General features: G+C 67.6%; 58 protein-coding genes (2 of these 58 cut by a window edge). 23 read left to right on the forward strand and 35 right to left on the reverse strand.

Features of this window, described 5'->3' with window-relative positions:
- Window positions 1–216: the 5' portion of an amidohydrolase family protein gene (locus GON09_RS18395; protein WP_213933047.1), read on the reverse strand. 687 nt of this gene lie to the left of the window's left edge; the window shows 216 of its 903 coding nt (coding positions 1–216); it begins with the start codon at window positions 214–216; its stop codon lies beyond the left edge, outside the window.
- Window positions 217–243: 27 nt separating this feature from the next.
- Entirely contained in the window at window positions 244–2319 is a 2076-nt protein-coding gene (locus tag GON09_RS18400; RefSeq protein ID WP_213933048.1) for a sensor histidine kinase, read from the reverse strand.
- Window positions 2320–2603: 284 nt separating this feature from the next.
- On the opposite strand from GON09_RS18400, the gene GON09_RS18405 reads away from it, so the two are divergent.
- The gene (locus tag GON09_RS18405) at window positions 2604–3527 is read left to right on the forward strand and encodes a LysR family transcriptional regulator (RefSeq protein ID WP_213933049.1); all 924 of its coding nucleotides are present in this window, start codon (window positions 2604–2606) and stop codon (window positions 3525–3527) included.
- Window positions 3528–3597: 70 nt separating this feature from the next.
- Here the strand turns inward: GON09_RS18405 and GON09_RS28745 are convergent, their stop codons facing one another.
- From GON09_RS28745 to GON09_RS18425, 4 genes are all read right to left on the reverse strand, one after another.
- Entirely contained in the window at window positions 3598–4461 is an 864-nt protein-coding gene (locus GON09_RS28745; RefSeq protein ID WP_213933050.1) for an SRPBCC family protein, read from the reverse strand.
- Between the two features lie 71 nt (window positions 4462–4532).
- A complete protein-coding gene (locus tag GON09_RS18415) occupies window positions 4533–5387 on the reverse strand; it encodes an FAD binding domain-containing protein (protein WP_213933051.1) in 855 nt (284 codons plus the stop codon).
- Entirely contained in the window at window positions 5384–7783 is a 2400-nt protein-coding gene (locus GON09_RS18420) for a xanthine dehydrogenase family protein molybdopterin-binding subunit (RefSeq protein WP_213933052.1), read from the reverse strand. The genes GON09_RS18415 and GON09_RS18420 overlap by 4 nt, the downstream gene beginning before the upstream one ends.
- Complete coding sequence (locus GON09_RS18425; RefSeq protein WP_213933053.1) at window positions 7780–8274, reverse strand: (2Fe-2S)-binding protein; 495 nt, start codon at window positions 8272–8274, stop codon at window positions 7780–7782. Before GON09_RS18425 ends, GON09_RS18420 begins: the two co-directional genes overlap by 4 nt.
- A 142-nt stretch (window positions 8275–8416) precedes the next feature.
- Between GON09_RS18425 and GON09_RS18430 the strand changes: the two genes are divergently transcribed.
- The gene (locus tag GON09_RS18430) at window positions 8417–9232 is read left to right on the forward strand and encodes a mycofactocin-coupled SDR family oxidoreductase (RefSeq protein ID WP_213933054.1); all 816 of its coding nucleotides are present in this window, start codon (window positions 8417–8419) and stop codon (window positions 9230–9232) included.
- Here the strand turns inward: GON09_RS18430 and GON09_RS18435 are convergent.
- The 5 genes from GON09_RS18435 to GON09_RS18455 form a co-directional block, all read right to left on the reverse strand.
- Window positions 9220–10362 (reverse strand): XdhC family protein, encoded by a 1143-nt coding sequence (locus GON09_RS18435; RefSeq protein WP_213933055.1) that lies wholly within the window; start codon window positions 10360–10362, stop codon window positions 9220–9222. The two genes, GON09_RS18430 and GON09_RS18435, sit on opposite strands and share 13 nt — an antisense overlap.
- A complete protein-coding gene (locus tag GON09_RS18440; RefSeq protein WP_213933056.1) occupies window positions 10355–11464 on the reverse strand; it encodes a vWA domain-containing protein in 1110 nt (369 codons plus the stop codon). Before GON09_RS18440 ends, GON09_RS18435 begins: the two co-directional genes overlap by 8 nt.
- Window positions 11461–12354 (reverse strand): AAA family ATPase, encoded by an 894-nt coding sequence (locus GON09_RS18445; RefSeq protein ID WP_213933057.1) that lies wholly within the window; start codon window positions 12352–12354, stop codon window positions 11461–11463. Before GON09_RS18445 ends, GON09_RS18440 begins: the two co-directional genes overlap by 4 nt.
- Window positions 12355–12465: 111 nt before the next feature.
- Window positions 12466–12678 (reverse strand): hypothetical protein, encoded by a 213-nt coding sequence (locus GON09_RS18450; RefSeq protein ID WP_213933058.1) that lies wholly within the window; start codon window positions 12676–12678, stop codon window positions 12466–12468.
- 352 nt (window positions 12679–13030) lie between these two features.
- Window positions 13031–13363, reverse strand: a complete 333-nt coding sequence (locus tag GON09_RS18455; protein WP_213933059.1) for a MerR family transcriptional regulator — start codon at window positions 13361–13363, stop codon at window positions 13031–13033.
- A 157-nt stretch (window positions 13364–13520) separates the two neighbouring features.
- On the opposite strand from GON09_RS18455, the gene GON09_RS18460 reads away from it, so the two are divergent.
- Window positions 13521–13946 carry an Hsp20/alpha crystallin family protein gene (locus tag GON09_RS18460; protein WP_213933060.1) on the forward strand — a complete coding sequence of 142 codons (426 nt, stop codon included), beginning with the start codon at window positions 13521–13523 and terminating at the stop codon, window positions 13944–13946.
- Between the two features lie 57 nt (window positions 13947–14003).
- On the opposite strand, the gene GON09_RS18465 is transcribed toward GON09_RS18460, so the two are convergent.
- Window positions 14004–15185 (reverse strand): zinc-dependent alcohol dehydrogenase, encoded by a 1182-nt coding sequence (locus tag GON09_RS18465; RefSeq protein ID WP_213933061.1) that lies wholly within the window; start codon window positions 15183–15185, stop codon window positions 14004–14006.
- A gap of 225 nt (window positions 15186–15410) precedes the next feature.
- Between GON09_RS18465 and GON09_RS18470 the strand changes: the two genes are divergently transcribed.
- Window positions 15411–15656 carry a DUF6480 family protein gene (locus GON09_RS18470; RefSeq protein WP_213933062.1) on the forward strand — a complete coding sequence of 82 codons (246 nt, stop codon included), beginning with the start codon at window positions 15411–15413 and terminating at the stop codon, window positions 15654–15656.
- Between the two features lie 30 nt (window positions 15657–15686).
- Here GON09_RS18470 and GON09_RS18475 read toward each other — a convergent pair whose 3' ends face one another.
- Both GON09_RS18475 and GON09_RS18480 read right to left on the reverse strand, forming a co-directional pair.
- The gene (locus GON09_RS18475; RefSeq protein WP_213933063.1) at window positions 15687–16139 is read right to left on the reverse strand and encodes a response regulator; all 453 of its coding nucleotides are present in this window, start codon (window positions 16137–16139) and stop codon (window positions 15687–15689) included.
- Between the two features lie 10 nt (window positions 16140–16149).
- A complete protein-coding gene (locus GON09_RS18480; protein WP_213933064.1) occupies window positions 16150–17793 on the reverse strand; it encodes a sensor histidine kinase in 1644 nt (547 codons plus the stop codon).
- Between the two features lie 263 nt (window positions 17794–18056).
- On the opposite strand from GON09_RS18480, the gene GON09_RS18485 reads away from it, so the two are divergent.
- Entirely contained in the window at window positions 18057–18929 is an 873-nt protein-coding gene (locus tag GON09_RS18485; RefSeq protein WP_213933065.1) for an LLM class F420-dependent oxidoreductase, read from the forward strand.
- 30 nt (window positions 18930–18959) lie between these two features.
- Here the strand turns inward: GON09_RS18485 and GON09_RS18490 are convergent, their stop codons facing one another.
- Together GON09_RS18490 and GON09_RS18495 are read right to left on the reverse strand one after the other, a co-directional pair.
- Window positions 18960–19730: a thioesterase family protein gene (locus tag GON09_RS18490; protein WP_213933066.1), complete on the reverse strand. Its 771-nt coding sequence runs from the start codon at window positions 19728–19730 to the stop codon at window positions 18960–18962.
- A complete protein-coding gene (locus tag GON09_RS18495; RefSeq protein ID WP_213933067.1) occupies window positions 19727–20404 on the reverse strand; it encodes an SACE_7040 family transcriptional regulator in 678 nt (225 codons plus the stop codon). The genes GON09_RS18490 and GON09_RS18495 overlap by 4 nt, the downstream gene beginning before the upstream one ends.
- A 90-nt stretch (window positions 20405–20494) precedes the next feature.
- Here GON09_RS18495 and GON09_RS18500 point away from each other — a divergent pair, with 90 nt between their 5' ends.
- Genes GON09_RS18500 through GON09_RS18520 form a run of 5 tightly spaced genes read left to right on the forward strand, consistent with a single transcriptional unit; the run spans window position 20495 to window position 26574 of the window.
- Entirely contained in the window at window positions 20495–22090 is a 1596-nt protein-coding gene (locus tag GON09_RS18500) for a carboxyl transferase domain-containing protein (RefSeq protein ID WP_213933068.1), read from the forward strand.
- 8 nt (window positions 22091–22098) lie between these two features.
- Complete coding sequence (locus GON09_RS18505) at window positions 22099–24102, forward strand: acetyl/propionyl/methylcrotonyl-CoA carboxylase subunit alpha (RefSeq protein ID WP_213933069.1); 2004 nt, start codon at window positions 22099–22101, stop codon at window positions 24100–24102.
- A complete protein-coding gene (locus tag GON09_RS18510) occupies window positions 24102–25265 on the forward strand; it encodes an acyl-CoA dehydrogenase family protein (RefSeq protein ID WP_213933070.1) in 1164 nt (387 codons plus the stop codon). Before GON09_RS18505 ends, GON09_RS18510 begins: the two co-directional genes overlap by 1 nt.
- A complete protein-coding gene (locus tag GON09_RS18515; RefSeq protein WP_213933071.1) occupies window positions 25262–25756 on the forward strand; it encodes a MaoC family dehydratase in 495 nt (164 codons plus the stop codon). The genes GON09_RS18510 and GON09_RS18515 overlap by 4 nt, the downstream gene beginning before the upstream one ends.
- The gene (locus tag GON09_RS18520; RefSeq protein ID WP_213933072.1) at window positions 25753–26574 is read left to right on the forward strand and encodes an HpcH/HpaI aldolase/citrate lyase family protein; all 822 of its coding nucleotides are present in this window, start codon (window positions 25753–25755) and stop codon (window positions 26572–26574) included. Before GON09_RS18515 ends, GON09_RS18520 begins: the two co-directional genes overlap by 4 nt.
- Window positions 26575–26581: 7 nt before the next feature.
- Here the strand turns inward: GON09_RS18520 and GON09_RS18525 are convergent, their stop codons facing one another.
- A complete protein-coding gene (locus GON09_RS18525; RefSeq protein ID WP_213933073.1) occupies window positions 26582–27355 on the reverse strand; it encodes an IclR family transcriptional regulator in 774 nt (257 codons plus the stop codon).
- 202 nt (window positions 27356–27557) lie between these two features.
- Between GON09_RS18525 and GON09_RS18530 the strand changes: the two genes are divergently transcribed.
- Both GON09_RS18530 and GON09_RS18535 read left to right on the forward strand, forming a co-directional pair.
- Complete coding sequence (locus tag GON09_RS18530; RefSeq protein ID WP_213933074.1) at window positions 27558–28319, forward strand: CoA transferase subunit A; 762 nt, start codon at window positions 27558–27560, stop codon at window positions 28317–28319.
- Window positions 28320–28322: 3 nt separating this feature from the next.
- Window positions 28323–28976, forward strand: coding sequence for a CoA transferase subunit B (locus GON09_RS18535; protein ID WP_213933075.1), 654 nt, complete (start codon window positions 28323–28325; stop codon window positions 28974–28976).
- Here the strand turns inward: GON09_RS18535 and GON09_RS18540 are convergent.
- Window positions 28963–29499 carry a J-domain-containing protein gene (locus GON09_RS18540; RefSeq protein WP_213933076.1) on the reverse strand — a complete coding sequence of 179 codons (537 nt, stop codon included), beginning with the start codon at window positions 29497–29499 and terminating at the stop codon, window positions 28963–28965. The genes GON09_RS18535 and GON09_RS18540 overlap by 14 nt on opposite strands.
- A gap of 139 nt (window positions 29500–29638) precedes the next feature.
- On the opposite strand from GON09_RS18540, the gene GON09_RS18545 reads away from it, so the two are divergent.
- From GON09_RS18545 to dmpG, 4 genes are all read left to right on the forward strand, one after another.
- Window positions 29639–30394, forward strand: a complete 756-nt coding sequence (locus GON09_RS18545) for an IclR family transcriptional regulator (RefSeq protein ID WP_213934517.1) — start codon at window positions 29639–29641, stop codon at window positions 30392–30394.
- A gap of 90 nt (window positions 30395–30484) precedes the next feature.
- Window positions 30485–31330, forward strand: a complete 846-nt coding sequence (locus GON09_RS18550; protein WP_213933077.1) for a 2-keto-4-pentenoate hydratase — start codon at window positions 30485–30487, stop codon at window positions 31328–31330.
- Window positions 31327–32259, forward strand: coding sequence for an acetaldehyde dehydrogenase (acetylating) (locus GON09_RS18555; RefSeq protein ID WP_213933078.1), 933 nt, complete (start codon window positions 31327–31329; stop codon window positions 32257–32259). Before GON09_RS18550 ends, GON09_RS18555 begins: the two co-directional genes overlap by 4 nt.
- Entirely contained in the window at window positions 32256–33311 is a 1056-nt protein-coding gene (gene dmpG / locus GON09_RS18560) for a 4-hydroxy-2-oxovalerate aldolase (protein WP_213933079.1), read from the forward strand. Before GON09_RS18555 ends, dmpG begins: the two co-directional genes overlap by 4 nt.
- A 76-nt stretch (window positions 33312–33387) precedes the next feature.
- Here dmpG and GON09_RS18565 read toward each other — a convergent pair whose 3' ends face one another.
- The 9 genes from GON09_RS18565 to GON09_RS18605 form a co-directional block, all read right to left on the reverse strand.
- Window positions 33388–33678, reverse strand: a complete 291-nt coding sequence (locus GON09_RS18565; RefSeq protein WP_213933080.1) for a GNAT family N-acetyltransferase — start codon at window positions 33676–33678, stop codon at window positions 33388–33390.
- Window positions 33679–33772: 94 nt separating this feature from the next.
- Window positions 33773–34249 carry a bacterioferritin gene (gene bfr, locus GON09_RS18570; RefSeq protein ID WP_006550742.1) on the reverse strand — a complete coding sequence of 159 codons (477 nt, stop codon included), beginning with the start codon at window positions 34247–34249 and terminating at the stop codon, window positions 33773–33775.
- 48 nt (window positions 34250–34297) lie between these two features.
- On the reverse strand, window positions 34298–34495 hold the full coding sequence (locus tag GON09_RS18575) for a (2Fe-2S)-binding protein (RefSeq protein WP_006550741.1): 198 nt from the start codon (window positions 34493–34495) through the stop codon (window positions 34298–34300).
- 142 nt (window positions 34496–34637) lie between these two features.
- Window positions 34638–35396 (reverse strand): AIM24 family protein, encoded by a 759-nt coding sequence (locus tag GON09_RS18580; protein ID WP_213933081.1) that lies wholly within the window; start codon window positions 35394–35396, stop codon window positions 34638–34640.
- Window positions 35393–36097 (reverse strand): AIM24 family protein, encoded by a 705-nt coding sequence (locus GON09_RS18585; RefSeq protein ID WP_213933082.1) that lies wholly within the window; start codon window positions 36095–36097, stop codon window positions 35393–35395. Before GON09_RS18585 ends, GON09_RS18580 begins: the two co-directional genes overlap by 4 nt.
- A 6-nt stretch (window positions 36098–36103) precedes the next feature.
- A complete protein-coding gene (locus GON09_RS18590; protein ID WP_213933083.1) occupies window positions 36104–36724 on the reverse strand; it encodes an AIM24 family protein in 621 nt (206 codons plus the stop codon).
- Between the two features lie 83 nt (window positions 36725–36807).
- Complete coding sequence (locus GON09_RS18595) at window positions 36808–37965, reverse strand: acyl-CoA dehydrogenase family protein (protein ID WP_213933084.1); 1158 nt, start codon at window positions 37963–37965, stop codon at window positions 36808–36810.
- Between the two features lie 42 nt (window positions 37966–38007).
- Window positions 38008–39201 carry an acyl-CoA dehydrogenase family protein gene (locus tag GON09_RS18600; RefSeq protein WP_213933085.1) on the reverse strand — a complete coding sequence of 398 codons (1194 nt, stop codon included), beginning with the start codon at window positions 39199–39201 and terminating at the stop codon, window positions 38008–38010.
- Window positions 39198–40442 (reverse strand): CoA transferase, encoded by a 1245-nt coding sequence (locus GON09_RS18605; RefSeq protein ID WP_213933086.1) that lies wholly within the window; start codon window positions 40440–40442, stop codon window positions 39198–39200. The genes GON09_RS18600 and GON09_RS18605 overlap by 4 nt, the downstream gene beginning before the upstream one ends.
- Window positions 40443–40746: 304 nt before the next feature.
- On the opposite strand from GON09_RS18605, the gene GON09_RS18610 reads away from it, so the two are divergent.
- The 4 genes from GON09_RS18610 to GON09_RS18625 all read left to right on the forward strand — a co-directional run bounded on the left by GON09_RS18610 (window position 40747) and on the right by GON09_RS18625 (window position 45894).
- A complete protein-coding gene (locus GON09_RS18610) occupies window positions 40747–42093 on the forward strand; it encodes an MFS transporter (RefSeq protein WP_213933087.1) in 1347 nt (448 codons plus the stop codon).
- A 166-nt stretch (window positions 42094–42259) separates the two neighbouring features.
- On the forward strand, window positions 42260–43390 hold the full coding sequence (locus GON09_RS18615; protein ID WP_213933088.1) for a thiolase family protein: 1131 nt from the start codon (window positions 42260–42262) through the stop codon (window positions 43388–43390).
- A gap of 69 nt (window positions 43391–43459) precedes the next feature.
- The gene (locus tag GON09_RS18620; RefSeq protein ID WP_213933089.1) at window positions 43460–44224 is read left to right on the forward strand and encodes an SDR family NAD(P)-dependent oxidoreductase; all 765 of its coding nucleotides are present in this window, start codon (window positions 43460–43462) and stop codon (window positions 44222–44224) included.
- Between the two features lie 68 nt (window positions 44225–44292).
- Window positions 44293–45894, forward strand: coding sequence for an AMP-binding protein (locus GON09_RS18625; protein ID WP_374195399.1), 1602 nt, complete (start codon window positions 44293–44295; stop codon window positions 45892–45894).
- 111 nt (window positions 45895–46005) lie between these two features.
- Here the strand turns inward: GON09_RS18625 and GON09_RS18630 are convergent, their stop codons facing one another.
- The gene (locus GON09_RS18630; RefSeq protein ID WP_213933091.1) at window positions 46006–47190 is read right to left on the reverse strand and encodes an acyl-CoA dehydrogenase family protein; all 1185 of its coding nucleotides are present in this window, start codon (window positions 47188–47190) and stop codon (window positions 46006–46008) included.
- 167 nt (window positions 47191–47357) lie between these two features.
- On the opposite strand from GON09_RS18630, the gene fabG reads away from it, so the two are divergent.
- The 3 genes from fabG (at window position 47358) to GON09_RS18645 (ending at window position 50066) form a co-directional block, all read left to right on the forward strand.
- A complete protein-coding gene (gene fabG / locus GON09_RS18635) occupies window positions 47358–48098 on the forward strand; it encodes a 3-oxoacyl-ACP reductase FabG (protein WP_213933092.1) in 741 nt (246 codons plus the stop codon).
- A gap of 40 nt (window positions 48099–48138) precedes the next feature.
- Window positions 48139–49350 (forward strand): acetyl-CoA C-acetyltransferase, encoded by a 1212-nt coding sequence (locus GON09_RS18640; RefSeq protein WP_213933093.1) that lies wholly within the window; start codon window positions 48139–48141, stop codon window positions 49348–49350.
- Between the two features lie 287 nt (window positions 49351–49637).
- Window positions 49638–50066: a hypothetical protein gene (locus tag GON09_RS18645; protein WP_213933094.1), complete on the forward strand. Its 429-nt coding sequence runs from the start codon at window positions 49638–49640 to the stop codon at window positions 50064–50066.
- On the opposite strand, the gene GON09_RS18650 is transcribed toward GON09_RS18645, so the two are convergent.
- From GON09_RS18650 to GON09_RS18680, 7 genes are all read right to left on the reverse strand, one after another.
- Window positions 50045–51142, reverse strand: coding sequence for a class I SAM-dependent methyltransferase (locus GON09_RS18650; RefSeq protein ID WP_213933095.1), 1098 nt, complete (start codon window positions 51140–51142; stop codon window positions 50045–50047). The two genes, GON09_RS18645 and GON09_RS18650, sit on opposite strands and share 22 nt — an antisense overlap.
- A gap of 75 nt (window positions 51143–51217) precedes the next feature.
- Window positions 51218–52111 (reverse strand): LysR family transcriptional regulator, encoded by an 894-nt coding sequence (locus tag GON09_RS18655; RefSeq protein ID WP_213933096.1) that lies wholly within the window; start codon window positions 52109–52111, stop codon window positions 51218–51220.
- A gap of 4 nt (window positions 52112–52115) precedes the next feature.
- Window positions 52116–52985 (reverse strand): LysR family transcriptional regulator, encoded by an 870-nt coding sequence (locus GON09_RS18660; RefSeq protein WP_213933097.1) that lies wholly within the window; start codon window positions 52983–52985, stop codon window positions 52116–52118.
- Between the two features lie 44 nt (window positions 52986–53029).
- Window positions 53030–53824, reverse strand: a complete 795-nt coding sequence (locus tag GON09_RS18665) for an enoyl-CoA hydratase/isomerase family protein (protein ID WP_213933098.1) — start codon at window positions 53822–53824, stop codon at window positions 53030–53032.
- Window positions 53825–53826: 2 nt separating this feature from the next.
- Window positions 53827–54588, reverse strand: coding sequence for a crotonase/enoyl-CoA hydratase family protein (locus GON09_RS18670; RefSeq protein ID WP_213933099.1), 762 nt, complete (start codon window positions 54586–54588; stop codon window positions 53827–53829).
- Between the two features lies 1 nt (window position 54589).
- Window positions 54590–55654, reverse strand: coding sequence for an MBL fold metallo-hydrolase (locus tag GON09_RS18675; protein ID WP_213933100.1), 1065 nt, complete (start codon window positions 55652–55654; stop codon window positions 54590–54592).
- Window positions 55651–55871, reverse strand: partial view of a long-chain-fatty-acid--CoA ligase gene (locus GON09_RS18680; RefSeq protein WP_213933101.1) — the end only. The gene runs 1345 nt beyond the window's last position; 221 of the gene's 1566 nt are visible here — the last part of the coding sequence; the start codon falls outside the window, past its right edge; its stop codon occupies window positions 55651–55653. The genes GON09_RS18675 and GON09_RS18680 overlap by 4 nt, the downstream gene beginning before the upstream one ends.

The following is a 55871-nucleotide window of genomic DNA, read 5'->3' on the forward strand; positions in this document are numbered from 1 at the left end:
CGACAGTGACACCAGCGCCAGGTCGATGCCGTCCTGCACCGCGAGCTCGGCCCGGCGGGCGATCGAATGATCCTCGGGCCGTACCTCGTAGGGTGGTTCGCCGTCGAGGTGCAGCGTCCACCCGACGAGGCGCGGCGCACGGGTGCGTGCCCGTAGCGCCGCGACGAGGGGTGCCGGCCACACGTGCTGGTGGACGTCGACGCGGGGAAAGGTCATGCCGCCCAGGATGTCAGACCGCCCGTGTCACTGTCCTGCGCCGCGGGGAACCCATCGCTCGTGCAGCTGACCGCGTCGGATGCCCGGGCTCGTCCCGGGTGTCGCGAGAGCGTGTGCGGGCGCCGGCTGCCGGTTCCCGGCCGTCGGCTGCGATCCGGACGCAGGGTCGGAATGATACTGCTCGGTGTGCTCCGAAGGCGGGTCGGGCAGGCGACGCGGCCGATCGATCCGGTACGGATCGTCGCTGTTCCTGCCGGTTCCCTTGAGCAGGCTGGTCGGCAGGTAGATGCTCGCGGTGATGCCGGCGTTGGTGGTCGAATCGAAGGTCGGACGCAGCCGCACCGTGATGCCGTGCCGATCGGCGAGACGCGCGACCACGAACAGACCCATTCGTCGTGCGGCACCGGATCCGGCTTCGCTGTCGGAACCGAGACGCATGTTGATCTCGGCGAGTTCGTCTGCGGGAATACCGATTCCACGGTCGGCGATCTCGAGGAGGAGACCGCCGTCGACGGCGCGCGAGAACGCGAACGCCACGCTGCTCTCGGGTGGTGAGGCACGCAGTGCGTTGTCGAGGAGCTCGGCGATCATGTGGACGACATCGGTGACAGCGCTGCCGACCAGATTGCGGTCCGGCGCATTGCCGATGTTCACGCGCTGGTAGTTCTCGACCTGCGAGACGGCAGCGCGCAGGACATCGACGAGCGGTGTGTCGGGAACCCGGCCCAGACGCTGGCGGGTACCCGCGAGGACGAGCAGCGAGTCACCCGTGCGCCGCATGCGGGCGGCGAGATGGTCGAGCGCGAACAGGTTCTGCAGACGGGTCGGGTCGCGCTCCTCGTGTTCGAGCGAATCGATAAGGGCAAGTTGCTGTTCCACGAGTGTCTTGTTGCGGCGCGCAAGCGTTTCGAGCATCTCGTTGACCTGCCGTCGCAGCTGCGCCTGCTCGCCGGCCAGACGCAGGGCGCCCTCGTTCATGCTGTCGACGGCGCGCGCGACCTCGCCGATCTCCTCGCGGGTGTGGACACGGACCGGATCGAGTGTGACGGACTCGATTTCGGCACCGTCCTTGATCGCGGCGAGCGCGGCAGGAAGATCCTGTTCGGCCGTACGAAGGGTGTCGTCGCGCAGTCGGCGCAGCGGCCTGACGAGGGACGTCGCGATCACGATTGCCAGCCCGAGGGCGAGCAGGAGGATGATCGCGACGCCGATGGCGTTCTTGAACGCTTCGCTGCGTACTTCGGCAGCGAGATCGTCGAGGACGGCCACGGCGCGGGTCGCGGAACCGGCGACCTCCTCCTGGTAGACCATGAGGCTCTCGAAGATCGACCCGCGCAGCGCACCGACATTGCCTGCATCGTTGTCGAGATTGGCCGTGATGCTGCGGCGGTTCTCGAGTTGAGCGATCAGGCCGTCGACCTCGGAAGCATCCGCCGCGTCGTTCTCGGTGAAAGTGTCGCGGAGAACGGCCAGTCGCGCGTTCTCGACGCCCAGAGCGTTGTTCCACATCAACAGTGCGCCGTCGGTCCCGGCGCTCATCGCGGAGTACGCGAGGACCTGGTCGAGCAGGGACCACTGGGTGGCCCACAGGTCGAGAAGTGTGGCGCTCTCGCGCTGGACGGTGGGGTCGTCGGTGGTGGTCGTGATCGCGCGGTAGGCGGCCTGAGCACGGCTGACGAATCCTTCGGCGCGCTCGCTGGCCACGGTCGGGGCCAGCGTTCCCGACGACGCGCTGTCGAGGAGGCTCTCGCCCTCGGCGAGCATACGGTTGATCATCGCGGCGATCTGCGGATCGAGATCCTTGCCGTCGATGTGATCGCGCAGGGTCGCGGCGGATTCGCGGGCGACCTGGGCGCCGTTGTCGACGGGGAGCGACAGGATCGTCGCCGCGGCGGCACCGGTGACGCTGGTGGCGTAGTCGGCGAGGGTCGGCAGGATGGAGACGTTCTCGGCGGCGGCGCTGTACGCGTCGTTCTCCTGGTACAGGTCGTAGACGCGCAGCGATCCGTACAGGGTCGCGGCCACGATGGGGAGGGCGACGACCACGGTCATCCTGCGCCACAGACGCCAGTTCTCCGGTGTGTGCTGCCGGAATTGCCTCATGAGACTCACGATGTTTCGCCCCCGAACCTCTCTGCATGCCTGAGTCGGCGGCCGGCCGAAACTGGACTTCGGCAAGGAGAATTTCGTCTTCGAAATTCGGGCCAGGGCGAATCACGGTTCGCTGCCGTCAGGACGTGGGTCAGAGTAGGTAGTACTTCGTTGTGCTCACAAGATCGGTGTCCAAGTCCGATAGCTGGTATTCGACCTTGCGTATACGTCACGGTCGTGCGCTACGATGCCGCCGGAAATTCCCGTTCCGTCGGGTTTCGATGTCAGGGGGGCGAATGGATCTGCGGCGGGTCGATCTCAACCTGCTCGTCGTCCTCGATGTCCTGCTCTCGGAACGCAACGTCACCCGCGCGGCCCGACGACTGAACATGTCGCAGCCGGCGACGAGCACGGCTCTTGCCCGGTTGCGCAAGCAATTCGACGACCCGCTGCTGGTGAAGAGCGGACGCACACTGCGTCCCACCGCGCGGGCCCAGGCGATCGTGGAGCCGCTCCGTGACGTGCTGCGGACCCTCGAGCGCTCGGTGCTCGCCGCGCCGGGTTTCGATCCGGCGACCGATACGCGGACCTTCACGATCATGACCGGCGACTACGCGGAGATCACCCTCCTGCGCATGCTGGTGCGGGGGAGCACGCCCGCGAACATCCGATTCGATCTGCTGCCGCTCAACGGTTCCGGGCTCGATGCCTTCCGGCGATACGAGATCGACCTGGCCGTGCTGCCGGAATACGTGCTCGAATCCCCGGAGTTCGAGACCTGCCGGAAGAAGGCGGTGCTGTCCGACAGATTCGTCGGAGCGGTCTGGTCGGGGCACCCGTATACGGGTACCCAGCTCACCCGCGAAGTGCTGGGACGTTATCCGCTGTTGTCCTACGCCCAGTACTCCGACGACACCAACCTCGGTCGCGCGCTGCTGCGTGCCGGGGTGGTGGCCCGCATCGGCGCGACCACCGGCAACCTCGCGGTTCTTCCCTATGCGCTGGAGAACACGCGCATGATCACGTTCCTGCCCGAGCGCATGGCCCGGCACCTCGCCGAGGCGGCGTCCCTGCGCCTTCTCGAACCCACCTTCCCGTTGCCGCCCCTGCGCGAATTCGCCGTGTGGCACGCCGAACGCGATGCGGATCCCGCACACGCCTGGCTGCGGGCGCAACTCGACCCGGTCGGGCGCCGGCGCATCGCGGCACAAGCCGTCTGAACCGGACGGACGCTGCGAATCGGCCCGTTCGACGAGACCGATCCGCAGCGTCCGGATGACGGTGGAGAGGTCAGCGCCCCGATCGACGCTGAAGGATCACGGCGATGACCACGACGAGTATCGCGATCACTCCCACCGGCACGACCCGCGCCGCGACCGAGCCGCGGGCGTACTGCATGAGGTCGAGAGGTTCGGCCTCGGGCTGCGGGGGTGCGGCCGGGGCGGGAGTCGACGACGGTGTGGGCGACGTCGCCGACGCGGGTGTCATCGCGGGAGCGGGAGACGCGCTCGCCGGGCTCGGAGGCACGGATTCGTTGGGCCGCGACCCAGCGGCGTCGCCCTCCCCGACCGCGGTTCCGGCGCCCGGCCCGACGAAGGCTCCGGCGGGTTGTTCGTCACCCGAACCCGCAGCGGTGAGCGGCGGGCTCGCCGGCACAGACTCGTTGGGCCGCGATTCGGCTGCCTCCGCGGCCGGCTCGGGGGCTCCTGCTTCGGGTCCGAGCTTCTTCGACAGGCAGTCCGCGAACTGTTCGAGGATCTTGCCGCCGACATCCGAGATCATCCCCCGTCCGAACTGGGCCGGCTTGCCGGTGATCTTCATGTCGGTCTTCACGGTGCCGTCGGTGCGGTCGCCGTCGCCGGTGAGGACGACGGTGATCGTCGCGGCAACCGTTCCGTTGCCCCGGGTGTCCTTCGCGTTGGCCTCGATGACCGCCCGGCGGGCGTTCTCGTCCTTCTCGACGTACACGCCGGTGCCCTTGAACGTGAGCGCTACCGGTCCGAGCTTCACCTTGACGGTCCCGGTGAACGTGTCGCCGTCGACGCCGGTGAGCGTCGCGCCGGGCATGCACGGCGCGACCTTCTCCGGATTCAGCAGGGCGGTCCACACCTCGTCGACCGGTGCGGGAACGGACAGTGTGTGTTCGAGTTGCATGAGGTCCTTTCCGAACAAGTGGTTCCGGGAGCAGGACGTTTTCCGCAGAACGCGTGGTTCCTGCGGAGCGCCTAGACCCCGGAGGCAGTGGTGACCGCTCGTCGGGTGAGTACCCGGGCGAGGTGGCTCCGATACTCGGCGTCGGCATTTCCGTCGGTCATGGGAGCCGTGCCCTCGGTGGCGAGCTCGGCCGCGGCATGGATCGTCTCGGCCGTCGCGGGCTTGCCGACCAGCGATTCCTCGACGCTGCGCGCCCGGACCGGGACGGCGGCCATGTTCGTGAGGGCGATCCTCGCCCGCTCGATGGTGCCGCCCGACGCCTCGAGGGTCGCCGCGACGCCGACGATGGACCACTGCTGAGCTGCGCGATGGAACTTCTCGTAGCGAGCCGACCAGCCCGTGTGCTTGGGAACCCGGACCTCGACGAGGATCTCCCCGGGTTCGACGGCGGTCGTGAAGTAGTCCTGGAAGAAGTCGTCCGTCGCGATGATGCGACGACCGGACGGCCCGGCCACGGTGAAGGTCGCCTCGAGCGCCACGGCGGGTGCGGCGAGGTCTCCGGCCGGGTCGGCGTGCACGAGCGACCCGCCGAACGTGCCGCGATGCCGGATCTGGGGGTCGGCGACGGTCGCCGTCGCCTCGGCCAGCAGCCGTGCGTGCTCCGCGACGAGCGGGTCGTGCAACACGTCGTGGTGGGTGGTGGTCGCGCCGATCACCAGCGCGTCGCCGTCGTCGCGGATGCCGCGCAGCTCGGGGATTCTGCCGAGGTCGACGAGCACCGTCGGTGCCGCCATCCGTAGGCGCAGGACCGGCATGAGGCTCTGCCCACCGGCGATGACCTTCGCGTCCTCACCGGCCTCGGTCAGTGCGGCGACTGCTTCGTCGACGCTGGACGGGGCGACGTAGTCGAACGGGGCCGGAATCATTTCGTGCCTCCTCGGGCGTCGCGGAGCGCATGCCAGATCCGCATCGGTGTACAGGGCATCTCGACGTCGGTGACGCCGAACGGCCGTACCGCGTCGAGTACGGCATTGACGACGGCCGGCGTGGAGGCGATGGTGCCCGCCTCACCGACCCCCTTGACACCCAACGGATTACCCGGTGCCGGAGTGTCGGTGCGGTCGGTGACGAAGGGCGGCAGATCCACCGCCGTGGGCAGCAGATATTCGGCGAACGACGAGCTCAGCAACGTGCCGGATTCGTCGTGCACCGCCTCCTCGTACAGGGCCTGGGCGATGCCCTGGGCGAGTCCGCCGTGCACCTGACCTTCGACGATGAGCGGGTTCACGACGTGGCCGACGTCGTCGACGCACACGTACTTGCGGATGCGCGCGTGTCCCGTCTCGGTGTCGACCTCGATCGCGCACAGGTGGGTTCCGTGCGGGAACGAGAAGTTGTCGGGGTCGTAGGTCGCCTCGGAGTCGAGGTTCGGTTCGACGCCGTCGGGCAGGTCGTGCGCGGCGAACACCGCGAGCGCGACGTCGGTGAGCCCGACGGACTTCGCGGTGCCTTTGACGCGGAACTGCCCGGCTTCGAAATCGAGGTCGTCCTCGGAGCATTCGAGCAGGTGCGCGGCGATGGGCCGGGCCTTGGCGACCACCTTCTCGGCGGCTTTCACGACCGCGATGCCGCCGACCGCAAGCGACCGGGAGCCGTAGGTGTCGAGGCCGCGCGGTGAGCTCTGCGTGTCGCCGTGCAGGATTTCGATGTCGTCGAACGGGATTCCGAGCCGGTCGGCGACGATCTGACTCCACGCCGTCTCGTGTCCTTGACCGTGGGCGGACGAACCGGTGACCACTTCGACCTTGCCGGTCGGGAGCATGCGGATCGCGGCGTGCTCCCATCCGCCCGCACCGTAGGAGAGCGAACCGAGCACCCGCGACGGAGCCAGGCCGCACATCTCGGTGAACGTGGAGACACCGAGGCCGAGCTGGACCGGATCGTTGCGTTCGCGTCGTTCGGCCTGCTCACGCCGTAACTCGTCGTAGTCGAACAACTCTCGAGCCTTGGCGGTCGCGGCCTCGTAGTTGCCCGAGTCGTAGGTCAGACCCGCGACCGTGTCGAACGGGAACTCCTCGTGCTCGATCCAGTTCTTCTCGCGGAGCTCGAGTGGGTCCATCGACAGTTCGACGGCGAGCTCGTCCATGATGCGTTCGATCGCGAAGGTGGCCTCGGGACGACCGGCGCCGCGGTAGGCGTCGGTGGGCACCTTGTTGGTGAACACGTTGGTGCACGCGAATCGGTAGGAACCGAACTTGTAGATGCCGTTGAACATGAACGCGCCGAGGATCGGCACACCCGGTGTCACGAGACGAAGATAGGCGCCCATGTCGGCGAGCAGTTCGACCTTCAGGCCGGTGACGGTGCCGTCGCGGCGGGCGGCGAGGGTGAGCTTCTGGACCTGGTCGCGTCCGTGGTGCGCGGCGAGCATCGACTCGCTGCGCGTCTCGGTGTACTTGACGGGCTTGTGCAGGCGACGCGCAATGAGGAGGGTGAGCACCTCCTCCGGCGTGACCTGCAGCTTGCCGCCGAAACCTCCGCCGACGTCGGGGGCGATCACGCGCAGTTTGTGCTCGGGGAGACCGAGGGTCATCGCGAGCATCAGCTTCAGCACGTGTGGGACCTGGGTCGCCGACCACATGGTGATCTGCGAGGCGGTGGGATCGACGACGACCGAACGCGGTTCCATGAAGGCGGGGATGAGTCGCTGCTGCCGGAAGGTCCGTTCGACGATGACTTCCGCGTCGCGGATCGCGTCCTCCACGTCGCCGCCGCTCCCGGCCTCGGCGGAGTCGAACACCCACGTCGCGCTGACGTTGGTGCCGAGATCGGGATGGACGAGGTCGCCGTCCCGCGCCGCGGTCTCGAGGTCGAGGACCACGGGCAGGTCCTCGTAGTCGACGTCGATAGAATCGAGCGCGTCGTGGGCCTCGTACGGGCTGCGGGCCACCACGACTGCGACGGCCTCGCCCGCGAAGCGCACGGTGTCGACCGCGAGGGCCGGCGCGTTCGGGGTCTTCATGTCCTCGGTGATCGGCCACGCGCACGGCAGGCTGCCCTGCTCCTCGGCGAGGTCGGCGCCCGTGTAGACGGCGACGACGCCGGGCTTGCCCCTCGCCTCGGAGACGTCGAGACCGGTGATGCGGGCGTGCGCGACCGGGCTGCGCAGGATCGCCGCGTGCAGCATCCCGGGCAGCACGATGTTGTCGGTCCAGCGGGTGCGGCCGGTGATGAGGTGCTCGTCCTCCTTGCGGCGGCGCGCCCGGCCCAGTTCGGATTCGCCGACGCCTTCGTCGGTGGTCGGATCCACGGTGCTCGTCATCGTGCGGCCTCCTCGGTAGCTGCCGGGTTCTCGCGCAGTCGCTGTGCGGCGTCTCGCGCAGCGGCCACGATGTTCTGGTATCCGGTGCAGCGGCACAGATTTCCTTCGAGACCGTGCCGCACGTCCTCGTCGCTCGGATCGGAGTTCTCGGAGAGCAGGTCGATGGTCGCCATGATCATTCCGGGCGTACAGAAGCCGCACTGCAGTGCGTGCTTCTCACGGAACGCCTCCTGGACCGGATGCAGGTTGCCGTTCTCGGCGAGCCCTTCGACGGTGGTGACGGAGTGCCCGTCGGCCTGCACCGCGAGCACCGAGCACGACTTGACGCTGCGGTCGTCGAGCAACACGGTGCAGGCACCGCAGTTGCTCGTGTCGCAGCCGACCACCGTGCCCACCTTCCCGAGCCGATCTCTGAGGTAGTGGACGAGAAGCAGTCGCGGTTCCACGTCGTCCGTGTACTGCGTTCCGTCTACGGTGACAGTGATGCGCATCGGTCCTCCAAGTACCTCGCGTAGCGCAGTGATACAGATCACTGACACTCTGCTGCATATCGCGCGTAGAAAGGACCCGAATCACCGAAATCGCCTTCGCCTCGCGTCGATCGGAGGCGGAACCCGCCGCGAGAGGAACTGCATGACCCGCCGCCTCGAGGACAAGGTCGCCTTCATCACCGGAGTCGCGCGCGGACAGGGGCGCGCCCACGCGGTCCGGCTCGCGGCGGAAGGCGCGCAGATCGTCGGTATCGACCTCGCCGGTCCGCTGCCCGGCGTTCCCTACGATTCCGCCACGATCGAAGACCTCGACGAGACACGCCGGCTGGTCGAAGCGGAGGGCGCGAAGGCGCATCTGGTGCAGTGCGACGTCCGCGATCTCGACGGCACGAAGGCGGTGCTCGAGGAGGGCGTCGAGCAGTTCGGCGGCCTCGACGTGGTGGTCGCCAACGCAGGTATCTGCATCCCGCAGACGTGGGACGAGATCACTCCCGACAGCTTCCGCGACACCCTCGACATCAACGTCACCGGCGTGTGGAACACGATCACCGCGGCTGCTCCACACCTCATCGCCCGCGGTGGAGGTTCGGTCATCGTCACCAGCTCGCTCGCCGGCGTGAAACTGCAACCGTTCATGGTGCACTACACGACCAGCAAGCACGCCCTCGTCGGGATGGCGCGGGCCTTCGCCGCCGAACTCGGGCAGCACGACATCCGGGTCAACAGCATCCATCCGGGCGCGGTGAACACCCCCATGGGATCCGGTTCGATGCGCGACCGCATCGCCCGGACCGCCGAGAGCAACCCCCGGCTCGGGGGCATGACCACGCCCTTCTTGAACAAGTACATGGCCGAGGCGGACGAGATCGCGAACATGGTCGCCTTCCTCGCCTCGGACGAGTCCGCCTTCGTCACCGCCCAGAGTTTCGCGATCGACGGTGGCGCTCAGTACTTCTGAACGCCGATGTGCTCCTCGTGGGCATGGATCGGTCCGCGGGTCTCCGCGAGCCGGCCGCCGCCCCCGCCCCATCGCAACGCGATGATCTCGGCGGCGATCGACACGGCGGTCTCCTCGGGGGTGCGGGCACCGAGGTCCAGACCGATCGGCGACGACAGGCGTCCCAGTTCCTCCTCGGTCAGGTCTGTCTCCCGTAGGCGCTCCATGCGGTCGTCGTGGGTGCGGCGCGAACCCATCGCGCCGACGTACGCCACGTCGAGTCGCAGGGCGACCTCCAGGAGCGGCACGTCGAACTTCGGATCGTGGGTGAGAACCGTGATGACGGTGCGGGCATCCACGCGACCCGCTTCGGCCTCGGCTGCGAGATAACGGTGCGGCCAGTCCACGATCACCTCGTGGGCGCCGGGGAAGCGGGCTTCGGTGGCGAACACCCCGCGCGCGTCGCACACGGTCACCGTGTAGCCCAGGAACGAACCGAGCCGGGCCATCGCAGACGCGAAGTCGATCGCCCCGAACACGATCAGCCGCGGCGGGGGCTGGAAGACGTTGACGAACACCGACATCCCCTCACCACGACGTTCACCGTCGGTGCCGTAGTGCAGGGTGCCGGAGCGTCCCACCTCGAGCAGACCGCGCGCATCGTCGACGACGGCGTCGTGCATGCGTGGCGAGGCGAGTTGCCCGTCGGCGCGGTCGCGCCACACGACCATCCGCCGTCCCCGCACCGCCGGGTCGGGATGGGCGGTGACGGTCGCGAGTGCGACGGGCTCGCCCGCACGGACGGAGTCGAGCAGGTCGGTGAAGGTGGGGAAGGAGTCCGCATCGATCCGTTCGACGAAGACGTCGATGATGCCGCCGCACGTGAGGCCGACGGAGAACGCGTCGTCGTCCGACACTCCGTAGCGTTGCAGGACCGGCTGCCCGCTCGCGATGATCGATCGGCCGAGTTCGTAGACGTCGCCCTCGACGCATCCGCCCGAGACACTGCCGGTGACGGTGCCGTCCTGTGCGACCAGCATCGATGCACCCGGACCTCGCGGTGCCGACCGGAAGGTGGAGACCACGGTGCCCACCGCGACGGTCTCCCCGGCCCGGTACCGCCGGTCGAGTTCGTCCAGAATTTCACGCACGCCGAACCTCCTCGAGAAGTTCTTCCAGTGTCGCGAGGCTGTGTCCCGCGAGCAGCCGATCGATGTGCGGCAGAGCCGCGGAGATACCCGACTGGATCGGTTCGTAATCCGCGCCGCCGGCGTGCGGGTTCACCCACAGCACGCGGTGCGCGAGGCGATGCAGTTGTGCCATCTGCTCTCCGAGCAGCGAGGCGTCGCCGCGTTCCCAGCCGTCGGAGAAGATCACGACCACCGCGCCGCGCGCGAAACCCCGGCGCCCCCAACGGTCCAAGAATGCGCGGAGAGTGTCGCCGAGGCGTGTTCCGCCGGCCCAGTCGGGTACCGCGCGTGAGGCCCCGGCGAGCGCGACGTCCGGGTCGCGGGCTCGCAGGGCCCGCGACACGCGGGTCAGCCGGGTGCCGAGGGAGAACACCTCGGTGGACGACGGCGCGGCACGCGTGACGACGTGCGCGAACCGCAGGAGCGCGTCGGCGTAGGGACTCATCGACCCGGACACGTCGATCAGCAACACCACCCGGCGTGCTCGGGTCGCCCGCGCGCGGTGCCGTGGCCGGACGGGTTCGCCTCCGCTTGCCAGCATGTCGCGCAGGGTGTGCCGCGGGTCCACCGGTCCGCGCCTGGAGGGCTTCGAACGCAGTGCCCGACGTGTCGGGGGACGAGGCTGCAACCGCGCGAGCAGTTCGGCGAGATGAGCGCGTTCGGCGGTCGTCAGTTCGGCCACGTCCCGGTGCCGGAGGACGTCGGTGTCGTCCGCCGCGACCTGCAGTCGAGGTGCGTCGTCGGCGGAATCGCCGTCGGCGCCCTCACCTCGGGACAGTGCGGCGATCCGTGCGGTGCGGGTGCGCTGCCCGTGGGTCCGCGAACCGGTCGGGACGGTGTCGCCGAACCAGTGGACGAAGGCCGCGTCGTAGCGGGCCCTGTCGTCCGGCGTGTGGCACAGCGTGGCGCGACCCGCCCAGTAGACCTGGACGGGATCCCCGACGTCGACGTGCCTCAGGGCGTCGAGATAGGTGGCGGTGGCATCGAGGGAGACGGGCAGACCGGCCGCGGCGAGGGCGCGGGCGAAACCGGCCAGCCCGACGACCGGGCCGGCGCTCGTCACCCCGCCCTCGGCAGGTCGAGACCGTTTCGGGTGACACGGTCGATGTCCTCGCGGTACTTCAGGACCGCGCCGAGTGTCGCCGCGGCGGTCGCCGCGTCGAGGACATCGCGATCGAGGGCGAGCAGTGCGCGTGCCCAGTCGAGGGATTCGGCGATCCCGGGCGGTTTGAGAAGTTCCTGTTCGCGGAGCGAATGCACCGCACGGGCGATCTGTTCGGCGAGTGGGCGCCCCAGCCCCGGTAGTCGCCGCTGCAGGATCGCGACCTCGCGTTCGAGATCGGGATGCTCCACCCAGTGGTACAGGCAGCGGCGTTTGAGTGCATCGTGCACCTCGCGGGTCCGGTTGGAGGTGAGCACCACCAGCGGCGGGACCTCGGCGCGGATCTCGCCGAGTTCGGGGATCGTCACGGCGTTCTCGTCGAGCAACTGGAGCAGAAATGCCTCGAACTCGTCGTCGGCGCGGTCGATCTCGTCGACGAGCAGCACACACGGTGATTCGGTGAGTGCTCGCAACAACGGACGGACGAGGAGGTAGCGCTCGGTGTACAGGGAACGTTCGGCGGTATCCGCGTCGAGCGCACCGTCGCTCGCCGCCTCGAGCGACCGTAGGTGGAGCAGCTGGCGAGGAAAATCCCAGTCGTAGAGGGCCTGTGAGGCGTCGATGCCCTCATGGCACTGCAGACGGACCATCGGAAGGTCCAGGGCCTGGGCGAGAGCCACTGCGAGCGAGGTCTTCCCGGTGCCGGGTTCGCCTTCGCAGAACAGCGGGCGACCCATGCGCATCGCGAGGAAGACGACGGTCGCCAGTCCGTCGTCGGCGAGATAACCAGTGGTGTCGAGCGCAGCCGAGAGCTTCTCGGGTGAATCGATGCGTGTCGCGTCGCCGGTCATGAGGCGAGCCTAGATGCTCGCCCGCCTCCGGACCGGCGACTGCGATGATCGGACGGCCCAGCCGTCGGGATGATCGGACGGCCCAGCCGTCGGGATGATCGGACGGCCGGTTCAGCCGTCGGTGTGCGCGAGCTGTGTTGCCCCGTCCACGAACAGGCTTGCGCATCCGGGGCACAGAGTGGTCGGCCCGGTGGCCCAGCCGTTGACCTGGGCGTAGAGCTCGGCCTGGAGCCGGCTGCGTGCGGCAGTGCGGTAGCAGTGATCGCAGTGGTCGCAACGGAAGACCCACCGGTCACCGGCAAGCGGGTCGCGGTGCGGCATCATGTGTCCACCTCGGTGTCGTCGAATCGGTCGGAACGGCCTGCGGGGTATCGGTCCGGTCAGGGAACGGACTTTCCCATGACGCGGGCCCACCATGCGTCGAGGGGGCTGGGATCGGGCCAGCGAATCGTATCGTCTGCGATGGAATTCGGCCGAGACGCGATATCTTCACGTCCGTTGTCGGCGCTCGGTGAATCGGAATGTGCATTGCGCACTGGGGTCACCCCTTATTGCTATCGGCGCGTCCGTTCGTCGGACGCACTCCTACGCACCTGTGAGGCGTTCTTCGATGCTAGCCCGGTTCACGTACCCGGGGCCCGTTTTTCGGTATCTCCGCTGGTCGTTGCACGAAGACCTACGTCCCTCCGGGGAGGGGAGGTGGCCCGCCGTCGAGTGCGGAACGCAGGCGGGTGTTGTCCTCCTGCAGCGCCGCATTGCTCGCTTCGAGTTCGAGGATCCGGGCGACACCCGCGATGTTGACACCCGATGCCACGAGCTCGACGATCCGGTGCACGGTCTCGAGATCGTTCTCGCTGTAGCGACGCGTTCCGCCGGCCGTGCGGGCAGGATTGAGTAGGCCTCGACGTTCGTACAGGCGCAGGGTCTGGGGGTCGAGCCCCGAGAGTTCGGCGGCCACGGAGATTCCGTAGACCCCGCGCTGGGCGCGCAGTACTGGATCGTGCGTCATCGTCCCCTCCGGTCGGCCGTTCGCTGTCCGGCCGCAGTCGCCAAGGTCTTGACTGAAGTTTATCAGCAGAGCCATAATAAATCTGTGTCAACAGGCACAGATAATTGAACGGAGTGTGGCCGTCACGAACGGCCGGACAGTCGGAGGTGACAGACCGATGTTGATGCGCACCGACCCGTTCCGCGACGTCGATCGTTTCGCGCAGCAGGTGCTCGGCACCATGGCCCGTCCCGCGGTGATGCCGCTCGACGCGTGGCGGGAGGGCGACCATTTCGTCGCGGAGTTCGATCTCCCCGGGGTCGACGCCGACTCGATCGAACTCGATGTCGAACGCAACGTGCTCACCGTTCGCGCCGAACGTCCGGAAGTCGACCGGGACAAGGAATTCATCTCGACCGAGAGACCACGAGGTGTCTTCACCCGTCGGTTGTTCCTCGGCGACACCCTCGACACCGATCGGATCGAAGCGCAGTATCGGGGTGGTGTTCTGCGCGTGACGATTCCGGTCGCGGAGAAGGCCAAGCCGCGCAAGATCTCCGTGATCGACGCAGAAGGCAACGGACAGACCGCGATCGAGAAGTGAGTCGCTGCGGCGAACCGGGCCCGGGATGATTCCCGAGCCCGATTCCCGTTACTCCGCTTACGGTTTGAGACCGATCTTGATGGCGCCGTCCTGCTTCTTCTGGAAGATCTCGTACGCGCGCGGTGCGTCGTCGAGCGGAAGGCGGTGGGTGGCGAAGTCGTCGACCCCCAGCGGATCCTCGTCGGTCAGCAGCGGCAGAATCTCCGGGACCCAGTTCAACACGTTGGCCTGGCCCATGTGAAGGCGGATCTGCTTGTCGAACAGGGTGAGCATCGGCATCGGGTCCGCCGCCCCGCCGTACACGCCGCTCAGCGAGATCGCGCCACCACGCCGCACGACGTCGATCGCGGTGTACAGCGCGTGGAGCCGGTCGAGGCCGGCCTTCTCCATGAACGGCTCGGCGATCGCCGACGGCAGGAAGCCCGCCGCGCTCTGGGCGAGCTTCGCGACGGGGGAGCCGTGCGCTTCCATGCCCACCGCGTCGATCACCGAATCGGTACCGCGCCCGTTCGTCATGTCGCGGATCATGTCGCCCGGATTGTCGTCGACCTCGCGGAGATCGACGACCTCGATGCCGCGGGAGGCCGCCCGGGCGAGTCGTTCGGGAACGAGATCCACACCGATCACCCGGGCGCCCTTGTGTGCGGCGATGCGTGCGGCCATCTCCCCGATGGGGCCGAGGCCGAGCACCGTCACACTGCCCCCGTCGGGAATTTCCGCATACTCGACGGCCTGCCATGCGGTGGGCAGCACATCGGAGAGATAGACGAAGCGATCGTCCGCCGGTCCCTCGGGCACCTTGATGTGGGTCGCATCGGCGTGAGGTACCCGCAGGTACTCGGCCTGCCCACCCGGCACGCTGCCGTAGAGCTTCGAGTAGCCGAACAGGGCGGCGCCTGTGCCTTCCTCCCGGACCTGCGTGGTCTCGCACTGTGAATGCAGTCCGTGGGAACACATGAAGCACTGACCGCAACACACCTGGAAGGGGATCACCACCCGGTCGCCGGGCTTCAGCTTCGTGACCCCGGAACCCACCTCCTCGACGATGCCCATCGGTTCGTGACCGAGGATGTCGCCAGGAGTCATGAAGGCCCCCAGTACCTCGTAGAGGTGCAGGTCGGAGCCACAGATGTTGGTAGTGGTGACGCGGATGACGGCGTCACCGGCCTCCTGGATCGTCGGATCGGGCACCGTGTCGACGCTGACGTTGCGGCGCCCCTGCCATGTCACTGCCTTCATGTCGCTCCTCGGCTCCTCGGGTGCGGGAATGCCGGGTCGTGCCCGGCATATGTCTCCCGCTGCCTACCCCCGCTCGGAGCGGGCAAACGCTGCACCCGAGCGGTCCCTGCCGTCCCGCCCATGTTTGCGCGTGTCGGGGGAGAGGTATGTCGCCACAGAACCGAATCACCGCGACACATGTCCACGGCCGTTCTGCGGGAGCGCAGCCGCACAGAAGGAGGTCAGGTGACCACGTCGGACCCCGAACACCATGGAAACCAGGATCCCGAACCTTCACGCACCCCGGATCTGGAGCCCGGTGGTGGCGTGGCGCCCGGATCGACGTCCCCGGACTCGGGGACGACGTCCGGGCTGTCCGCTCCCGAACCGGACACGAGGAAGCGATTCCCGATCAGCGGGTGGCTCACGCTGCTCGCCGTCGCGGTGATCGTGATCATCTTCGTGGTCGCGATCTTCGGCATCCTGGCCTGACGGTTCGCTCGGCGAGCGCTCGCGGCAGCCTCAGTGGCGTCCGCGGCGCGGCAGCCGCACGACCTGCACGAAGAACTCGTCGATCTGCTTCACGGCACCGATGAACTGGTCGAGATCGACCGGCTTGGTGACGTACGCGTTGGCGTGCAGCTTGTAACTGCGCAGGATGTCCTCCTCGGCCGAGGAGGTCGTGAGTACCACGATGGGGATGTCGGACAGTTCGGGATCGGACTTGATCTTCGTCAGGACCTGCCGGCCGTCGTATTTCGGCAGGTTGAGGTCGAGCAGGATCAGGTCCGGGCGCGGAGCATTCTCGTGGGCGCCCCGTCGGTACAGGAAGTCGAGGGCCTCCTCCCCGTCGTGGACGACGTGGAGAGCATTGCCGATCTTGTTGTCCTCGAATGCTTCGCGGGTCATGAGCTCGTCGCCCGGATCGTCCTCGACCAGCAGGACGTCCACCGGTCGGGCAGCGGGATAGGTCACGTAGTGCTCCTCAAGCGGTGATCCCGTGCTTCTGCTCGCCGGGCGGTGGTGGTGCGATTCCGAGGGTGAAGCAGATTCGAGTGCCCTCGGGGTGAGTCTCGCCGTACTCGGTGTCGATCCAGATTCTTCCCGCGTGATACTCGACGATTTTCTTGCACAGCGCCAGTCCGATACCCGTGCCCTGGTAGTCGTCGCGGGGGTGGAGGCGCTGGAAGATCACGAACACCTTCTCGGCGTAGTCGCTGTCGATCCCGATGCCGTTGTCGGTGACACAGAAATGCCACTCCGGACCGGTCGACTCGTCCTCGACCTTCGCGCACTCGATCCGGACGACCGGGGTGCGATCGGGATGCCGGAACTTGATGGCGTTGCCGACCAGGTTCTGCCACAGCATCGTCAGCAGTGTCGGGTCGCCCGTCAGTTCGGGCAGTGAGTCGGGTCGTTCGATCCGCGCCTGCGACTCCTCGATCGACGCCGAGAGATTGAACAATGCCTTGTCGAGTGGCCGCCCGAGGTCCACCCGGACGTAGGCATCGTGCACGCGTCCGACCCGGGAGAAGGCGAGCAGATCGCTGATCAGGACCTGCATGCGCTTCGCGCCGTCCACGGCATATTCGACGTACTGCCGCCCACGATCGTCGAGGACGTCCCCGTAGCGCTTCTCGAGCAGCTGGCAGAAGGACGCGACTTTCCGGAGCGGTTCCTGCAGGTCGTGCGATGCGACATAGGCGAACTGCTCGAGTTCGGCGTTGGAACGTCGTAGTTCCTCGGCCTGGGCGTCGAGATCCTCCGCCTGTCTGGCCAGCAGGGCCTGCTGGTTGCGGGAATCCGACAGCGCGTCCGCGATACGACCGCGCATCGTCTCGACGTCGAGGGCCAGTGCCCGGATGTCCTTCGGTCCCTGCGGATAGATGTGCTGGTAGAAGTTCTCCTCCAGCGCGACCCGGCGACTGGCCTTGCGGAGCTTGCTGAGCGGCACGGCGACGAGATTGTGGACGAGCGCCACCATCGCGAGGCCGGTGAGGATGAAGGTGATCACCATGGCGATCAGGACCGAGTTGCGGATCGTCCGGGACTGCACGAGATCGTCGAGGTTCTCTTCCAGGACACGGGAGAGCGCGCTGTTCTCCTGGACGAACATCGACCGGATCTCACCGAAGGTCAGCCGGTCCTCCTCTGCCAGGGCCGGATCGACGGGCCGCGGCTCTCCGGGCACGACGGTGGCGATGATCGGCTCTGCATACTGCAGCTGCCACTGCCGAGCGGTGGCGTCGATGGAGTCGATGTCGGCGAGGAGCTCCGGATGGTCGGCGAGGAGTTCGCGGAGACGGTCGAGCGCGACCTGCTGATCGGCCCGGCCGGCGCGATACGGCCCGAGGAAGGCCGGGTCGGTCGTGAGCGCGTACCCGCGGACTGCGGTCTGTTGATCGAGCAGCGAGGTCTGCAACCGGTAGGCCTGCGTCATCGCGGGCTGGATCCGCCCGGTCAGCTCGTCGGTGATCTGCACGGTGCGCTGGATGAAGATCCCGCCCACGATCGAACCGAGGACGGCGAACACCGCCAGAACCGCGAACGCGACCTGGAACCAGCTCTGCACGACCAGCCGAGACGAGAACCGCTCGATACGCGGTTCGGGAACCGAAGGATCCCTCATCGCTGCACCGTCGCTCCGACCTCGGCGGAACGCACGAAACCGATCACATCCACCCCAGCTTCCCGGCCCGTGCCCGATTCACGCCGAGGGCGACGAATCCCGACGGCGGTGCGGACCGGACCTTTCGGTCTGCGAACACACGTTTGGACGGGCTGTCTGCTGAACCCAGGAGCGAACTGTAACCCACCGGTTCGGCGCTCCCGGACCCAGCTACCGGGCCGGACGACTGCACCGGGTGCCGGAACGGGTCTAGGGTCGGTCGCATGACACGACGTGTGAGTGTATGGGGTGGCGCGTTCTGGCTCAGCCGCACACTTCGCGAGCAGGCGCTCGACGCCGCTCGCGAACTGGAGGAACTGGGATACTCCCGGTTGTGGACGTCCGGAGGTTTCCAGGACGGCTTCCCCCCCGTCTACGGAGAATTGCTCGCGGCGACGACGAGACTCGAGTTGGCGAGCGGCATCATCAGCATCTGGCACGCCGATCCCGACACCGCGTCCGCGGCGGTCGCCGACCTGGAGTCGCAGTACCCCGGCCGTTTCCTGTTCGGCATCGGAACGAGCCACGCTCCTGTCGTCGACGCGCGGGAGAGCACCAGCTACACCAAGCCCTACAGCCGAATGGTCGAGTACATCGACGGGCTGGATGCGGCGTCGACACCGGTGCCCGCCGACCGCAGGGTCCTCGCAGCGCTCGGTCCGCGCATGCTGAAGTTGTCCGCCGAACGTGCGGCAGGCGCACATCCGTACTTCGTCCCGGCCGAGCACACGGCACTCGCCCGCGAAACGCTCGGCTCGGAGCCGTTGCTCGCACCCGAGGTGGCCGTCGTGCTCGAGACCGACGAGACGGTCGCCCGTGGCATCGCCCGTGAGTACATGCGCGGGTACCTCGCGCTGCCGAACTACTCGAACAATCTGCGTCGTCTCGGATACACCGACGAGGATCTCGCCGACGGTGGCAGCGACCGCCTGATGGACGTGCTCATCCCGTGGGGCGACCTCGACAGCGTCGTCGCCGGCATCGAGAAGCATTACGCCGCCGGTGCCGACGAGGTCGCCATCCAGGTGCTCACCGCCGATCCGCGCACCTTCCCGGGCGACGGGTACCGGCAGCTCGCATCCGCGCTCCTCGGCTGAGACCTCGGGCTCCGATCTCGGTGCGACCGATCAGATCGGTCGCACCGTGAGGATCTGGGACATCGTGCCGATCGGGCCGGTGGTGTCGTGCAGCACCGTGCTCGTCAGACCGATGCCGTCGGCACCGAACGAGACCGACGTGTCGAAACCGACCCATTCGCCGCGAGGTTCGGCGAACAGGTGCGCGGTGAGGTCCAGATTGGGGAAGGCGACCTTTCTCGGATCGGCGCGCACCGCCATGCCGTTGGCGATGTCGAACAGGCCGGCCGTGGCGGCGAGACCGCTCACCTTGTCGTCGTCGACGAGCGGCACGGGTGTGCGGACCCAGAAGGAGGCCCGCCCGGGTTCGAGCGACGTGCGGCGCACTTGTACCGACTCGATGAATCCGCCGGGCCACACGGTGGTCGGATCCCACGGCTCGCTGTCCTCGGGCGACGGGATCGACTGCAGCGTGCTGCCGGCGAGTTCGGCGGTGGGTCGGGTCTGCATCAGCCACGCGCGGGCGCGCACGATCGCGCGTCCGTCGTAGGCCAGTGTGGCTTCGACGAGTTCTATGGTGCGTCCCGGCCGGAGGACCTCGACCGTCGTGACGACAGGACCCACCGGCACGGTGCCGAGGATGTCGTACGACAGGCGCCCGATCACGAGTTTTTCGTCGCGCCGCGCGTCCCGATCGGTCTCGATGACGTGGGCGATCAGGCCGAGAGCAGGGGCGATGTGCTGTTCGGCCTCGTTCCATGCTCCGCCGACGTGCTCGGTGGCGCGGAAGGATGTCGGACCGAGTCGTTCGAAGTAGCTCATGCGGTTTCCGTTCGGGCCGTGTCGGCCGGGGATGCTGTGTCTGCCAGGGATGTCGAGGGGATCGGGGTGAGGGCCGACAAGGCCATGCGTCGCAGCACCGCGCGGGTGCCCTCGGGAGAGCGGGGGTCGGCGCTGTGCGGCGTCGAGTTGATGAGGCCGAAGGTCGCGTGCGCCATCGTGCGTGCATCGGATTCGGGCAGTGCCGGGTCGATGCGGCGCAGCACACCGACCCAGATCTCGACGTAGCGACGCTGTGTCACCCGCACCTCCCGCTGTGCCTCGTCGGGGAGGGACGCGAACTCTCGGTCCTGCACACGGATGAGATCGGGCTCGCCCAAAGCGAAGTCGAGATGGAAGTCGACCAGGCCCTCGAGGGCGTCGCGAGGGTCGGGATTCGTCTCGGCGACCTGCGTGCCACCCGCGAGCAGGCGACGGCTGATTTCGACGAGGATCTCGACGAGCAGGGCGTCCTTGTTGGAGAAGTGCCGGTACACGGCGGGTCCGCTGATGCCCACAGCGGCACCGAGATCCTCGAGGCGGACTCCGGGGAATCCGCGTTCGGCGATCAGGTGCGCCGCGGCCCGCAAGAGGTCTCGTCGGCGTTCCGCCTTGGCGAGGCTGCGCCGCGTCGGGCGTCCCGATGCGGTCGAGACGTCGATCGCGGACTCGGTCATGAAAATCTCCGCTCCGTGTGGTCTGGACAACTCGGTTAATCATAACTAACCTAGATTTCAGTTAATGGCGATTAGGTCAATCTACCGAGGATGGTGTTCGTGACGACCGCTGAGACGGCCTCGACAACCAGCCGCGACCAGCACGAACAGCTGGTCCGAGAGCTCCGAGACAAGCTCGCTGCCGCAGCGCTGGGCGGCAGCGAGAAATCCCGGGAGCGGCACGTCGCGCGCGGCAAGCTGCTTCCCCGCGACCGCGTCGACGAACTACTCGACACGGGCAGCCCGTTCCTCGAGCTGTCTCCCCTCGCGGCCGACGGCATGTACGACGACGAGTGCCCCGGCGCCGGCATGATCGCCGGAATCGGCCGCGTCGCCGGCCGCGAGTGCGTGATCGTCGCCAACGACGCCACCGTCAAGGGCGGCACCTACTACCCGATCACGGTCAAGAAGCACCTGCGGGCGCAGGAAGTTGCGTTGCAGAACAACCTGCCGTGCCTGTACCTCGTCGACTCGGGCGGCGCCTTCCTGCCGCGGCAGGACGAGGTCTTCCCCGACCGCGAGCACTTCGGTCGCATCTTCTACAACCAGGCCACCATGAGCGCCAAGGGGATTCCGCAGATCGCCGCGGTCCTGGGCTCGTGCACCGCCGGCGGCGCCTACGTCCCCGCGATGAGCGACGAGGCCGTCATCGTCCGCAACCAGGGCACCATCTTCCTCGGCGGCCCGCCGCTGGTGAAGGCCGCGACCGGCGAGGTCGTCACCGCGGAGGAACTGGGCGGCGGCGACCTGCACTCGAAGGTCTCCGGCGTCACCGACCACCTGGCCGAGGACGACCGCGACGCGTTGCGCATCGTGCGCGACATCGTCTCCACCTTCGGCCCGCGCACCCCGCGCCCGTGGGACGTCGAACCCACCGTCGAGCCCGACGCCGACCCCGCCGAGCTGTACGACGTGGTGCCCACCGACTCGCGGATCCCCTACGACGTGCACGAGGTCATCAACCGCGTCGTCGACGGCTCCAGCTTCCACGAGTTCAAGGCCGAGTACGGCAAGACCCTCGTCACGGGTTTCGCGCGCATCCACGGCCACCCGGTCGGCATCGTCGCCAACAACGGCGTGCTGTTCGGCGAATCGGCGGTCAAGGGCGCGCATTTCATCGAACTGTGCGACAAGCGGTCGATCCCGCTGGTGTTCCTGCAGAACATCTCCGGCTTCATGGTCGGCCGCGATTACGAGGCCGGCGGCATCGCCAAGCACGGCGCGAAGATGGTCACCGCGGTCGCGTGCGCGCGGGTGCCGAAGCTGACCGTCGTCATCGGCGGCTCGTACGGTGCGGGCAACTACTCGATGTGCGGGCGCGCGTATTCGCCCCGTTTCCTGTGGATGTGGCCCAACGCCCGCATCTCGGTCATGGGCGGCGAGCAGGCCGCCTCGGTGCTGGCCACGGTGCGCTCCGATCAGCTCGACGCCTCGGGCAAGCCTTGGACGGCCGAGCAGGAGGAGGAGTTCAAGGCTCCGATCCGTGAGCAGTACGAGGCACAGGGCAACCCCTACTACTCGACCGCGCGACTGTGGGACGACGGCATCATCGATCCCGCAGACACCAGAAAAGTTCTCGGACTGGCACTGTCGGTGTGCGCCAACGCGCCGCTCGAGCCGGTCTCCTACGGCGTCTTCCGGATGTGAGTGCACCCATGACTGATACGACTCGGATCGACACGGTGCTGGTCGCCAACCGCGGTGAGATCGCGGTGCGCGTCATCCGCACCCTGAAGGCGATGGGCATCCGCTCGGTCGCCGTGTTCAGCGAGGCCGACCGCGACGCGCGGCACGTCCAGGAAGCCGACACCGCGGTGCTGCTCGGGCCGGCTGCGGCGCGCGAGAGCTATCTGGTGATCGACAAGGTCATCGACGCGGCGCTCGCGACCGGCGCGCAAGGAATCCACCCCGGTTACGGATTCCTGTCGGAGAACTCGGCTTTCGCTGCCGCGTGTGCCACCGCCGGTATCGCCTTTCTCGGCCCGTCCGCCCACGCGATCGAGACGATGGGCGACAAGATCACCGCCAAGGCCGCGGTGTCGGAGTTCGGTGTTCCCGTCGTGCCCGGCATCTCCCGTCCCGGCCTGACCGACGCCGAACTGATCACCGGCGCCGACGAGGTGGGCTATCCCGTGCTCGTCAAGCCGTCGGCCGGTGGTGGCGGCAAGGGTATGCGCCTGGTGGAGGATCCGAAGGATCTGCCCGCTGCGCTCGAATCCGCCCGCCGCGAAGCAGCGTCCGCGTTCGGCGACGACACCCTGTTCCTCGAGCGGTTCGTGCAGCGCCCCCGCCACATCGAGGTCCAGGTGCTCGCCGACGCGCACGGCAACGTCGTGCACCTCGGCGAACGCGAGTGCAGCCTGCAGCGACGCCATCAGAAGGTCATCGAGGAGGCACCCTCCCCGCTGCTCGACGAGGCCACCCGCGCCCGCATCGGTGAGGCCGCGTGCAACACCGCGCGCAGCGTCGACTACACCGGCGCCGGCACCGTCGAGTTCATCGTCTCCGCCGACAAGCCGGACGAATTCTTCTTCATGGAGATGAACACCCGGCTGCAGGTCGAGCATCCCGTCACCGAGATGGTCACCGGCCTCGACCTCGTCGAATGGCAGGTGCGCATCGCCGGGGGTGAGCCGCTCGGTTTCACCCAGGACGACATCACCCTCACCGGTCACGCGATCGAGGCCCGCGTCTACGCCGAGGATCCGGCTCGTGGCTTCCTCCCGACCGGCGGCGAGATCGCCGACGTCGTCGAGCCCACCGGCCCCGGGGTGCGCGTCGATTCCGGTATCCGGGCCGGCACCGTGGTCGGCAGCGACTACGACCCGATGCTCGCCAAGGTCATCGCCCACGCCGACGACCGCGCCGGAGCGCTGCGCCGTCTCGACCGGGCACTCGCGCAGACCGCGGTGCTCGGCGTCGTCACCAATGTCGACTTCGTGCGCTTCCTGCTCGCCGACGACGACGTGATCGCCGGCGCGCTCGACACCGGACTGCTCGACCGCCGGCTCGGCGACTACACCCCACCCACGACCGCCGATTCCACGCTCGTCGCCGCGGCGGTCCTGCGGTGGCTCGACCGCTGGGCGGGCGAGATCACCGATCCGTGGGCGGTGCCCGACGGCTGGCGCGTCGGTGCCCACCGGCCCGTCACGTCACGCCTCACCTCCGGCGACCGCACCGCGCACGTGCGCCTGACGGGAACCCCGGCCGCGGGTCTCGCCGAGGTCGAGGACGGTGAGACCTACCGCTTCAGTGCGGTGCTGCACGGCTCCGATCTGGCGGTGGTGCTCGACGGTCGACGTCACAGCTACCGCGTCGGCGAATCCGACGGTGCGGTCTGGCTTTCCGACGGCCACGGCAGCGTTGCCGTCCGTGAGGTGCGCGAGGCGTCGGTGCGCGGCGACGACGCGCACGCCGGCGATGCCGACATCACGAGCCCGATGCCCGGTGCCGTCATCGCGGTGTCCGTCGCGTCCGGCGACACCGTCACGGCCGGGCAGACGCTCGTCGTCGTCGAGGCCATGAAGATGGAACATTCGCTCACCGCCCCCATCGACGGCACCGTCGAGCTGTTCGCGGCCGCCGGTGAGCAGGTCAAGGTCGATCAACTTCTCGCGCGGGTCACCCCGCACGCCGACACGGAAGAGGCACAGTAATGACGGAATACCTGGCCACGGGCCAACTTCCCGACGAGTACGAGCAGCTGCGCAAGACGGTCGCCGACTTCGCCCGCACGGTGGTCGCACCGGTCGCGGCCAAGCACGACGCCGAGCACTCGTTCCCCTACGAGGTCGTGCAAGGCATGGCCGAGATGGGCCTGTTCGGTCTGCCCTTCCCCGAGGAGTACGGCGGCATGGGCGGCGACTACTTCGCGCTGTGCCTCGCGCTCGAAGAACTCGGCAAGGTCGACCAGTCCGTTGCCATCACCCTCGAGGCCGGTGTCTCGCTCGGCGCGATGCCGATCTACCGCTTCGGCAACGAGAAGCAGAAGCAGGAGTGGCTACCGCAGCTCGCGAGCGGTCGCAATCTCGCGGCTTTCGGGCTCACCGAACCGGGTGCGGGCAGCGACGCCGGCGGCACGAAGACCACCGCCAAGCTCGAGAACGGTGAGTGGATCATCAACGGCAACAAGCAGTTCATCACCAACTCGGGCACCGACATCACCTCGCTGGTGACGGTCACCGCGGTCACCGGTGTGCGGGAGAACGGCAAGAAGGAGATTTCTACGATCCTCGTGCCGACGTCCACGCCGGGCTTCACCGCCGAACCGGCCTACAACAAGGTCGGCTGGAATGCTTCCGACACGCATCCGCTCACCTTCGCCGACGTGCGGGTGCCCGAGGAGAACCTCCTCGGCGAGCGGGGCCGCGGCTACGCCAACTTCCTGCGCATCCTCGACGAGGGCCGCATCGCCATCGCCGCCCTGTCGACCGGCGCCGCGCAGGGTTGCGTCGACGAGTCGGTGAAGTACGCCAAGGAGCGCGAGGCCTTCGGCAGTCCGATCGGCAGCAACCAGGCCATCGCCTTCAAGATCGCCCGCATGGAGGCGCGTGCCCATACCGCGCGTACCGCCTACTACGACGCGGCCGCGGCGATGCTCGCCGGCAAGCCGTTCAAGAAGCAGGCCGCGATCGCCAAGCTCGTCGCGTCCGAGGCCGCCATGGACAACGCGCGCGATGCGACGCAGATCCACGGTGGCTACGGCTTCATGAACGAGTACGCCGTGGCGCGCCACTACCGCGACAGCAAGATCCTCGAGATCGGTGAGGGCACCACCGAGGTGCAGCTCATGCTCGTCGGACGGGAGCTGGGACTGTGAGCGAGACCGACACCACCGTGGAGAAGCGGATCGTCCAGCGCGGCCTGTGGTTCGAGGAATTCGAACTCGGCGCGATCTACGAGCACCGCCCGGGTCGCACGATCACCGAGGCCGACAACACGCTGTTCACGACACAGACGATGAACACGCAGGCGCTACACCTCGACGCCGCATACGCTGCCGAGACGAGTTTCGGTGAACGCCTCGTCAATTCGATGTTCACGCTCTCGACGATCGTGGGGCTGTCGGTCGCCCAGCTCACGCAGGGCACGATCGTCGCGAATCTCGGTTTCTCCGAGATCACCTTCCCCAAGCCGTTGTTCCATGGCGACACGCTCTACGCCGAGACGAAGATCGTCGACAAGCGTGAGTCGAAGAGCCGGCCGGGGGAGGGCATCGTCACCCTCGAGCACACCGGTCGCAACCAGCACGGCGACGTCGTCGCCGTCGCCGTGCGCAAGACCCTCGTCCAGAAGAGGCCCACGACATGACCTGGGAACTTCCCGGCCCCGCATGGCTGTTCTGTCCCGCCGATCGCCCGGAGCGCTACAGCAAGGCCGCCGAACGGTCCGATGTGGTGATCCTCGACCTCGAGGATGCCGTCGCGCCGGCCGACAAGCAGGCTGCCCGCGAAGCGCTCATTGCCACCCCGCTCGATCCCGAGCGCACCGTGGTGCGAGTCAACCCGGTGGGTACCGCCGACCACGAGGCAGATCTCGAGGCGCTGAGCCGGACGTCGTACACGCGGGTGATGCTGCCCAAGTGTGAGAGTGGTGACGAGGTGCGTTCACTCGCACCGCTCGAGGTGGTCGCGCTCATCGAGTCACCCCTCGGGGTACTGGCGGTGGAGGATATCGCCGTCGCCGAGAACGCCCTCGGAATGATGTGGGGCGCCGAGGATCTCGTCGCGGGACTCGGTGGCAACGCGAGCCGCCGGGCCGACGGGACGTACCGCGCGGTGGCACAGCACGCCCGGTCGGTGACGCTGCTCGCCGCCAAGGGCCACGCCCGGTGGGCACTGGACTCGGTGTACCTGGACATCAAGGACACCGACGGCCTGCACGACGAGGCCCTCGACGCCGTGGCGGTCGGATTCGACATCAAGGTGTCGATCCACCCGAGCCAGGTCGACGTCGTGCGCCGTGCGTACGCCCCTACTCCGGAGGAGGAGGCGTGGGCGCGCCGCGTCCTCGAGGCCGCAGAATCGGAGCGCGGCGTGTTCGACTTCGAAGGGAAGATGGTCGACGCCCCGGTGCTGCGGCACGCCGAGCGCGTGCTGCAACGCGCGTCGGCTGCGGCCTCGGCATGACCGCGCGTCACCGGGGACGGTGACGCAACAACTGAGTGAGACGGTGGGCGCTGTCGAGCAGCGCCTCACCGAGTTCGGGCACACGATCGGGGCGGAATCGGCTCTCCACGCCGGTCAGGCTCAACGCCCAGGTCGGGGCGCCGCGGTGATCGAACACCGCGGCGCCCATTCCCCAGCTGCCCTCGACGATCAGCGCCGGATTGACGGCATAACCGGCCAGTCGCGTGGCCTCGATGCGCTTCTCCAGTGCGGGTCGCGCATGGTCCGGTCCCCATTCCGCGGTGAGATCGACCCGCGACAGATACGCCGCGATGTCCTGGTCGGGCATGTGCGCGAGGATCGCCAGACCCGCGGATGCCACCCCGAGCGGGAAGCGGATCCCGATGTGGAGCACGTGCGAGCGCAGCGGGAAGCTGCCCTCCTCGTTCGCGAGGCACACCGTCTCGTCGCCCCGTCGCGCCGAGAGGAACGCGCTCTCGCCGGTCGCGCGCGCCAGGTCGCGCAGCACGTCGCCGGCGAGATCGGTGATGTCGTAGCGCGCGGAGGCGAGTGACCCGAGCAGGTACAGCTCGGGCCCGAGGGCCCAGCGTCCCGACGCCGGATCCCGGTCGACGAGTCCTTCCTCGGCGAGCGAGGTGAGCAGGCGGTGCACGGTGGGCCGGGCGAGGTCTGTGGTGCGGGCGACCTCCGAGGTCGTCACCCCTCCCGGCTCGTGCGACGAGACGGTGCGCAGCAGAGCAGCGATCCGCGCGACCAGTTGACCCCGGGCATCGGACGACATAGGCCGATTCTACGTCCACTGAGTGAACGCATTGGCGGTCTCTGTTCGATGAACGACCAATTACCGGGAGATTTCTCGAAGTACTTGTGTTCCCCACCTGCACGATCTTTAGTAGATGCCAGGAATGTGACCGCGTTCATTCAGTGGACGTGATCGGTTCAGCGGAGTCCTCGGCGGCTCCCCGGATCCCGAGAGGTGTGAAGTGGCAACGAAAGTGTTCGACACGGTGGCGGAGGCCGTCGCCGACATCCGTGAGGGTGCGACGCTCGCGGTGGGCGGATTCGGTTTGTGCGGTATCCCCGACATCCTGATCCAGGCCATCGCCGACACCGGGGCCACCGACCTCGAGGTGTTCTCCAACAATTGCGGCGTAGACGGTCACGGCCTCGGAATCCTGCTGGCGGACAGGCGTATCCGACGGGTCACTGCGTCGTATGTCGGCGAGAACAAGGAATTCGCCCGGCAGTATCTCTCGGGTGAGCTCGAGGTCGAGCTGACCCCGCAGGGCACTCTCGCCGAGAAGCTCCGCGCCGGTGGCGCGGGAATCCCCGCCTTCTTCACCCCCGCCGGGGTCGGCACGCCCATCTCGCAGGGCGGACTGCCCTGGAAGTACAACGCCGACGGTTCGGTCGCCGTGGCGTCGCCGGCGAAGGAGATCCGCGAGTTCCGCGGCAAGCGGTACGTGCTCGAGGAGTCCATCACCGCCGACTTCTCGCTGGTCCACGCCCTCAAGGGCGACACCGAGGGCAACCTCGTGTTCAACAAGGCCGCGATGAACTTCAACCCGCTCGCCGCCATGGCCGGCCGCGTGTGCATCGCCCAGGTCGAGGAACTCGTCGAACCGGGCGAGATCGATCCCGGCGAGGTGCACCTGCCGGGAATCTTCGTGAACCGGGTCGTGCACACCGGAGTCCAGGACAAGCAGATCGAAAAGCGCACCGTCAGCGCCGGGAAGGGAGCGTAGAACATGACCACAGCTGTCGAGACCCTCGGTTGGTCGCGCACGCAGATGGCCGAGCGAGCCGCACAGGAACTCGCTCCGGGTGAGTACGTCAACCTCGGCATCGGCCTGCCGACGCTGATCCCCAATTACCTGCCCGAGGGCGTGCACGTCACTCTGCACAGCGAGAACGGCATCCTGGGCACCGGGCCGTACCCGACCGAGGACGCGGTCGATCCCGATCTGATCAACGCCGGCAAGGAGACCGTGACCGTCAACCCCGGTGCCGCCTTCTTCGATTCGGCACTGAGCTTCGGCATGATCCGCGGCGGCCACATCGACACCGCGGTGCTCGGCGGTATGGAGGTCTCGGCCACCGGCGATCTGGCCAACTGGATGGTGCCCGGCAAGATGGTCAAGGGCATGGGCGGGGCGATGGATCTCGTCCACGGCGCCCGCAAGGTCATCGTGCTCATGGAGCACACCGACAAGCAGGGCAACCCGAAGGTCGTCTCGCAGTGCTCGCTGCCGCTCACCGGTGAGGGCGTGGTGCAGCGCATCATCACCAACCTCGCAGTGATCGACGTGACCGCCGACGGCCTCGTCCTGCGCGAATGCGCACCCGGCGTCACCGAGGAGCAGGTCCGCGCCGCGACCGGAGCACCGCTCACCCTTCCCTGACGACCGGCCGGTTCCGCCTGCGGAACCACCGGAAGATCCACGCTCCGCGCACGGCCCCGGCCTCGGACTCCGTTTCGAGCCGGGGTCGTGTCGAGTTCAGGGCCGTGCGGGCCTCTTCGCGACGACGTGCCCGCTCGACCTTCCACACCTCGACCATCTCCTCGGCGTCGACCTTGTGGATCGGCACGGGCAGTCCGCTCGGGAAGCGCAGGCAGTCGGCGATCCGCCGGTTGAGGTCGGAGACCATGTCGCGGACCACCTTCTCGCTGGGAGCAGACCCGACCGTGCCGGGTAGCCGTTCGATCTCGCGACGCAGCTGCAGTTCCGGTGGCAGCAGCGCCTCCGTCGAAAGACCTTCGCGCGCCAGATAACTCTTCACCCACCACAGTTCGTCGTCGCCGTGGTCGGGGATGGGTTTGCCGTAACCGGGCAGATCGTCGAAATCGCCCCGGTCCTGCGCCACGCGGATCTGCCGTTCGATCCACGTCTCGAACGTGAGGTCCCACCGCTTGCGCTCGGTCACACATCCAGGATGCCAGGGGTGGGCACCGGGTCCGGGCGGGCTGCGGGTCCCGACCGCCACGCGGTGCGGGTGTCCTAATCTGGGGCACGTGGAAGGACAGCGCGAGTCGCCGGTGCATGCCCGCCGACCGGGCGACGGGGTGGACACCAACACGGTGCTCGGCAAGGTCGTCACCGTGCTGTGGGCGTTCACCGCGGACGACCACGTGCTCACCCTCGCAGAACTGGGCCGACGCACGGGACTACCGAAGGGGACGCTGCACCGCGTCGCCACCGATCTCGTCGCGGTCCGCCTGCTCGACAAGGATCCGGCGGGATACCGCTTGAGCGGTCAGCTCTTCGAACTCGGCCTGCGTGCCTCCGTCGAGCGGGGGCTGGTCGAGGTCGCGATCCCGTTCATGGAGGATCTGTACGAGCGCACCCACGAGACCGTGCACCTCGGTGTCCCCGAAGGAGTCGAGGTCGTCTACGTCTCGAAGATCGGCGGGCACCGGCCCGCCTCCACGCCGTCCCGGATCGGTGGGCGAATGCCCATGTACTGCACCGGGATCGGCAAAGCTCTTCTCGCGTACTCCCCACCGGAACTGCTGGCCGAGGTGATCGAGGCCGGCTTGTCGCGCAAGACTCCCCGGACCATCACGACACCCGGCCGGCTCGGCGCGAACCTGACGACCGTGGTGGAGCGCGGTGTGGCGTTCGAATTCGAGGAGTCCGCGGTCGGCCTCGCCTGTGTCGCCGCTCCGATCTTCGACGAGGACGAACGTCCGATCGCGGCGGTGAGCGTCACCGGTCCCGTCACCCGATTCCGTCCCGAGAAGCACGAGGGCGCGGTGAAGGCCGCCGCCGCGGGCATCGCCGCCACCCACGCCCGTCGCGAGGCCATCCGCAACCTCTGAGCACGCGCGTTCCACTCACCGGAACACGCCTCTAGGCCGGAGCGGACGTCACCGCCACGATGGTCGTATCCATCGAACGACGAGGACGTGATGACTACCAGCTCCAACACCACATCAGCGGCGGATCGCACCCGCATCGCCGGTGCGGCGGCCGACCGTCTCATCGAGGCCACACGCAACTCCGCGCCGTGCGGCCCGGTCCGCGACCTGCTCGGGGAGACCGACATCGACCTGGCGTACGCGGTGCAGCAGCAGCTCACCGACCGCCGGCTCGCCGACGGTGCCCACATCGTCGGACGCAAGATCGGCCTGACCTCCCCGGCGGTGCAGCAGCAGCTCGGTGTCGACCGCCCCGACTTCGGTGTCCTCTTCGAGGACATGGACGTCACCGAGCTCGACGAGGTGCCCAGTGAGCGCCTGCTGCAGCCGAAGGCCGAAGCCGAGATCGCGTTCGTCCTCTCCGCCGACCTCGATTCGGACGATCTCGATCTCGCGACCGTCCGGGCCGCCGTCGGGCATGCAGTCGCCGCACTCGAGATCGTGGACAGCCGCGTCGCCGGCTGGGACATCAAGATCACAGATACGGTCGCGGACAACGCCTCCAGCGGTCTGTACGTGCTCGGTTCGCAGACGCTCACCCTCGACGAGTTCGAGCCGATCGACGCCACCATGCGGATGTACGTCGACGACGAACTCGTCTCCGAGGGCACCGGGGCGGCGTGCCTCGGCGATCCCCTCAACGCCCTGCTGTGGCTCGCGCGCACGGCACGTGAGTTCGGGCAGCCCCTGCGCGCAGGTCAGGTCGTGCTGTCGGGGGCTCTCGGCCCGATGGTTCCGTCGCCGCCCGGCGTCACGGTGCGTGCCGAGATCTCTTCCCTCGGCACCGTGACAGCGCGCTTCTCTTCCGAAAGCTCCACCGCACAGGAGAACTCATGACCACCAAGGTTGCCATCATCGGGTCGGGCAACATCGGCACCGACCTGCTCATCAAGATCAAGCGACTGGCCGACGCCGAGCTCGAAACCGTCGCCCTCGTCGGTATCGATCCCGAATCCGACGGTCTCGCACGGGCGAAGCGCCTCGGCATCGACGCCGTCTCGACCGGTGTCGAAGGGCTCGTCGAGCACCCCCGCTTCGACGAGATCGAGATCGTCTTCGACGCGACCTCGGCGAAAGCCCACGAATACAACGAGAAGGTCCTGCGTCCGCACGGGAAGATGCTCATCGACCTGACGCCGGCCGCAATCGGTCCGTACACGGTGCCGCCGGTGAACCTCACGGAGCATCTCGACGCGCCGAACGTCAACATGGTCACTTGCGGTGGGCAGGCGACGATCCCGATCGTGGCGGCCATCTCCCAGGTCACCAAGGTGCACTGGGCCGAGATCGTCGCCTCGATCTCCTCGAAGTCGGCGGGTCCCGGTACCCGCGCCAACATCGACGAGTTCACCGAGACCACCTCGCAGGCCATCGAGAAGATCGGTGGCGCGACGCGCGGCAAGGCGATCATCATCCTCAATCCGGCCGAACCGCCGATGATCATGCGCGACACGGTGCTTGCGCTCGTCGGTGAGGACCGCAAGGACGAGATCGTCGCGTCCGTCGAAGCGATGGTCGCGAAGGTACAGGAGTACGTGCCCGGTTACGCCCTCAAGCAGGAGGTGCAGTTCACCGAGGTCACCGAGCCCATGGCGACGCTCACCGACCACGCCGGCCCCCTGTGGAAGGTCGCGGTGTTCCTCGAGGTCAAGGGCGCAGCACACTACCTGCCCGAGTACGCGGGCAATCTCGACATCATGACCTCTGCGGCGCTGCAGGTCGCACGCGCCGTGGCGGCACGCAAGAAGGATCAGGTGACGGCATGACCGCGGCAACGACGACGACTCGCGAATTCGCAGGCGACGGAACGGCTCTGTACATCCAGGACGTGACCCTGCGCGACGGCATGCATGCCATCCGTCACCGCATCACGCCCGAGGACGTCGCGAAGATCGCCGGTGCGCTCGACCGGGCCGGTGTGGACGCCATCGAGGTCTCACACGGCGACGGCCTCGCCGGTCACTCTCTGACCTACGGCCCGGGTAGCAACACCGACTGGGAATGGCTCGAAGCCGCTGCGGGAGCCATCAACTCGGCGACGCTCACCACGCTGCTCCTGCCCGGAATCGGAACCGTCCACGAGTTGAAGCGCGCCTACGAGATCGGCGTGCGGTCGGTGCGTATCGCGACGCACTGCACCGAGGCCGACGTCTCCGCGCAGCACATCGCCGCGGCGAAGGAACTCGGCATGGACGTGTCCGGCTTCCTGATGATGTCGCACATGGCTCCGTCCGAGGAGCTCGCCCGGCAGGCGAAACTCATGGAGTCCTACGGCGCCGACTGCGTCTACGTCACCGACTCCGGCGGACGCCTCACGATGGACGGTGTCCGCGAGCGCATTCGCGCCTACCGGTCGGTCCTGAACGAGACCACCCAGATCGGCATCCACGCGCACCAGAACCTGTCGCTGTCGGTCGCGAACTCGGTCGTGGCGGTGGAGGAAGGCGTCATCCGCGTCGACGCATCGCTGGCCGGACACGGCGCCGGTGCCGGAAACTGCCCGATCGAGCCGTTCGTCGCCGTCGCCGATCTGTACGGCTGGAAGCACTCGTGCGATCTGTTCGGGCTGCAGGACGCCGCCGACGACCTCGTGCGTCCGCTGCAGGACCGACCGGTGCAGGTCGACCGCGAGACCCTCACCCTCGGCTACGCGGGCGTGTACTCCAGCTTCCTGCGGCACGCCGAGACGGCGGCGAGCATCTACGGCCTCGACACCCGCGACATCCTCGTCGAGATCGGCCGCCGCGGCCTCGTCGGTGGTCAGGAGGACATGATCACCGACGTCGCACTCGACCTGCGCAACCGCGCAGGACACTGATCCGGTCGCATCCAACCGGAACAGCCGCGTCGGGCGCGGCACGACCCACCCGGTCGTGCCGCGCCCGCGTGCATGTCTAGTCGGTCAGATCCCGGTAGTCGGGGTGCTTCTCGATGAACTTGTCGACGTACGAGCAGATCGCGACGATGCGCTTGCCGCGTTCACGGACGTCGTCGAGAGCAGAACCGACGAGCTTGCCACCGAGTCCCTGACCCGAATACCCCTTGTCGATCTCGGTGTGGTCGAAGACGAGGCGACCGTCGTGGTCGGGATGGTACTGCGTGTAGCCGATGACGGCGTCGTCGTCCCGGACTTCGTAACGTTGCTTCTCGGCGTTGTGCACCACGGTCACGGACGAATCGCTCATGGTCTTCCTCTCCACCGTCGACAAGCTGGTGTGTCCCACAGCATAGAGAACGGGCCGCGGCGCAATGCCGCGGCCCGTTGTGCTGAACCGGGGGTTATTCCGGCGGAGAGATGTGCTGGGCGAGGTACAACGGCTCACCGAGCTGCTCGATCAGATCGAGCTGGGTTTCGAGATAGTCGATGTGTTCTTCCTCGTCGGCGAGGATGTCCTCGAAGATGTTGGCCGAGGTGATGTCGCTGACCGAGCGCATGTACTCCGACCCCTTGCGGAGGCGATCGCGGGCCTCGATCTCGACCTGCAGGTCGGATTCGAGCATCTCCTTGGCGGACTGCCCCAGACGTAGTGCGCCGAGGCGCTGGTAGTTGGGGAGTCCGTCGAGGTAGAGGATCCGATCGGTAAGCCTCTCGGCGTGACGCATCTCGTCGAACGACTCGTCGCGCGTGTGCTTCGCGAGCTTCGACCATCCGCGGTTCTCCTGCATCTTCGAATGCAGAAAATACTGGTTGATCGCCGTGAGCTCGGCGGTGAGTTGTTCGTTGAGCAACTCGATGACCTTCTTGTCGCCCTTCATGGCACCTCCCGGGGTGAACCATCAGGTTTACCGCCGGGTAGGGGCTGGCTACACGGCGGTCTCGAGTTCGATGGTCTCATTCCGCTGCCGGGCCTGCCGGATGATCGCCGAGATGTTGCGTACACAATTCCCGCAGTCGGTACCGGCGCGGCACTTGGCGCTCACCTCGCGGGTACAGCGTGCTCCCGCAGCCACCTCTGCCTCGATGTGGTGGTGGGTAAGAGCGTGGCAACTGCAGACGATCATCAGAGCCACCTTTCTGCGACTGAGGGAACACTCACTTAGGTAGTCCAAACCTTACATCGGCTTAGGCAAGCCTAGCTTGTGATAGTAGTCACAGAACAGGGAGTGCGGATCGGTGTTATACCCAGTTCCCCGCCAGGGTGTGTTACATCTGCTGCTGCTGTTGCATCTGTTGCGAAACCACCTGGTTGATCCGCTGTAGCCCCGGCGACGTGAGTCCCGGAATCTGGTTCTCGATCGTGCGCACCAGCGACGAATCGTCGAGGACCTTCTCGCTGGACTGGATCAGGACGGTGCCCGCGCCCGTGAAATCGAACTGCCGCTCCTCGCCCGACTGCACCCCGAAACGGCGCGCTCCGGCCGAGACGAAGCCGGTGATCCACGATTCGTCGTAGTGGTGGCTGGGTGACGGGCAGTCGGCCCAGCCGACGAGTGCCTCCGGATCGACTCGCAGCGGTGGTTCGGCGAACATCACCGGCCCGTTCGACGACGCAAGGAAACGGCCCGTACCGATGAGGGTGAGGAAACCCGGGACGATCGACTGGTTGAGCGACAGGCCCGGTTCGAAGGCCAGCAGATTGGCCTGCCGGATCGTGAGGTTACCGTCGTCGAGGTCGTAGGAGTTGATGTCGTATCCGCGGTCGCCGAGGATCAGCTTCCCGAAGCCTTCGGCCACGACGTAGTCGCCGAGATAGAGCGGTGCCGAGAACTGCTGGGCCACCATGTGCAGCAGATGTCCCTGCAGACCGTGGGTGAGCGCCGAGAACTGGACCTGCCCGTAGTACGCAATCATCGCGCCCTTCGACAGGAACCAGGGCGTCTGCAGGTCGATGCAATAGGCGTACGGGTTGCCCGGCACGTTGTCACTGCCGCCGAAGCTCGACGGGTTCAGAACGGTACTCACAGCTTCTCCTCCGATGCCTGCACGTAGACGATGCCCTGTCCGCTGCATTCGAGCTGCATGGCCTCCCCGCCGGTGCGACCGACGTTCCGCCAGCTCATCGAGGACTTCAGCTCGGTGCGGACCGCGCCGTAGGACGCCACGAAGGCCTGCGGGTCGACGACCACCGGAGTCGGGCCCCCCACCTGCAGTTCGAACACTCCGCCGTGGGCGAGCAGCACCGCCGCACCCCGGCCGGTCAGCTGGGTGGTGAACATGCCCGTGCCGGTCATCGCGCCGGTGGCGGCGCCGCGCAGCGCCCCGAACAGACCCCCACCGCCACCGCCGCCACCGGAGGCCGCGGCCACCGAGACGACGGTGGACTGCAGTCCGGTGGTGTGAGCGAGCAGGCGGGACGCCTCCACACGCAGTTCGCCGCCCGCAGACATGTCGACGATGTGTGTCTCGAGTCCGCGGAAGCCGTAGTGCACGACGCCGTCGCCCTGCGCGAGCATCGTGGCCTCGTGTTCACCTTGCAGCATGCGCCCCGCCATGCCGGCGAGTCCGCCGAGACCGGGCGCACCTCCGGCCCCGCCGGGAACACCGTGGGGGGAGAACCGGACGTTGCCGGTGTAGAACAGCATCGCGCCGCGACGCGCCACGACGGGACCGGACTGCCCCAGCTCGACGCGGACGACCTTGCCGTTGATCTTCGTGAAGCTCATCTGTTCCTACCGTTCCGCCGGCTGGATGGAGACAACGCCCACGCCGTCCCATTTCAGGGAGAACGCCTCGCCGCTGCCCTGGCCGATGGCCGAGCGCCACGACACGTCGGTGACGAACGACTGCGTGAGCTGCCCCTTCGCGCACACGAACGCGTCGGGGTCGACGACGAGGGGATACTGCGGCGACACCTCGAGGTGGATGAGCGGACCCCCGGCCGAGAGCAGCGCGACCTGCCCGGTCCCCGTCACCGTCGTCGTGAACAGACCCTGACCGCTCATGCCGCCGCGCAGACCCGCGAACGTCACGTTCGTGTTCAGGTTCCCGCTCAACGCCAGCAATTGCTCGGACTCGACCTGCAGCGTCTCGTTGTTCAGATCCAGCACCGTGACGTCCTGCGCCTTGTGCGCGAGATGGACGACGCCCGTGCCGCTGCACTCCATGAGCGAGAGTCCTTCGCCCGTCGCGCGCTGCCGCAACCCGGCGAGAACGCCCTCACCGCCGCCGAATCCGGCGGACTTGAAACCGACCTGTCCTTCGTACGCCACCATCGACCCCGACAGTGCCCGTACGGACGAATTGCTCAGGTGGGCTTCGATCACCCTCTTGGTCTTCACGACTAGCCGCATGGCGGGAAACGATAGCCGGAAACGACTTCGGTGGAGTGAACCCCGGGTAGCGGGGTTCACTCCACCGAAGAACGGCAGAAGATCTACAGGCCCAGATCCTTGGCGATGATCGTCTTCATGACCTCGTTGGTGCCGCCGTAGATACGGGTCACGCGGGTGTCGGCGTAGAGGCGAGCGATAGGGTACTCGGTGATGTAGCCGTAGCCGCCGTGCAGCTGCAGGCACTTGTCGATGATGCGGCCGGCGGCCTCCGTCGCGAACAGCTTCGCGCGGGCGGCGTCGGGCACCGTCAGTTCGTCACGGTCGTTGAGCTCGATGGCGTTGTCGACCATGATCTGCATGGCCTGCAGTTCGGTCGAGCACTCGGCGAGCACGAACTTGGTGTTCTGGAACGACGCGACCGGCTTGCCGAAGACCTTGCGGTCCTTGGTGTATGCGATGGCGTGCTGAATGGCCGCGGCCCCGGTGGCGGCAGCACCGAACGCGATGGTGAGACGTTCCTGCGCGAGGTTCTGCGTCAGGTACGAGAACGCCTCGCCCTCCTTGCCGAGCAGGTCGGCGACGGGCACCTTCACGTCGTCGAACGACAGCTCGGCGGTGTCGGACGTCTTGAGGCCGATCTTGTTCAGTTTGCGTCCGACTGCGAAGCCTTCGCTCTTGGTATCCACCACCAGGATCGACAGGCCGCCACGGCGGTCTTCGGGGTTGTACGGCGAGGTGCGGCACACGACGAGCATGCGGTCGGCGAGAGCGCCGCCGGTGATGAACGTCTTCGCGCCGTTGAGGACGTAGTGGCTGCCGTCCTCCGAGAGCTTCGCGGTGGTCGCGATGTTCGCGAGGTCGGAACCGGTACCCGGCTCGGTCATCGCGATCGCGAACATCAGCTCACCCGAGGCGAATCCGGGGAGCCAGCGCTGCTTCTGCTCCTCGGTGGCGTTCTGCATGATGTACGGCAGGATCAGGTTCGAGTGCACCGACGACGAACCGAACGACACACCGGCCGCCGACGCCTCCTCGGCGAGGATCACGTTGAACTTCAGCGACGTCTCGCCGCCGCCGCCGTACTCCTCGGGAACCTGGATGCCGAGGAGTCCGAGTTCGCCCATGCGGTTGTAGAACTCGCGCGGGGGATGACCGGCCTCTTCCCACTCGGGGTAGACGGGCACGACCTCCTTCGCGATGAAGTCGCGGACGGTCTGCCGGAACGCCTCGTGATCCTCGTTGTACAGCGTGCGCTTCACGCGTTGTCCTTCCAGGGATGGATGTGATTGTGGGGGTGCACCTTACAGTGCGTAGCTGCGCAGCACACCCTTGCTGATGATCGTCTTCTGGATCTCGCTGGTGCCCTCACCGATGAGCAGGAAGGGAGCCTCGCGCATGAGACGCTCGATCTCGTACTCCTTGGAGTAGCCGTAGCCACCGTGGATGCGGAAGCTGGCCTGGGTGACCTCGGAGCAGTACTCGCTGGTGAGGTACTTGGCCATGCCGGCGGCGACGTCGTTGCGCTCGCCGGAGTCCTTCAGGCGCGCGGCGTTGACCATCATCAGGTGGGCGGCCTCGACCTTGGTGGCCATCTCCGCGAGGGAGAACGAGATCGCCTGGTGCTGGGCGATGGGCTTGCCGAAGGTGGTGCGCTGCTGGGCGTACCGGGCGGCGAGCTCGAAGGCGCGGATCGCGACACCGCAGGCGCGGGCCGAGACGTTGACGCGGCCGACCTCGACACCGTCCATCATCTGGAAGAAGCCCTTGCCGGGCTCACCGCCGAGGATCGAATCGGCCGGCGCCTTGTAGTTGTCGAAGACGAGCTCGGTGGTGTCGATGCCCTTGTAGCCCATCTTGTCGATCTTGCCCGGGATGGTGACGCCCGGGACGACCTCTCCGAAACCGGCCGGCTTCTCGACGAGGAACGCCGTGAGGTTCTTGTGCGCCTTGTCGGAGCCTTCCTCGGTCTTGACCAGCGCTGCGACGAGGGTGGAGCTACCGCCGTTGGTCAGCCACATCTTCTGGCCGTTGATGACGTAGTTGCCGTCGGCGTCGCGCTTGGCCTTGGTGCGGATCGCGGCGACGTCGGAGCCGAGTTCGGGCTCGGACATCGAGAACGCGCCGCGGACCTCGCCGGTGGCCATGCGGGGCAGGTAGTACTGCTTCTGCGCCTCGGTGCCGTGCTGGCGGATCATGTACGCGACGATGAAGTGCGTGTTGATGACGCCGGAGACGCTCATCCAGCCGCGGGCCAGTTCCTCGACACACAGCGCGTAGGTCAGCAGCGACTCGCCGAGCCCGCCGTACTCCTCGGGGATCATCAGCCCGAACAGGCCCATCTCGCGCATCTGGTCGACGATGGCCTGCGGGTAGGTGTCCGAGTGCTCGAGTTCCTGAGCGTTCGGGATGATCTCGCGATCGACGAAGGTGCGGACCGTGTCGAGGATCTCGGACTGGAATTCCGTCAGACCGAGGGTCTGGGCGAGGCGGGTCATGCGTGCTCTTTCTGGGAGATGCGGATGGTGCCGGATGCTGCGAGGGCGTCGATCTCGTCGTCGGTCAGCCCGAGATGTTCGGTGAGCACCTCGGCGGTGTCGTCGCCGTTGGCCGGCGCGGGGCGGACTTCGGGGTACCGGCCGTCGAAGGACATCGGGGTGCTCGGTGCGTGGTAGCTGCCGATGCGCGGCTGGTCGAGCTCGTGGAACATCGGGTTGTCGGTCACGCGCGGGTCGACGGCGAGCTCGGCGAAGGTGCGGTAGCGCTCGTGCAGGATCGAGGTGCCGGCCAAGGCTTTTTCGGCCTCGTCGGCGGTGCGCTTGGAGAACCAGGCGCCGAACAGGCTGTTCAGTACATGGCGGTGCTCGAACCGGGTGCCTTCGTCGCGGAAGTCCACTCCGAGGGCGGATTCGAGGGCGGTCACGGCGTCGGCGGTGCCGGTGAGCCCGGTGAGATCGCGGAAGTGCCGGGGCGTGAGCGCGACGATCATGAAGCGCGCGCCGTCGCTGGTCGCGAAGTCGGCACCGTAGGTGCCGTAGACGGAGTTGCCGACCTTCTCCCGGACGGGACGGCCGAGCTGGGCCTCGGCGATGTAGCCGAGATTGCCGACGGTCGCGAACGCGACGTCCTCGAGCGGAAGCACGACTTTCGTTCCGGCACCGGTGATCTCGCGGCGGTAGACGGCGGAGGCGACCGACAGGGCGGCGTACAGGCCGCACGAGACGTCCCAGGCGGGCAGCACATGGTTGACCGGGGTCGAGACGTTCTCGGCGCCGGTGACCTGCGGGAAACCGGCGGCGGCGTTGACGGTGTAGTCGACGGCGCCGGTGCCGTCGGCGCGACCGAGGACCTGCACGTGGATCAGGTCGGGGCGGATCGCGGCGAGTTCGTCGTAGTCGAGCCACGAGCGACCGGCGGCGTTGGTGACCAGCACGCCGGCGTCGATGATCAGGTCGCGGATCAGGTTCTGCGCCTCCTGGCTACGGAAATCCGCTGCGAACGATCGCTTTCCCTTGTTCAGGCCGGCCCAGTAGATCGACTCGTTGTCGTCGGTGACCGGCCAGCGACGGTAGTCCGCGGCACCGCCGATCGGGTCGACCCGGATCACGTCGGCGCCGAGCGCGGCCAGGGTCATGCCGCACAGGGGTGCGGCCACGAAGCTGGACACCTCGACCACGCGCACTCCCGCGAGGGGTGCAGTGGACGAGGGCAGCTCGTCGGTGGAAGCGGTGGAGTTCATGCTGGGCTCGCTCGTCCTCGTCGCAGATTGTTTCGGGCACAGTCAGCATGCCCAGGTTTTGCCGCCGGGAACAGCACCGATCGGCTATCGCTCGGTTAGCGCAGACCAATACTCGATGCGGCCCGAATCCGCCTTGTGATGGGTCATAGGTTTCAGTGATCGATTCGTTCGCCTTCCGCTCTTTGCTTCAGGTGACATGGCTCACGTTCAATACATGCAGACGCCAGGCGTGACGTTCTTCCGACAGCGACATACAGATTGTTCGTAAGTCGGCCATCCCGCTCGAGTTCTGAAGGGACTCCCAGTGACCACAGGCGAAATCGCGCACGACAAGTCGGCAGCCGCCGGCGGGCCCGGTCGGCCGACGACCGGCTCGACACCTCTCGTGACCCCCGGCCGCGCGTGGAGCATGACCGGTCTGGTCATCTTCCTCTACGTCGTCAACTACGCCGACAAGGCCGTCCTCGGCATCATCGCCCAGCCTCTGGCGCGTGAGCTCGGCATGAGCTCCTCCCAGATCGGCCTGGTCGGGTCGCTGTTCTTCGTCACATTCACCGTCGGTGGTTTCTTCGCCGGGCCGTTGAACAAGTACATGACCCTCCGCTGGGCCCTGCTGGCCCTCGGCCTGACCTGGTCGCTCGTCATGCTGCCGCTGGTCGTCAGTGCGAGTTTCGCGATGCTGGTCGTCACCCGCATGCTGCTCGGTCTCGCCGAAGGGCCGAGCTCGGCGCTCATGCACACCGCCGCGTACTCGTGGCACCCGCCGGCCAAGCGTGGCCTGCCCGGCGCCTTCCTGGCCGGTTCCGCCTCGGTCGCCAAGATCGCCCTCGCTCCCGTCCTGACCTTCATCACCGTCGAGTGGGGATGGCGTGCCGCGCTGATCTCGCTGTCGATCCTCGGTGCGATCTGGATGGGCTGCTGGCTCCTCGGCTGGAAGGAAGGCCCCTACACGACCCGGGCCGTCAAGGGCGCCGAGACCGCCGCTTCCGCCGCGCAGACCGAACCGTCCGTGCCGTGGCGCAAGATCTTCCTCACTCGCACCTTCATCAGCTGCGCGATCCTGATCATGGTCGTCTACGCGTTGACCACCGTCGTCCTGACCTGGTTGCCGTCCTACTTCGAGGTCGGTCTCGGCTACAGCGCTCTGCAGGCCGGCTCGATGTTCGCCCTGCCGTCCATCATCGGCCTGTTCCTCATGATCAGCTCGGGCACGGTCACCGACCGTCTCAGCGCCAAGGGTTACCGCTCGCGGGTCGTCCGCATCATCGTGCCCGCCGTCGGCGTGCTCATCTGCGGTGCCATCCTGGTCTTCCTCCCGTCCATCGGTACGCCGGCTCTGGCCGTCGCGGTCGTCTCCATCGGCTACGGCTTCGGCGCCATCGCGTTCCCGCTGATCAACGCCGCGATCTCCGAGTTGTGCCCGCCGCAGCAGACCGCCGGCACGATGGGCGTCTTCCTCGCGCTGATGGCCGTCGGCGGTCTCGTCGCCCCCTACGGCACGGGTGTCCTCGTCGACAACGCCGCCACCGCGGCGGAGGGCTATGCAACGGCCTTCCAGGTCATCGGTGCACTCGGTGCGCTCGCCGCGATCCTGGTGCTCTTCCTGGCCAACCCGGAGCGCGACCGCAAGATCATCCGGGCAGCCGCCTGACCTGTTCGGCATAGCTTCCGCCTAACGGAAGCTTCCGCCGAAAGACTTACCCCTACCGGCCGGGTGCATGGTCTCCTCGAATGTGAGGACCACCACCCGGCCGGTCGTCTTTTCCCACCACGGTTGCCCGGCAACCGTGTCCCGCAACAGCAAAGGACCGATTCGCATGCGCGATGCCGTGATCGTCGACGCCGTCCGTTCCCCCATCGGACGTCGCGGTGGTGCACTGTCCGAGATCCACCCCGTCAACCTGTCCGCCCACGTGCTGACCGCACTGGCGGAGCGGACCGGCCTCGATCCCGCCACGATCGACGACGTCCAATGGGGTTGTGTGAGCCAGGTCGGCGACCAGGCCGGAATCGTTTCGCGCAGCGCCGTGTTCGCGGCCGGATGGCCGGTCACCGTACCCGCCACCACCATCAACCGGGCGTGCGGATCGAGCCAGCAGGCCGTGTCCTTCGCCGCCGCGACCGTCATCTCCGGTCAGAACGACGTCGTGATCGCCGGTGGTGTCGAGTCCATGAGCCGTGTGCCGATGGGCAGCGCCAGCAAGGACGGTCAGCACTTCCCGCAGAACGTGCTCGACCGCTTCGAGGTCGGCGGCTTCAGCCAGGGCATCGGCGCCGAGATGATCGCCGAGAAGTGGGGCTTCTCCCGCACGCAGCTCGACGAATTCTCGCTGCGCTCGCACGAACTGTCCGCGGCCGCCACCGACGCGGGCGCCTTCACCGGCCAGATCGCCCCGGTCGGCGACTTCGCCACCGACGAGGGCATCCGTCGCGGCGGCACCGTCGAATCGCTCGCCAAGCTCAAGACCGTCTTCAAGGAGGACGGTGTGATCCACGCCGGCAACTCCTCGCAGATCTCCGACGGTGCCGGTGCGCTGCTCATCACCACCAGCGAATACGCCGCTGCACAGGGCTGGACCCCGCTCGCGCGCATCCACACCGCCGTCGTCGCCGCCGACGACCCGGTCGTCATGCTCACCGGCCCGATCCCCGCCACCGAGAAGGCGCTGAAGCGTTCCGGTCTGTCCATCGACGACATCGGCGTCTTCGAGATCAACGAGGCGTTCGCACCGGTGCCGCTCGCATGGCAGGTCGAGACCGGCGCGAAGCCCGACCGCCTCAACCCGCTCGGCGGCGCCATCGGTGTCGGCCACCCCCTCGGCGGTTCCGGTGCCATCCTCATGACCCGCCTCGTGCACCACATGCGCGACAACGGCATCCGTTACGGCCTGCAGTCGATGTGCGAGGCCGGCGGCATGGCCAACGCCACCGTTCTCGAACTTCTCTGAGCCGAAGGCTCTCCGAACTGCTCTGATTTCACTTCGTCACCCAGCTGCTACGAATTCGAAGGAAACACTATGGAACTCAAGGGTCTGTCCGTCGCCGTCACCGGCGGAGCGTCCGGTCTCGGCCTCGCCACGGCACGTCGCGTCCTGGCGGCCGGCGGCAACGTCACCCTCATCGACCTCCCCGGCTCGAACGGTGAGGAGATCGCGAAGGAGCTCGGCGACGGCGCCGTCTTCGCCCCCGGCGACGTGACCGATTCGGAGCAGTTCGCGGCGGCACTCGACGTCGCGCACGAGCGCGGCGGTCTGCGCGGTGTCGTGCACTGCGCCGGCGCCGGACGCAAGATGCGTGTCCTCGACAAGGAGGGCAAGGCCGGTTCGCTCGAGGACTTCGAATTCGTGATCCGCCTCAACCTCATCGGCTCGTTCAACGCGTTGCGCCTCGGCGCCGAGCGCATGGCCGAACTCGACCTCATCGAGGACGAGCGCGGCGCCGTGGTCATGACCGCTTCCGTCGCGGCCTTCGAGGGCCAGATCGGCCAGATCAACTACTCGGCGTCCAAGGCCGGCATCGTCGGCATGACGATCGTCGCCGCACGCGACCTCGCCAGCAAGGGCATCCGCGTCAACACCATCGCCCCGGGCATCATGGACACCCCGCTGCTCGCCCGCCTGCGCGACGACGTCCGCAAGTCGCTCGAGGCGACGGTGCCCAACCCGTCCCGTCTGGGCAGCCCCGACGAGTTCGGTCGCCTTGCGACCAACATTCTCGAGAACGGCTACCTGAACGGTGAGACCATCCGTCTCGACGGTGCCATCCGTATGGCACCGCGTTGAGCCGGGCGACGACGATGACTTCCGATTTCGCGTGGACGCAGCGCAGGCTGTCGTACCCGGCGACGTCGATGGCGGTGTGGGCGCCGAGCCTCGCCGCCGTCTACGGCGACCGGCCCGCAGTGGTCGACGGTGACCGTGTCCTCACGTACAACGACCTCGACGCGCGATCGGCGCAGTTCGCCGGCGTGCTGCACGAGGCAGGTGTGCGCGCACGCGACGTCGTGCTCCTGCACCTGGGCAACTGCGTCGAGTTCCACATCGCCTACTACGGCGCACTCCGCGTAGGGGCGGCGGTCACGCTGGTCAATCCGCTCCAGCCCGAGCCGGGCCTGCGCCGCCAGATCGAGGAGACCTCCGCGGCGGCGGCTGTCACGCAGTCCGCCCAGGCGGACACGCTGCTGCGGGCCGCGGAGGGGACGAGTGTCCGGTTGATCGCCGTCGTCTCCGACGCGGCGGTCACCGCGACGGGTGCCGTGCACTTCGGTGATGCGCTCGAGGGTCGTCCCCCGACCTTCGAACCGGTTGTCACCGGACCGGACGACATCGCACACATCGCGTACACCGGTGGCACGACCGGCATTTCGAAAGGTGTGCGGGTACTGCACCGCAACGTCGTCGGCAACGTCACCCAGATGTGCGCGTGGCGGTCCGGTCATCAGCTGGTTGCCGACGTCGACGGACGGATCTCGCTCGAGCCGATCGACGATCTGGACATTGCCGGCGTCGTCCCGGGTCACGGATCGACGATCGTGGTATCCCCGCTCTTCCACGCGCACGCGCTGATCAATACCTCGTTCCTTCTTGCGTGCGGCCTGACCCAGGTGCTCGCAGGACGCTTCGAGCCGGCGCGGATGCTCGAGCTCATCGAGCGGTACGAGGCGAGTTACATCACCGGCAGCCCGGCCATGTGGCACGCGCTCGCAGAACATCCGGATGTGAGGGTTCGGGATCTGTCGACGGTGCGAGTCGTGGCGTCCGGTGCGGCACCGATCGATCGGGTGACGCTCGAAGCGCTCGGCCGGGCGTTCCCCAATGCGCGGATCGCGGAGGGTTACGGTCTGACCGAGGGCACCTGCGTCGTCACGTCGGCCCCGCTCGTCGCCGACGGGGGATACCGTCTCGGCAGCGTCGGATTGCCGATCTTCGACACGGAGGTGCAGATCCGCGCGCAGGGCGACCCGTCGGTCGTCCTCGGGCCGGAGGAGCGCGGGGAATTGTGGGTGCGTGGCCCCCAGGTCACCGGCGGATATCTCGGGCATCCGGAGATCACCGCCGAGCAGTACGTCGACGGCTGGCTCGCGACGGGCGATATCGCATATGCGGATGCCGACGGCTTCGTGTTCATCGCCGATCGCGCGAAGGACATGCTGATCTACAAGGGCTACAACGTGTATCCGCGTGAGCTCGAGGAGATCCTGGTGACACACCCGAAGGTGTCCACCGCCGCAGTCGTCGGCCGTGAAGCGGGTCCGATCGGTCAGGAGCCGGTCGCATTCGTCGTCCCCATCGCCGGGGAGGATGTCGACGAAGAGGAGCTCAAGGCGTTCGTCGCCGAACGCGTCCTGCCGTACAAGAAGATCCGCGAAGTGGTGGTGGTCGACGCGCTGCCGACCTCCGCTGCGGGCAAGGTCCTCAAGACCGATCTGCGATCGCGTCTGACGGTGTCCTGACCCGCACACGAGAAACCCCCGGCATTCGAGGCCGGGGGTTTCTTCGTATGTGCCCCTTCGGAGCTCGTGCGCGGTTCTGGTAGTTGTGGCTACCGGAACCGCGCACGGGCGTCACGAGTTCTTCTTCTGCTCCTGCTTGACGAGCCCGCCACCGATGATCAGGCGCTGGATCTCGCTGGTGCCCTCGTACAGGCGCAGCAGACGCACATCGCGGTAGATCCGCTCGACCGGCACCTCACGCATGTAACCGGTACCGCCGTGGATCTGCACGGCGAGATCGGCGACCTTGCCGACCATCTCGGTGCAGTACAACTTCGCGACAGACGGGGCGATACGGCGGTCGGTCTCCTCCACCCACGCCTTGGCGGCGTCGCGGACGAGGGCGCGACCGGCCATCACACCGGTCTGCTGATCGGCGATCATCGCCTGCACCAACTGGAAGTTGCCGATGGGGTTGCCGCCCTGCGTGGCGGTCGCGGCGTAGGTGACGGACTCGTCGAGGGCGCGCTGCGCCTGGCCGACCGACAGCGCGGCGATGTGCACGCGGCCGCGGGCGAGGGAGACCATCGCGGCCTTGTAACCGACGTCCTCGCTGCCACCGACGAGTGCGGAGTTCGGCACGCGCACGTCGTTGAAGTGCACATCCGCGGTCCAGGCGCCTTCCTGGCCCATCTTGGCGTCCTTGTTGCCCACCTGCACACCGGGGGTGTCGGCGGGGACGAGGAAGACCGCGATGCCGGTGCCGTTTGCATCCGCGGGGCGGGTGCGGGCGAACACGACGAACAGGTTCGCCAGCGGCGCGTTGGTGATGAAGCGCTTCTCACCGGTGATGACCCAGTCGTCGCCGTCGCGCACGGCCTTGGTGCGCAGACCCGACGGGTTCGAGCCGGCGCCCGGTTCCGTGAGGGCGAAGGAAGCCACGACCTCGCCGGAGGCGATGCCCTCGAGCCACTGCTCCTTCTGCTCGTCGGTGCCGAAGTTGACCAGCACCTGGCCCGCGATGCCGTTGTTGGTGCCGAACATCGATCGCAGCGACAGGGTGGTGTAACCGAGCTCCATCGCCAGTTCCGCGTCCTGCTGCAGATTCAGGCCGAGACCGCCCCACTGCTGCGGGATCGCGTAACCGAACAGACCCATGTCCTTGGCGGCCTGACGGATGTCCTCGGGGATCGCGTTGGTCTCGGCGATCTCCTGCTCGCGCGGCACAACCACGTTGCGCACGAACGCGCGGGTCTGCGCGAGGATCTCGCGGAAGTCGTCTTCGTCGACCTCGGGGGCCGGGATGGAGAGTGTCATGTTTACAACCTTCGTACCGTCGCCGAAGGGTGTCCAATACGAATGGCGCCATTCCCGTATAGGCATTGTCGATGGATGAGAGCCGTTCTACCGGCCGGTTCGCCGTTATATTCGGAAGCATCGACATATCTGGGGGCCGTCCCGAGCCCCGCCGAAAGGAATCGTAGATGTCTCTGTTGGAGAACCGCACTGCCGTGATCACCGGTGGCGCTCAGGGAATCGGCTTCGCGATCGCGCAGCAGTTCGTCGACGCGGGCGCTCGCGTGGTCATCGGCGATCTCGATCTCGACGCCGCCACCGCCGCCGCGGAGAAGCTCGGCGGCCGCGACGTAGCCCGCGCGGTGCGTGCCAACGTCGTCGAATCCACAGACTGGGACACCCTCCTCGCCGAGGCCGTCGACGGATTCGGCTCGCTCGACGTGGTGGTCAACAACGCCGGCATCACCCGCGACGCCACCATGCGCACCATGACCGAGGAAGACTTCGACCTCGTGATCTCCGTGCACCTCAAGGGCACCTGGCACGGCACCCGCAAGGCGTCGGCGATCATGCGTGAGGCCAAGCGTGGCGCGATCGTCAACATCTCGTCGCTGTCCGGCAAGGTCGGCATGGTCGGCCAGACCAACTACTCCGCGGCCAAAGCCGGCATCGTCGGCCTGACCAAGGCCGCCGCCAAGGAGATGGCTCACCACGGTGTGCGCGTCAACGCGATCCAGCCCGGCCTGATCCGCTCGGCGATGACCGAAGCGATGCCGCAGAAGGCATGGGATCAGAAGATGAGCGAGATCCCGATGGGCCGCCCCGGCGAGGTCGACGAGATCGCCTCCGTCGCACTGTTCCTCGCATCCGATATGTCCTCCTACATGACCGGCACCGTCCTCGAGGTCACCGGCGGCCGCTTCATGTGACGGTCCGCCCGTCACCTCACTGTTTTCTCGAAAGGTCATCATGCGCGAAGTTGTCATCTGCGAGCCGGTCCGCACCCCGATCGGCCGCTACGGCGGAATGTTCAAGTCCCTCACCGCGGTCGACCTCGGTGTCGCGGCGCTGAAGGGTCTGCTCGAGCGCACCGGTGTTGCGCCCGAACAGGTTCAGGACGTCATCCTCGGTCACTGCAACGGCAACAGCGAGGCCCCGGCCATCGGCCGCGTCGTCGCCCTCGATGCCGGTCTGCCGATCACGGTGCCCGGCATGCACATCGACCGTCGTTGCGGTTCGGGCTTGCAGGCCGTCATCCAGGCCGCCTTCCAGGTCGGTAACGGCGACCACGATCTCGTCGTCGCCGGTGGCACCGAGTCGATGAGCAACGCGGCGTTCTACTCCACCGACATCCGCTGGGGCGGCGCCCGCACCGGTGTGCAGATGCACGACGGCCTGGTCCGTGCCCGCTCGACCGCCGGCGGCCGCTTCTACCCGGTTCCCGGCGGCATGATCGAGACCGCCGAGAATCTGCGTCGCGAGTACTCGATCTCCCGCGACGAGCAGGACGAGCTGGCCCTGAATTCGCACCTGCGTGCCGTCGACGCCCAGAAGAACGGGATCCTCGCCGAGGAGATCATCCCCGTCACGGTCAGCAGCCGTAAGGGCGACGAGGTCATCGACACCGACGAGCACCCGCGCCCGGACATCAGCCTGGAGACCCTGGCCGAGCTGAAGCCGATCATGGGCAAGCAGGACCCCGAGGCCACCGTCACCGCCGGCAATGCCAGCGGCCAGAACGACGCTGCGTCCATGGCGATCGTCACCACCCCGGAGAAGGCCGCCGAGCTGGGCCTGACCCCGCTGGTGCGGTTCGTCTCCTGGGGCGTCGCCGGTGTCGAGCCCAAGGTCATGGGCATCGGCCCCGTGCCGGCCACCGAGGTCGCCCTCGCCAAGGCCGGGATCACTCTCGCCGACGTCGACCTCATCGAGCTCAATGAGGCGTTCGCCGCGCAGGCCCTCGCGGTGACCCGCGAATGGAAGTTCGGCAAGGCCGACTTCGAGCGCACCAACGTCCACGGCTCCGGCATCTCGCTCGGCCACCCGGTCGGCGCGACCGGCGGACGCATGCTTGCCACCCTCGCCCGCGAGCTGCAGCGTCGCGAGGCCCGCTACGGCCTCGAGACCATGTGCATCGGTGGTGGTCAGGGCCTGGCCGCGATCTTCGAGCGCGTCGCATAAGCAGATAGCTCCCGGTTCGGGGAGGTTGTGTTCGGTTCTTTCGAAGAACCCGGACACAACCTCCCCGAACTTTGTTTCCCCCTGTGGACAACATCGGGTTGTCCACACCTCGCCTCTCCGCGGCGGTCGGCTGGGCGTCGCGTGGTGCACGCTCGGCGCGTGATCGATTTCGACGAACCGTTCTCGGGCCGTGCGGCGGCCGAACTCGTCCGCTCCGATCAGTCCGGTCGGTGCCGGGTATCTCGGTCCGACGCGCCCCGAGGCTCGAGACATGTGTGGTCGACGGGATGGTCGTCACGACACCCGAGCAGACGGCCTTCGACATCGCCCGCCGCGCGGAACTCGACCGTGCGGTCGAGATTCTCGATGCCCTGTGCAACGCGACGGGACTGAAAGTGCCCGAGATCGAGGAGCTCTCGCGCCGTAACAAGGGCGCGCACGGCATCGCTTCGGTGAAGCCTGTGCTCGACCTCGTCGACGGTGGCGCAGCTTCACCACCTGAAACCCGTACCCGTCTGTGCTTGATCCGCGCGGGACTGCCCTCACCGGAGACCCGGATCGAAGTGTTCGACGACACCGGTTTCGTGGCGCGGGCCGACATGGGATGGCGGCAGTGGCGGGTGCTCGTGGAGTACGACGGGGCGCATCACTGGACCGATCCCACCCAGCGCACCCGCGACATCGACCGGTACCGCTATCCGGTGCGGAGCAGGTAGAAGCGGAAGAACCCGAAGTCCTCGATGGGCAGCACCTCGACTTCGGTGAAACCGGCGTCGAGTGCATAGCGCCGCAGTGTGGCGGGGCGCATGACGGTGCCCGTCGCGGCGCTCGGTGCGTGGCTCATGCCGTCGGGGAGGCAGATGGTGAGGCTGTAGCCGTACATGAGCCGTTCGACGTCGTCGCCGGGGGCGGTGAAGGTCTCGGCAACCGCTTCGTCCATGACGATCATGAAGCCGCCCGGTGCGAGCGAACGCCGCACCGCTGCCAGTACCTCCACCGGTTGCGGCATGTCGTGAACACACTCGAAGGCGAAGGCGGCGTCGAAGTTTCCTTCAGGAAGCTCGGATGCGTCGCACTGCGTGAACGTGACACGCTCCGCCACATCGGCGTTCCCCGCGAGGTTCGACCGGGCCATCTCGACCGACGGAGCGTCGATGTCGAAGCCGTGCACCTTCGCATCCGGATAGGTCCGCGCGATCGTGATCGTCGACCATCCACCGCCGCAGCCGATGTCGGCGATCTGCGCGCCCGGCTGTCCGAGCACCCCATCGACCTCGGGCACCGAGCGCAGAGCGTCGGGCAACGCCTGCTCGAACAACGGCCTGTTCGCGTCGGCCTGCGATTCGCACACGTCGCGACCGAACTGGCTCCAACTCACCCCACCACCGTTCCGGTACGCCTCGAGCAGGCCGGGCAGCTGCATCGTCGCGCCGACGATCATCCGGGCGAGCGGCGCCATGTACGACAGGCTGTGTGGATCGGTGAGTACTTCGCGACCGGCGAGGGAAAGCCCGAAACGCGGTGGATCACCGTCGTCGACGTCGAGCAGACCGGTGACGGCCTGCTGCTCGAGCCACTCACGGGTGTACCGCGGATGGGTTCCGGTGCGTTCGGCCAGTTCGTCGGCGGTGGCAGGTCCGTCGTCGGCGAGGCTGCGGTACCAGCCGAGACGGTCGCCGACCAGGATCGAAAGGGTGTCCATGGTGCCGAGGACGGAATCGAGGACGCGCTGCGCGAAGGCGTCGGCGGAGTCGAGGTGGAGCGACGAGGTCGAAATGGACATACGGATCATCTCCCGAGGACGGAAGCGGGTGTCGTACCCACCTATCGTCGCGCCCGGATCCCCGGATGTCACCGCCCGGCGGACTCACTCGTCCGTGACGATCTCCTCGGACGATCGCACGAAGTCGACGAAGGCACGTCCTGCCCTCGACAGCGACACCGGATCGAACACCAGTCCGTACGCCTGCGCGAAGGTCGGCTCGCACGGGCGGACCACCGCGATGTCCTGCACCGACTCGGCGAGAGAACGCTCGAGGAACGACCCGCCCAGACCGGCGAGCACCATCGGCAGGCGGGCTTCGCGATGGTCGGTGAGGACCGAGATGGGGCGCCGTACCTCTGCCCGTCGCATCGCGTAGTCGATCGCGTCGCTCACCGAACCGCCGCCGCGCGGCACGAACACCATCGGAATGTCGGGGAGTTCGGCCAGCGACAGCGGCCCGGGCGGCAGGTCCGTACCCGGGGGATAGGCGAGCCAGTACTCGGTCTGCCCGAGTTCGATGACCTCGAGCCCCACCTCGTCCTCGACGGGCAGGTGGGTGACGACGAATTCACAGTGACCGTCGTGGATGACCGACGCGGTGGACTCCTCCGTCCGCAGGTCGCCGAGCCGCGCGGTGATCTTGGGATGGCGGCGACGGAACTCGGAGACCAGGTCGACGATCGGCCCGGTCGCGAGGGCGGGGAACACCATGAGATCCAGCCGGCCGGTGACTTCCGTCGTGGACACGGTGAGCAGTTCTTCGACGGCGTTCACGTCGCGCAGGATCTGCCGGCTCGGACCGATGAGGGCCTTGCCCGCTGCCGTGAGCACCATGCCGCGGCCGATGCGATGGAACAGGTGCACTCCGAGCTCACGTTCGAGGCTGCGCAGCGCCTGGGAGACGGTGGGCTGAGCGACCCCGAGTTCGGCGGCCGCGCCGTTGATGCCGTCGTTCTCCACGACGGCGAGAAAGTACTCGACCTGACGGAACTCCATGTCGTCACGCTTCCCAGGGGATGGCTGTGGTGGTTGCTACGAAGGCCGCAGCAGCAGGGGACAGGTCGCCGGGACGCATCACCAGTCCGACAGGACGCCGGAACGGCGGGTCCAACGACCGTACGACGGCGCCGGGGATCTGCTTCTCGGCGACGCGACGCGGAACCACCGTCCCCGCCGTACCCCGTTCGACGAACTGCCACAGGGCAGCCTGGTTGGCGCAGTCGACGACGACGTTCTGTTCCCCGAGCAGCTCACCGGTGCGCGCCGCACTTGCGCGGGAACCGAGGTCGAGAACCAGCGGGAAGTCGCGGACCTGGGCCCGGGTGACGGGATCAGGCACGTCGGCAGTGAGCTCGGGATGCAGCGCGAGCACCATCTCCTGCTCGAGGACCGGGACGGTGATCATGCCGGCATGCTCGACCGACAGGTCGGTGATGCCTATCTCCGCTTCGCCGCGGCGCAGCGCCGCGTGCACCCCAGGAGGTCCTTCCGCGTCGTTCACCCGCACGGTCAGGTTGGGATAGCGCGTGCGGAAGCGCTGGACGAACTCGACGACCGGATGGATCGAGAACGTCGCGTAGGTGACGATCTCGACGCGGCCGGCCTCGAGATCGCGCACCGCCGCGACCTTCTGCTTCGCCCGCTCGACGTCGGCGAGGATCCGGCGCGCGGCAACCTCGAGGACCCGACCGTCCTCGGTGAGAGTGAGCCGTCGACCGGTGCGGTCGAACAAGGTCGTGTCGAGGCGCCGTTCGAGGGTACGGATGGCCTGCGACAACGACGGCTGCGAAATATAAAGAGCCTGAGCAGCCTTCGTGATCCCGCCGTGGTCGACGACGGCCACGAAATAGGTCACGAGGTGCAAGTCCACCCGGTTATCGTAGGCGACGGCCGGAATCGCCCCGCACGGAACCGTCAGGAAGGGGCGTCACCGGGGCGCGGCACCTGCCATCCTCCGGTGAACACCGGCTCGCGTTTCTCGACGAAGGCGCGCATCGCGTCGGGGGCGTCGGTGGCATGGTTGACCGCTTGCGAGCGAGCCTCGTTCTCGAGCGCTTCGCGGAGCGTGAGCGACGAGCCCTGCTCGAGCATCCGCGCCGACATGCTCACCGCGACCGGCGGGGCGGCGGCCAGCCGCACGGCCAGTTCGGTGGCGCGGTCGGCGAGCGCGTCGGGTTCGACGAGTTCTGTCACCAGACCCAGGGTGTACGCCTCCTCGGCGCTCACGATGTCGGCCAGCATGACCAGCCGCTTCGCCTGGTGTAGTCCGACCAGGCGCGGCAGGATCCACGATCCGCCGAAGTCCACCGACAGCCCGCGCCGCGCGAAGATCTGGCTGAACTTCGCGGTGCGGGAGGCGACGACCACATCGCACAGCAGCGCCATGTTCCATCCGGCGCCCACCGCATACCCCTCGACCTGCGCGACCAGCGGTTTGGAGAACTCCGCGACGGCGAGCGCCGTGCCGTTGATCTGGCGCATGCGGTCGAGGGGATGGGTGCTGTCGCGCCGCTCCATGTCGGCGCCGGTGCAGAAGTCGCCCCCGGCGCCGGTGAGGATCACGACGCGGACGGAGTCGTCGTGCTGGAGCTCACCGAACGTCTCACGCAACGACCGCCACGCATCGAGGGTCATCGCGTTCTTGCGCTGCGGCCGATTCAGCGTGACCGTGGCGACGGGGCCGTCCTGCGCGACCAGCACGTCCGACATCCTTACTCGCCCTTCCAGACCGGTGCGCGCTTCTCCGCGAACGCGCGGGCACCTTCCTGAGCGTCGGACGATGCGAACACCGGGTCGATGAACTTGCGCTGGGCGACGAAGGCGTCGGGGTCGGTGTAGTTGGCGGCCATCGCGACGACCTGCTTGGTCGCCTTCACTGCGAGGGGGCCGTTCGCTGCGACGCGAGCGGCGAGTTCCTTTGCCACGGTGAGGGCTTCGCCGGGTTCGGTGACGCGGTTGACCAGACCGTGGTGATGGGCGACTTCGGCGGTGAGTGGATCACCGGTGATGGCCAGCTCCATCGCGAGGGGATAGGGCAGGATCTTCGGCAGGCGCAGCAGACCCCCGGCCGCCGCGGCGAGTCCGCGCTTGACCTCGGGGATACCGAATTTCGCGTCGCGCGACGCGACGATCAGGTCGGCGGTGAGGGCGAGTTCGCACCCGCCGGCCAGGGCCCAACCTTCGACCGCGGCGATGAGCGGCTTGCTCGGCGGTGCCTCGGTGATGCCGCCGAAGCCGCGACCGGGGATCGACGGCTTCTCGCCGCGCGCGAACGCCTTCAGGTCCATTCCGGCACAGAACGTTCCGCCGGCACCGGTGAGGATGCCGATGGTCAGGTCGGGGCGTGCCTCGAATTCGTCGACGGCCGCGGCCAGCGCCTCCGCCACTTCGAGGTTCACGGCGTTCTTGGCCTCGGGGCGGTTGAGGGTGAACACCGCGACGCCGTCGGCGAATTCGGTGAGGACAACGCTCATGTCAGTTTTCCTTCGTATGGGTCGGGGCGGAGAGGGTCCAGCGGGCGGGAGTTCCACCGTCGGAACGGATGTCGCCTCGGTCGGCGAGAACGATGAGATGGGCCTGGGTTTCGCGGACGGCGAGTCGCTGCAGCCGCGGGTTCATCACGTCGATGGGGCGCGACCACGTGACGCGGGTCGTGATCTCCCATGCGGTCGATTCGGGCCGGGCCGCGACGGCCTCGCGGATCTCGTCGAGCCGGACCTCGTGATGATCCATGAGCTGACGTGCGCGCTCGGTGATTCCGCGGAACCGGTACTCGTGGGCGGGCAGCACCTCGCAGTCGGGCAGTGCCGTCGTCGCGTGCAGCGACAGCAGGTACCGGTGCAGGGGGTCGCCCAGTTCGCCGGGGCCCGAGGAGATGTTGGGACTGATGCGCGGAAGCATGTGGTCACCGCTGAACAGCAGGTCGCGGTCGCGGTCGACGAACGCGAGGTGGCCGGGCGTGTGGCCGGGGGTCCACACCGCTTCGATGTTCCAGCCGGGAAGGTCCAGCCGATCACCTTGGGCGAGAACGATATCGGCGCTCTCGCCGGGAGGGAAGTGCACGAGTTCGAAGCGGGCCGCCTCGACGACCTCGGGCGGAGCACCCAGGCCGGTGAGGTCCACGCGCCATGCTTCCTTGTCGGCGGCGACGTCCTCCGGGGTGAAGTGTCCGAGGGCGGCGGCGTCGGCGGCGTGCATCGCGATGACAGCGCCGGTCGTTTCCTTCAACCGGGGTGCCAGACCGAAATGGTCGGGATGCAGGTGAGTGATTGCCGCGTAGCGCACCTCGGTGATGTGATGGCCGGTCGCGGCGACACCGGCCACGAGGGTGTCCCACGACTCCTCGGTGTCCATACCGAGGTCGATCAGGGCGAGGCCGTCGTCGAGGGCGAGCGCATAGGACAGCACGTACCGCAGCGGGTTCTTCGGCATCGGAACCGGGATCGACCACAGTCCGGGCCGCACCTCTTCGACCGGTGGCAGTACGCCGGCCGCCCACGCTTCACGCTGGACGGTACCGAGGTCCTCGGTGACGATCATGACGTCGTTCCTTCCCGTGCAGGAGCGAACTCGTCGCGCAGTGTGCGCTTGAGGATCTTGCCGCTGGCGTTGCGAGGCAACTCGTCGACGAAGTGGATGTGCCGGGGCTTCTTGTACGAAGCCAGACGTTCGACGGTGAACTCGAGGAGTTCGGCCTCGGTCGGTGTCTCGGCTCCGGGCGCGACCCGCACGACGGCGGTCACGGCTTCACCCCACC

The sequence above is a fragment of the Rhodococcus sp. B50 genome (assembly GCF_013602415.1).
Classification (GTDB): Bacteria; Actinomycetota; Actinomycetes; order Mycobacteriales; family Mycobacteriaceae; genus Rhodococcus.

What these genes read in the sequence shown, in the direction of transcription:
- GON09_RS18400 (WP_213933048.1), bottom strand. Translation starts at nt 2,319, where the DNA reads ATGAGGCAATTCCGGCAGCACACACCGGAGAACTGGCGTCTGTGGCGC.
- GON09_RS18405 (WP_213933049.1), top strand. Translation starts at nt 2,604, where the DNA reads ATGGATCTGCGGCGGGTCGATCTCAACCTGCTCGTCGTCCTCGATGTC.
- GON09_RS28745 (WP_213933050.1), bottom strand. Translation starts at nt 4,461, where the DNA reads ATGCAACTCGAACACACACTGTCCGTTCCCGCACCGGTCGACGAGGTG.
- GON09_RS18415 (WP_213933051.1), bottom strand. Translation starts at nt 5,387, where the DNA reads ATGATTCCGGCCCCGTTCGACTACGTCGCCCCGTCCAGCGTCGACGAA.
- GON09_RS18420 (WP_213933052.1), bottom strand. Translation starts at nt 7,783, where the DNA reads ATGACGAGCACCGTGGATCCGACCACCGACGAAGGCGTCGGCGAATCC.
- GON09_RS18425 (WP_213933053.1), bottom strand. Translation starts at nt 8,274, where the DNA reads ATGCGCATCACTGTCACCGTAGACGGAACGCAGTACACGGACGACGTG.
- GON09_RS18430 (WP_213933054.1), top strand. Translation starts at nt 8,417, where the DNA reads ATGACCCGCCGCCTCGAGGACAAGGTCGCCTTCATCACCGGAGTCGCG.
- GON09_RS18445 (WP_213933057.1), bottom strand. Translation starts at nt 12,354, where the DNA reads ATGACCGGCGACGCGACACGCATCGATTCACCCGAGAAGCTCTCGGCT.
- GON09_RS18450 (WP_213933058.1), bottom strand. Translation starts at nt 12,678, where the DNA reads ATGATGCCGCACCGCGACCCGCTTGCCGGTGACCGGTGGGTCTTCCGT.
- GON09_RS18455 (WP_213933059.1), bottom strand. Translation starts at nt 13,363, where the DNA reads ATGACGCACGATCCAGTACTGCGCGCCCAGCGCGGGGTCTACGGAATC.
- GON09_RS18460 (WP_213933060.1), top strand. Translation starts at nt 13,521, where the DNA reads ATGTTGATGCGCACCGACCCGTTCCGCGACGTCGATCGTTTCGCGCAG.
- GON09_RS18465 (WP_213933061.1), bottom strand. Translation starts at nt 15,185, where the DNA reads ATGAAGGCAGTGACATGGCAGGGGCGCCGCAACGTCAGCGTCGACACG.
- GON09_RS18480 (WP_213933064.1), bottom strand. Translation starts at nt 17,793, where the DNA reads ATGAGGGATCCTTCGGTTCCCGAACCGCGTATCGAGCGGTTCTCGTCT.
- GON09_RS18485 (WP_213933065.1), top strand. Translation starts at nt 18,057, where the DNA reads ATGACACGACGTGTGAGTGTATGGGGTGGCGCGTTCTGGCTCAGCCGC.
- GON09_RS18490 (WP_213933066.1), bottom strand. Translation starts at nt 19,730, where the DNA reads ATGAGCTACTTCGAACGACTCGGTCCGACATCCTTCCGCGCCACCGAG.
- GON09_RS18495 (WP_213933067.1), bottom strand. Translation starts at nt 20,404, where the DNA reads ATGACCGAGTCCGCGATCGACGTCTCGACCGCATCGGGACGCCCGACG.
- GON09_RS18500 (WP_213933068.1), top strand. Translation starts at nt 20,495, where the DNA reads ATGGTGTTCGTGACGACCGCTGAGACGGCCTCGACAACCAGCCGCGAC.
- GON09_RS18505 (WP_213933069.1), top strand. Translation starts at nt 22,099, where the DNA reads ATGACTGATACGACTCGGATCGACACGGTGCTGGTCGCCAACCGCGGT.
- GON09_RS18510 (WP_213933070.1), top strand. Translation starts at nt 24,102, where the DNA reads ATGACGGAATACCTGGCCACGGGCCAACTTCCCGACGAGTACGAGCAG.
- GON09_RS18520 (WP_213933072.1), top strand. Translation starts at nt 25,753, where the DNA reads ATGACCTGGGAACTTCCCGGCCCCGCATGGCTGTTCTGTCCCGCCGAT.
- GON09_RS18525 (WP_213933073.1), bottom strand. Translation starts at nt 27,355, where the DNA reads ATGTCGTCCGATGCCCGGGGTCAACTGGTCGCGCGGATCGCTGCTCTG.
- GON09_RS18535 (WP_213933075.1), top strand. Translation starts at nt 28,323, where the DNA reads ATGACCACAGCTGTCGAGACCCTCGGTTGGTCGCGCACGCAGATGGCC.
- GON09_RS18550 (WP_213933077.1), top strand. Translation starts at nt 30,485, where the DNA reads ATGACTACCAGCTCCAACACCACATCAGCGGCGGATCGCACCCGCATC.
- GON09_RS18555 (WP_213933078.1), top strand. Translation starts at nt 31,327, where the DNA reads ATGACCACCAAGGTTGCCATCATCGGGTCGGGCAACATCGGCACCGAC.
- dmpG (WP_213933079.1), top strand. Translation starts at nt 32,256, where the DNA reads ATGACCGCGGCAACGACGACGACTCGCGAATTCGCAGGCGACGGAACG.
- GON09_RS18565 (WP_213933080.1), bottom strand. Translation starts at nt 33,678, where the DNA reads ATGAGCGATTCGTCCGTGACCGTGGTGCACAACGCCGAGAAGCAACGT.
- bfr (WP_006550742.1), bottom strand. Translation starts at nt 34,249, where the DNA reads ATGAAGGGCGACAAGAAGGTCATCGAGTTGCTCAACGAACAACTCACC.
- GON09_RS18575 (WP_006550741.1), bottom strand. Translation starts at nt 34,495, where the DNA reads ATGATCGTCTGCAGTTGCCACGCTCTTACCCACCACCACATCGAGGCA.
- GON09_RS18585 (WP_213933082.1), bottom strand. Translation starts at nt 36,097, where the DNA reads ATGAGCTTCACGAAGATCAACGGCAAGGTCGTCCGCGTCGAGCTGGGG.
- GON09_RS18590 (WP_213933083.1), bottom strand. Translation starts at nt 36,724, where the DNA reads ATGCGGCTAGTCGTGAAGACCAAGAGGGTGATCGAAGCCCACCTGAGC.
- GON09_RS18600 (WP_213933085.1), bottom strand. Translation starts at nt 39,201, where the DNA reads ATGACCCGCCTCGCCCAGACCCTCGGTCTGACGGAATTCCAGTCCGAG.
- GON09_RS18605 (WP_213933086.1), bottom strand. Translation starts at nt 40,442, where the DNA reads ATGAACTCCACCGCTTCCACCGACGAGCTGCCCTCGTCCACTGCACCC.
- GON09_RS18615 (WP_213933088.1), top strand. Translation starts at nt 42,260, where the DNA reads ATGCGCGATGCCGTGATCGTCGACGCCGTCCGTTCCCCCATCGGACGT.
- GON09_RS18620 (WP_213933089.1), top strand. Translation starts at nt 43,460, where the DNA reads ATGGAACTCAAGGGTCTGTCCGTCGCCGTCACCGGCGGAGCGTCCGGT.
- GON09_RS18625 (WP_374195399.1), top strand. Translation starts at nt 44,293, where the DNA reads ATGGCGGTGTGGGCGCCGAGCCTCGCCGCCGTCTACGGCGACCGGCCC.
- GON09_RS18630 (WP_213933091.1), bottom strand. Translation starts at nt 47,190, where the DNA reads ATGACACTCTCCATCCCGGCCCCCGAGGTCGACGAAGACGACTTCCGC.
- fabG (WP_213933092.1), top strand. Translation starts at nt 47,358, where the DNA reads ATGTCTCTGTTGGAGAACCGCACTGCCGTGATCACCGGTGGCGCTCAG.
- GON09_RS18640 (WP_213933093.1), top strand. Translation starts at nt 48,139, where the DNA reads ATGCGCGAAGTTGTCATCTGCGAGCCGGTCCGCACCCCGATCGGCCGC.
- GON09_RS18645 (WP_213933094.1), top strand. Translation starts at nt 49,638, where the DNA reads ATGGTCGTCACGACACCCGAGCAGACGGCCTTCGACATCGCCCGCCGC.
- GON09_RS18650 (WP_213933095.1), bottom strand. Translation starts at nt 51,142, where the DNA reads ATGATCCGTATGTCCATTTCGACCTCGTCGCTCCACCTCGACTCCGCC.
- GON09_RS18655 (WP_213933096.1), bottom strand. Translation starts at nt 52,111, where the DNA reads ATGGAGTTCCGTCAGGTCGAGTACTTTCTCGCCGTCGTGGAGAACGAC.
- GON09_RS18665 (WP_213933098.1), bottom strand. Translation starts at nt 53,824, where the DNA reads ATGTCGGACGTGCTGGTCGCGCAGGACGGCCCCGTCGCCACGGTCACG.
- GON09_RS18670 (WP_213933099.1), bottom strand. Translation starts at nt 54,588, where the DNA reads ATGAGCGTTGTCCTCACCGAATTCGCCGACGGCGTCGCGGTGTTCACC.
- GON09_RS18675 (WP_213933100.1), bottom strand. Translation starts at nt 55,654, where the DNA reads ATGATCGTCACCGAGGACCTCGGTACCGTCCAGCGTGAAGCGTGGGCG.